At 39.7% G+C, this 57,671-nt stretch carries 57 protein-coding genes (1 of these 57 running past the window's edge); 26 read left to right on the top strand and 31 right to left on the bottom strand.

Features of this window, described 5'->3' with window-relative positions:
* Both WNY79_RS18095 and WNY79_RS18090 read right to left on the bottom strand, forming a co-directional pair.
* On the bottom strand, positions 1 to 489 hold the beginning of the coding sequence (locus WNY79_RS18095; protein WP_342876537.1) for a choice-of-anchor I family protein. 1,305 nt of this gene lie to the left of the window's left edge; 489 of the gene's 1,794 nt are visible here — the first part of the coding sequence; its start codon is at positions 487 to 489; its stop codon lies off the left edge, out of view.
* 83 nt (positions 490 to 572) lie between these two features.
* Positions 573 to 1,802 carry an acyltransferase family protein gene (locus WNY79_RS18090; RefSeq protein WP_170072863.1) on the bottom strand — a complete coding sequence of 410 codons (1,230 nt, stop codon included), beginning with the start codon at positions 1,800 to 1,802 and terminating at the stop codon, positions 573 to 575.
* Positions 1,803 to 1,946: 144 nt separating this feature from the next.
* Here WNY79_RS18090 and WNY79_RS18085 point away from each other — a divergent pair, with 144 nt between their 5' ends.
* Positions 1,947 to 2,789, top strand: a complete 843-nt coding sequence (locus WNY79_RS18085) for a LytTR family DNA-binding domain-containing protein (RefSeq protein ID WP_342876536.1) — start codon at positions 1,947 to 1,949, stop codon at positions 2,787 to 2,789.
* Positions 2,790 to 2,815: 26 nt separating this feature from the next.
* Here WNY79_RS18085 and glmU read toward each other — a convergent pair whose 3' ends face one another.
* From glmU to rpmH, 20 genes are all read right to left on the bottom strand, one after another.
* Positions 2,816 to 4,174, bottom strand: coding sequence for a bifunctional UDP-N-acetylglucosamine diphosphorylase/glucosamine-1-phosphate N-acetyltransferase GlmU (glmU, locus tag WNY79_RS18080; protein WP_342876535.1), 1,359 nt, complete (start codon positions 4,172 to 4,174; stop codon positions 2,816 to 2,818).
* Between the two features lie 305 nt (positions 4,175 to 4,479).
* A complete protein-coding gene (locus WNY79_RS18075) occupies positions 4,480 to 4,902 on the bottom strand; it encodes a F0F1 ATP synthase subunit epsilon (protein ID WP_007377666.1) in 423 nt (140 codons plus the stop codon).
* 13 nt (positions 4,903 to 4,915) lie between these two features.
* Positions 4,916 to 6,301 carry a F0F1 ATP synthase subunit beta gene (atpD, locus tag WNY79_RS18070; protein ID WP_024599969.1) on the bottom strand — a complete coding sequence of 462 codons (1,386 nt, stop codon included), beginning with the start codon at positions 6,299 to 6,301 and terminating at the stop codon, positions 4,916 to 4,918.
* Positions 6,302 to 6,334: 33 nt separating this feature from the next.
* The gene (gene atpG / locus WNY79_RS18065) at positions 6,335 to 7,195 is read right to left on the bottom strand and encodes a F0F1 ATP synthase subunit gamma (protein ID WP_008172041.1); all 861 of its coding nucleotides are present in this window, start codon (positions 7,193 to 7,195) and stop codon (positions 6,335 to 6,337) included.
* Between the two features lie 60 nt (positions 7,196 to 7,255).
* Entirely contained in the window at positions 7,256 to 8,797 is a 1,542-nt protein-coding gene (gene atpA / locus WNY79_RS18060; protein ID WP_024599968.1) for a F0F1 ATP synthase subunit alpha, read from the bottom strand.
* A gap of 14 nt (positions 8,798 to 8,811) precedes the next feature.
* On the bottom strand, positions 8,812 to 9,345 hold the full coding sequence (atpH, locus tag WNY79_RS18055) for a F0F1 ATP synthase subunit delta (protein ID WP_024599967.1): 534 nt from the start codon (positions 9,343 to 9,345) through the stop codon (positions 8,812 to 8,814).
* 16 nt (positions 9,346 to 9,361) lie between these two features.
* Positions 9,362 to 9,832, bottom strand: coding sequence for a F0F1 ATP synthase subunit B (atpF, locus tag WNY79_RS18050; RefSeq protein WP_004335264.1), 471 nt, complete (start codon positions 9,830 to 9,832; stop codon positions 9,362 to 9,364).
* A gap of 41 nt (positions 9,833 to 9,873) precedes the next feature.
* A complete protein-coding gene (gene atpE / locus WNY79_RS18045; protein ID WP_007585980.1) occupies positions 9,874 to 10,116 on the bottom strand; it encodes a F0F1 ATP synthase subunit C in 243 nt (80 codons plus the stop codon).
* A 61-nt stretch (positions 10,117 to 10,177) separates the two neighbouring features.
* Positions 10,178 to 11,035: a F0F1 ATP synthase subunit A gene (gene atpB / locus WNY79_RS18040; RefSeq protein ID WP_004335244.1), complete on the bottom strand. Its 858-nt coding sequence runs from the start codon at positions 11,033 to 11,035 to the stop codon at positions 10,178 to 10,180.
* Between the two features lie 15 nt (positions 11,036 to 11,050).
* The gene (locus WNY79_RS18035) at positions 11,051 to 11,431 is read right to left on the bottom strand and encodes an ATP synthase subunit I (protein ID WP_024599965.1); all 381 of its coding nucleotides are present in this window, start codon (positions 11,429 to 11,431) and stop codon (positions 11,051 to 11,053) included.
* A gap of 142 nt (positions 11,432 to 11,573) precedes the next feature.
* Complete coding sequence (locus WNY79_RS18030) at positions 11,574 to 12,500, bottom strand: ParB/RepB/Spo0J family partition protein (protein WP_342876534.1); 927 nt, start codon at positions 12,498 to 12,500, stop codon at positions 11,574 to 11,576.
* A 20-nt stretch (positions 12,501 to 12,520) separates the two neighbouring features.
* A complete protein-coding gene (locus WNY79_RS18025; RefSeq protein WP_004335235.1) occupies positions 12,521 to 13,306 on the bottom strand; it encodes a ParA family protein in 786 nt (261 codons plus the stop codon).
* A 14-nt stretch (positions 13,307 to 13,320) separates the two neighbouring features.
* Entirely contained in the window at positions 13,321 to 13,941 is a 621-nt protein-coding gene (rsmG, locus tag WNY79_RS18020) for a 16S rRNA (guanine(527)-N(7))-methyltransferase RsmG (protein ID WP_007377658.1), read from the bottom strand.
* Positions 13,942 to 13,956: 15 nt separating this feature from the next.
* Positions 13,957 to 15,846, bottom strand: coding sequence for a tRNA uridine-5-carboxymethylaminomethyl(34) synthesis enzyme MnmG (gene mnmG, locus WNY79_RS18015; protein WP_342876533.1), 1,890 nt, complete (start codon positions 15,844 to 15,846; stop codon positions 13,957 to 13,959).
* Positions 15,847 to 16,274: 428 nt separating this feature from the next.
* A complete protein-coding gene (mioC, locus tag WNY79_RS18010; protein ID WP_170072867.1) occupies positions 16,275 to 16,724 on the bottom strand; it encodes an FMN-binding protein MioC in 450 nt (149 codons plus the stop codon).
* 1,103 nt (positions 16,725 to 17,827) lie between these two features.
* Positions 17,828 to 19,192, bottom strand: a complete 1,365-nt coding sequence (gene mnmE, locus WNY79_RS18005; RefSeq protein WP_342876532.1) for a tRNA uridine-5-carboxymethylaminomethyl(34) synthesis GTPase MnmE — start codon at positions 19,190 to 19,192, stop codon at positions 17,828 to 17,830.
* A 166-nt stretch (positions 19,193 to 19,358) separates the two neighbouring features.
* Positions 19,359 to 20,996 carry a membrane protein insertase YidC gene (gene yidC, locus WNY79_RS18000; RefSeq protein ID WP_024599962.1) on the bottom strand — a complete coding sequence of 546 codons (1,638 nt, stop codon included), beginning with the start codon at positions 20,994 to 20,996 and terminating at the stop codon, positions 19,359 to 19,361.
* Between the two features lie 8 nt (positions 20,997 to 21,004).
* Positions 21,005 to 21,280, bottom strand: a complete 276-nt coding sequence (gene yidD / locus WNY79_RS17995; protein ID WP_024599961.1) for a membrane protein insertion efficiency factor YidD — start codon at positions 21,278 to 21,280, stop codon at positions 21,005 to 21,007.
* 129 nt (positions 21,281 to 21,409) lie between these two features.
* Positions 21,410 to 21,832: a ribonuclease P protein component gene (gene rnpA, locus WNY79_RS17990; RefSeq protein ID WP_007584204.1), complete on the bottom strand. Its 423-nt coding sequence runs from the start codon at positions 21,830 to 21,832 to the stop codon at positions 21,410 to 21,412.
* A gap of 7 nt (positions 21,833 to 21,839) precedes the next feature.
* Positions 21,840 to 21,974 carry a 50S ribosomal protein L34 gene (gene rpmH / locus WNY79_RS17985; protein ID WP_004335215.1) on the bottom strand — a complete coding sequence of 45 codons (135 nt, stop codon included), beginning with the start codon at positions 21,972 to 21,974 and terminating at the stop codon, positions 21,840 to 21,842.
* A gap of 518 nt (positions 21,975 to 22,492) precedes the next feature.
* On the opposite strand from rpmH, the gene dnaA reads away from it, so the two are divergent.
* The 7 genes from dnaA (at position 22,493) to WNY79_RS17950 (ending at position 32,182) form a co-directional block, all read left to right on the top strand.
* On the top strand, positions 22,493 to 23,881 hold the full coding sequence (dnaA, locus tag WNY79_RS17980; protein ID WP_010555148.1) for a chromosomal replication initiator protein DnaA: 1,389 nt from the start codon (positions 22,493 to 22,495) through the stop codon (positions 23,879 to 23,881).
* Between the two features lie 13 nt (positions 23,882 to 23,894).
* The gene (dnaN, locus tag WNY79_RS17975) at positions 23,895 to 24,998 is read left to right on the top strand and encodes a DNA polymerase III subunit beta (RefSeq protein WP_024599960.1); all 1,104 of its coding nucleotides are present in this window, start codon (positions 23,895 to 23,897) and stop codon (positions 24,996 to 24,998) included.
* 15 nt (positions 24,999 to 25,013) lie between these two features.
* Positions 25,014 to 26,108 (top strand): DNA replication/repair protein RecF, encoded by a 1,095-nt coding sequence (recF, locus tag WNY79_RS17970; protein ID WP_342876531.1) that lies wholly within the window; start codon positions 25,014 to 25,016, stop codon positions 26,106 to 26,108.
* A gap of 12 nt (positions 26,109 to 26,120) precedes the next feature.
* On the top strand, positions 26,121 to 28,547 hold the full coding sequence (gene gyrB, locus WNY79_RS17965; RefSeq protein ID WP_024599958.1) for a DNA topoisomerase (ATP-hydrolyzing) subunit B: 2,427 nt from the start codon (positions 26,121 to 26,123) through the stop codon (positions 28,545 to 28,547).
* 134 nt (positions 28,548 to 28,681) lie between these two features.
* Entirely contained in the window at positions 28,682 to 29,584 is a 903-nt protein-coding gene (glyQ, locus tag WNY79_RS17960) for a glycine--tRNA ligase subunit alpha (protein ID WP_007584197.1), read from the top strand.
* Positions 29,585 to 29,586: 2 nt separating this feature from the next.
* Positions 29,587 to 31,656, top strand: coding sequence for a glycine--tRNA ligase subunit beta (gene glyS, locus WNY79_RS17955; protein ID WP_342876530.1), 2,070 nt, complete (start codon positions 29,587 to 29,589; stop codon positions 31,654 to 31,656).
* Between the two features lie 76 nt (positions 31,657 to 31,732).
* On the top strand, positions 31,733 to 32,182 hold the full coding sequence (locus WNY79_RS17950) for a hypothetical protein (protein ID WP_024591280.1): 450 nt from the start codon (positions 31,733 to 31,735) through the stop codon (positions 32,180 to 32,182).
* A gap of 86 nt (positions 32,183 to 32,268) precedes the next feature.
* On the opposite strand, the gene tusA is transcribed toward WNY79_RS17950, so the two are convergent.
* Positions 32,269 to 32,508 carry a sulfurtransferase TusA gene (gene tusA / locus WNY79_RS17945; protein ID WP_024591281.1) on the bottom strand — a complete coding sequence of 80 codons (240 nt, stop codon included), beginning with the start codon at positions 32,506 to 32,508 and terminating at the stop codon, positions 32,269 to 32,271.
* 151 nt (positions 32,509 to 32,659) lie between these two features.
* Between tusA and WNY79_RS17940 the strand changes: the two genes are divergently transcribed.
* Positions 32,660 to 33,544, top strand: coding sequence for an RNA-binding domain-containing protein (locus WNY79_RS17940; protein WP_342876529.1), 885 nt, complete (start codon positions 32,660 to 32,662; stop codon positions 33,542 to 33,544).
* 45 nt (positions 33,545 to 33,589) lie between these two features.
* On the top strand, positions 33,590 to 34,624 hold the full coding sequence (locus WNY79_RS17935) for a Fic family protein (RefSeq protein WP_342876528.1): 1,035 nt from the start codon (positions 33,590 to 33,592) through the stop codon (positions 34,622 to 34,624).
* 75 nt (positions 34,625 to 34,699) lie between these two features.
* On the opposite strand, the gene fadA is transcribed toward WNY79_RS17935, so the two are convergent.
* Together fadA and fadB are read right to left on the bottom strand one after the other, a co-directional pair.
* Positions 34,700 to 35,869: an acetyl-CoA C-acyltransferase FadA gene (gene fadA, locus WNY79_RS17930; RefSeq protein WP_342876527.1), complete on the bottom strand. Its 1,170-nt coding sequence runs from the start codon at positions 35,867 to 35,869 to the stop codon at positions 34,700 to 34,702.
* A gap of 4 nt (positions 35,870 to 35,873) precedes the next feature.
* Positions 35,874 to 38,033 (bottom strand): fatty acid oxidation complex subunit alpha FadB, encoded by a 2,160-nt coding sequence (gene fadB / locus WNY79_RS17925; protein WP_024599953.1) that lies wholly within the window; start codon positions 38,031 to 38,033, stop codon positions 35,874 to 35,876.
* 193 nt (positions 38,034 to 38,226) lie between these two features.
* Between fadB and WNY79_RS17920 the strand changes: the two genes are divergently transcribed.
* From WNY79_RS17920 to WNY79_RS17885, 8 genes are all read left to right on the top strand, one after another.
* On the top strand, positions 38,227 to 40,113 hold the full coding sequence (locus WNY79_RS17920; RefSeq protein ID WP_342876526.1) for a transglycosylase SLT domain-containing protein: 1,887 nt from the start codon (positions 38,227 to 38,229) through the stop codon (positions 40,111 to 40,113).
* A gap of 115 nt (positions 40,114 to 40,228) precedes the next feature.
* Positions 40,229 to 41,551 carry a Xaa-Pro dipeptidase gene (pepQ, locus tag WNY79_RS17915; protein WP_342876525.1) on the top strand — a complete coding sequence of 441 codons (1,323 nt, stop codon included), beginning with the start codon at positions 40,229 to 40,231 and terminating at the stop codon, positions 41,549 to 41,551.
* A gap of 88 nt (positions 41,552 to 41,639) precedes the next feature.
* The gene (locus tag WNY79_RS17910) at positions 41,640 to 42,254 is read left to right on the top strand and encodes a YigZ family protein (RefSeq protein WP_342876524.1); all 615 of its coding nucleotides are present in this window, start codon (positions 41,640 to 41,642) and stop codon (positions 42,252 to 42,254) included.
* Between the two features lie 96 nt (positions 42,255 to 42,350).
* Positions 42,351 to 43,802 carry a TrkH family potassium uptake protein gene (locus WNY79_RS17905; protein ID WP_007584186.1) on the top strand — a complete coding sequence of 484 codons (1,452 nt, stop codon included), beginning with the start codon at positions 42,351 to 42,353 and terminating at the stop codon, positions 43,800 to 43,802.
* A gap of 32 nt (positions 43,803 to 43,834) precedes the next feature.
* On the top strand, positions 43,835 to 44,494 hold the full coding sequence (locus WNY79_RS17900; RefSeq protein WP_342876523.1) for a flagellar brake protein: 660 nt from the start codon (positions 43,835 to 43,837) through the stop codon (positions 44,492 to 44,494).
* 464 nt (positions 44,495 to 44,958) lie between these two features.
* Positions 44,959 to 45,171 carry an EF-hand domain-containing protein gene (locus WNY79_RS17895; protein WP_024599948.1) on the top strand — a complete coding sequence of 71 codons (213 nt, stop codon included), beginning with the start codon at positions 44,959 to 44,961 and terminating at the stop codon, positions 45,169 to 45,171.
* A gap of 139 nt (positions 45,172 to 45,310) precedes the next feature.
* Positions 45,311 to 45,523, top strand: a complete 213-nt coding sequence (locus tag WNY79_RS17890; RefSeq protein WP_024599947.1) for a calmodulin — start codon at positions 45,311 to 45,313, stop codon at positions 45,521 to 45,523.
* A 79-nt stretch (positions 45,524 to 45,602) separates the two neighbouring features.
* The gene (locus WNY79_RS17885) at positions 45,603 to 45,818 is read left to right on the top strand and encodes an EF-hand domain-containing protein (protein ID WP_024599946.1); all 216 of its coding nucleotides are present in this window, start codon (positions 45,603 to 45,605) and stop codon (positions 45,816 to 45,818) included.
* Between the two features lie 65 nt (positions 45,819 to 45,883).
* Here the strand turns inward: WNY79_RS17885 and trkA are convergent, their stop codons facing one another.
* The 4 genes from trkA to def all read right to left on the bottom strand — a co-directional run bounded on the left by trkA (position 45,884) and on the right by def (position 50,116).
* Positions 45,884 to 47,260 carry a Trk system potassium transporter TrkA gene (gene trkA, locus WNY79_RS17880; protein WP_024599945.1) on the bottom strand — a complete coding sequence of 459 codons (1,377 nt, stop codon included), beginning with the start codon at positions 47,258 to 47,260 and terminating at the stop codon, positions 45,884 to 45,886.
* 86 nt (positions 47,261 to 47,346) lie between these two features.
* Positions 47,347 to 48,642 (bottom strand): 16S rRNA (cytosine(967)-C(5))-methyltransferase RsmB, encoded by a 1,296-nt coding sequence (gene rsmB / locus WNY79_RS17875; protein ID WP_024599944.1) that lies wholly within the window; start codon positions 48,640 to 48,642, stop codon positions 47,347 to 47,349.
* Positions 48,635 to 49,588 carry a methionyl-tRNA formyltransferase gene (gene fmt, locus WNY79_RS17870; protein ID WP_342876522.1) on the bottom strand — a complete coding sequence of 318 codons (954 nt, stop codon included), beginning with the start codon at positions 49,586 to 49,588 and terminating at the stop codon, positions 48,635 to 48,637. The genes rsmB and fmt overlap by 8 nt, the downstream gene beginning before the upstream one ends.
* Positions 49,589 to 49,609: 21 nt before the next feature.
* A complete protein-coding gene (gene def, locus WNY79_RS17865; RefSeq protein ID WP_024599942.1) occupies positions 49,610 to 50,116 on the bottom strand; it encodes a peptide deformylase in 507 nt (168 codons plus the stop codon).
* Positions 50,117 to 50,234: 118 nt separating this feature from the next.
* On the opposite strand from def, the gene WNY79_RS17860 reads away from it, so the two are divergent.
* From WNY79_RS17860 to hemF, 6 genes are all read left to right on the top strand, one after another.
* Positions 50,235 to 51,353, top strand: a complete 1,119-nt coding sequence (locus WNY79_RS17860) for a LysM peptidoglycan-binding domain-containing protein (protein WP_024599941.1) — start codon at positions 50,235 to 50,237, stop codon at positions 51,351 to 51,353.
* A 31-nt stretch (positions 51,354 to 51,384) separates the two neighbouring features.
* Entirely contained in the window at positions 51,385 to 52,476 is a 1,092-nt protein-coding gene (dprA, locus tag WNY79_RS17855; protein ID WP_170072877.1) for a DNA-processing protein DprA, read from the top strand.
* Position 52,477: 1 nt separating this feature from the next.
* Entirely contained in the window at positions 52,478 to 52,951 is a 474-nt protein-coding gene (locus tag WNY79_RS17850; RefSeq protein WP_197186266.1) for a DUF494 family protein, read from the top strand.
* Positions 52,952 to 53,065: 114 nt separating this feature from the next.
* On the top strand, positions 53,066 to 53,641 hold the full coding sequence (locus WNY79_RS17845; RefSeq protein WP_342876521.1) for a topoisomerase DNA-binding C4 zinc finger domain-containing protein: 576 nt from the start codon (positions 53,066 to 53,068) through the stop codon (positions 53,639 to 53,641).
* 25 nt (positions 53,642 to 53,666) lie between these two features.
* Positions 53,667 to 54,230, top strand: coding sequence for an L-threonylcarbamoyladenylate synthase (locus WNY79_RS17840; RefSeq protein WP_024599938.1), 564 nt, complete (start codon positions 53,667 to 53,669; stop codon positions 54,228 to 54,230).
* Position 54,231: 1 nt separating this feature from the next.
* The gene (hemF, locus tag WNY79_RS17835; protein ID WP_342876520.1) at positions 54,232 to 55,182 is read left to right on the top strand and encodes an oxygen-dependent coproporphyrinogen oxidase; all 951 of its coding nucleotides are present in this window, start codon (positions 54,232 to 54,234) and stop codon (positions 55,180 to 55,182) included.
* Positions 55,183 to 55,245: 63 nt separating this feature from the next.
* On the opposite strand, the gene WNY79_RS17830 is transcribed toward hemF, so the two are convergent.
* Positions 55,246 to 55,683 carry a group II truncated hemoglobin gene (locus tag WNY79_RS17830; protein ID WP_004335148.1) on the bottom strand — a complete coding sequence of 146 codons (438 nt, stop codon included), beginning with the start codon at positions 55,681 to 55,683 and terminating at the stop codon, positions 55,246 to 55,248.
* Positions 55,684 to 55,735: 52 nt separating this feature from the next.
* Here WNY79_RS17830 and aroE point away from each other — a divergent pair, with 52 nt between their 5' ends.
* Both aroE and WNY79_RS17820 read left to right on the top strand, forming a co-directional pair.
* A complete protein-coding gene (gene aroE, locus WNY79_RS17825; protein ID WP_024599936.1) occupies positions 55,736 to 56,560 on the top strand; it encodes a shikimate dehydrogenase in 825 nt (274 codons plus the stop codon).
* Complete coding sequence (locus WNY79_RS17820; protein WP_342876519.1) at positions 56,557 to 56,811, top strand: DUF1488 family protein; 255 nt, start codon at positions 56,557 to 56,559, stop codon at positions 56,809 to 56,811. The genes aroE and WNY79_RS17820 overlap by 4 nt, the downstream gene beginning before the upstream one ends.
* On the opposite strand, the gene WNY79_RS17815 is transcribed toward WNY79_RS17820, so the two are convergent.
* Positions 56,803 to 57,348, bottom strand: a complete 546-nt coding sequence (locus WNY79_RS17815; RefSeq protein WP_024599934.1) for a gamma carbonic anhydrase family protein — start codon at positions 57,346 to 57,348, stop codon at positions 56,803 to 56,805. The two genes, WNY79_RS17820 and WNY79_RS17815, sit on opposite strands and share 9 nt — an antisense overlap.
* Positions 57,349 to 57,671 lie beyond the last annotated feature (323 nt).

Below are 57,671 nucleotides of genomic sequence, written 5' to 3'. Positions count from 1 at the left end.
ACCTTCATCACCCGTGCTTTCAGCAGCCATTGCAACCGCTAGTAAATTATTGTTTTCATCAATAGCAATGCTGTTTGCATCGCCTTGGGTGTTGTCGTTTAAAGGTAGCGTAATGACCGAGGTTAAGTTAGTGGCGCTTATAACCCCTTCGTTATCTTTAACGAGTGCGGCACTATCAAAGGTGTCGACGGGTAAAATATTAACAACAGCGTCATCACCTGAACTGTTAATAGCGTAAATCCATTTTTTAGATGCTTGATATGCAACTATTTCAGCTGCACCTTCTGGGCTTTGTGCATTTAATACACCTCTACCCACAAGGTTAATATTTAATGCTGAATTGGCATTTATACCATTTAACCCATTAGTTCCAGGTGTGCCCTGTTCTCCCTGTAATCCTTGAGAGCCGCTTTGACCATCGTCACCATCAAGTGAGCAACCAGTAAGAACAGATACAAGTGACAGCGCGATAATTGATTTTTTAAACATGTGATTTTCCTTAGTATTGTATTTGCTAAATATCAACACACCGGCATGACAAGATTATGGCAATTTTAATACAGCCTCTTAGCCTAAGTGATTAGCTTATACGCTAGCGGAGTTATTAAAATTAAAGCGGCCGTATAGCCAATCGTTTTTACAGTCGAGGAATACTCTCGTTTAATTGCAACCCCTAGCAAAGGTCTAAATACATCAATACGTGTAATACCCCATGCAATAACACCGCAAAAAGACCAAGTCCCTGTAATAATGATGAATGGCTCAACAACAGCCCCTAAACTTAAAGGTTGCAGTAAAAAACACAAAATAATCAATATGCTTTGATGCAATAAATAAAAGGGAAACACCCATGTATTGAGTTGCTTTAAATAGTAGATATTAAAATTTAAAAATCGGTGAGCGAGCGCAAGTACAAAAAATACACCTACAACACGTTGAATATTGTAGCTACCGCTTAAAATAAAATAAGGAAGAGTAAACACCTTCTGATAACTTAATATTATAAGTACAAACAAAACCGCAAAACTCAAAGCCAGTAATACCAAGTTTTTATTTAAGCAGTTCCAAAAATAAGTGTTTTTAGCAAGTATGTATCCTGCGAGTAGCAGTATTAAGCCGTTAGTTTCTCTGATTGAATCGCCAGTTAAGTAATGGCTTGTAAATAGTGTGGCAATAATAAGTAAGGTAATTAAAAACCCAAATGATATCCCCCCTTTAACAAAGGCTTTTAAAGGCGCAATAAAGGGCAAGCGTGCAAAAAGAGTTAAAACAATAATGATCAGCATAAATTGCCACAACGAGCGCAAATACCATAAGTGATTTACATCCACATTCGGCCACACACCAGACTGATAATTAATAAAAAGCGTATTGTTAGTCTCTATAAAAGCTAAATAAAATTGCCAATAGCTAATATCAATAACACCTTGCTGTGACATTTCTGCAAACAGCTGTAAAGGCACGATTAACCATAACCCCACCAGCAAGGGTAATAGTAAAAAAATAGAGCGGTATAAGGTGAAATGTAACCAAGACTTAAAGCTGCGTACTTTATCAATCATAAAACGCAGTGCTACGCCCGATATAAACCAAATGAGCAACATGCGCCAAGGTGAAAACACCAACATTAAATATTCAACATACTGTGATGTATAATTACTTTTAAAATGAAATCCCCAGTTTTCGCTATACAACATACCAATGTGATAAAAAATTAGCGACGCAAATGCGATTACCCTAAGCCAGTCAAGATAATATTTACGCGAATTAATTAATGAAGGTTGTTGTACTTGAGTGCTCATGCTTTTACTACTTTATGTATGTTATGCGTTATTCATACCTAAAGCTCTCGCTAAAACTATCTATAAGTGCTTATATTACAAGCAATAGTGATAAAAGGTGGTATACAGGGATAAGCGTGCCACATCAGCAATAAGCATACATTTATGAACCTACAGCACTTTCAACGTTTTCAAAGCATTTACGCATCAGTATTACTGTGTGCTTACGTATTAATCAATAATACAGTAAACGCTACAACCCAAATAATGGAAGCCCAAAGAGAAGGAGCTTTAAAATTTTCTATGTGGGAACCATTTGTTTGGGAGTATTCCAGTGCCTTGAGTGCTTTGCTTATATTCCCTATTTTAATTTGGTTTTTAAGACACTTACCTTTTAATTGGCAAAATATCACTGCCTCTTTAGGTATGTACTTTGGTGTCTCTATTATATTTAGCGTGTTACACGTTGGTATTATGGTGGGGGTTCGTAAATTCATATATTTGTTGAATGATGGGTCTTACAACTTTGGACTTAGCTGGTTTGAGCTTATTTATGAATACCAGAAAGACGCTATAAGCTTTGTGTTTTTCATCGTACTTATCAAAGTATATCAATACGTGGTGCAGCAGTTACTAGGTGAAGCCTCTTCAATTGAAGAAAGTGAGCAACAAACAACATCGACCATAAACCGCTTATTAGTTAAAAAGCTCGGTAAGGAATTCATTATAAAAATAGAGGATGTTGATTGGCTTGAATCGTCGGGTAATTATGTAAACCTACATATAGGCTCACGCATATATCCGTTAAGGGCAACGCTTACAGCATTGAGCAAACAACTTGAAGTACAGGGGTTTTGTAGAATTCACCGCAGCCATGGCGTAAAACTCGATAAAGTTGAGTCCATTACACCACTCCCCAGTGGCGACAGTGAAATAAAACTAACAACAGGTAAAGTACTTAACTTATCTAGACGCTATAAAGAGCAATTTAAACTTCAGCTAAAATAAAAAGGCTACCTAAGTAGCCTCTATTGTTATTTTTTAACAGGTCGTTTCCAGCCAGTTAAATTACGCTGCTTAGAGCGTGCGATTGCTAGTTGATCATCTTCAACAGTACTGGTGATCACAGAGCCTGCACCAATTGTTGCAGTTGCACCTATATTTACAGGGGCAACGAGTGATGAATTAGAGCCAATAAAGGCATTATCGCCAATAATAGTTTTTGCTTTATTAACACCATCGTAGTTACAGGTAATAGTGCCTGCACCAATATTTACTTTTTCGCCAATTTCAGCATCACCTAAATAACTTAAGTGGTTGGCTTTAGAGCCTTTACCTAATCGGGTTTTTTTCATCTCTACAAAGTTACCAATGTGCGAGTCTTCTTCCATTACAGCGCCAGGGCGAAGGCGAGCATAAGGACCCAGCGTACATTTATCAGCAACTGTGGCATCTTCAATCAGTGTATTAGCTTTAATGACAACGTTATCGCCAATACTACAATTTTTAAGTACGCAGTTTGGACCTATTTGTACATTGTTACCAAGCGTGACCGTGCCTTCAAAAATAACGTTTATATCAATTAATACGTCTTCGCCTGTTTTAACATCGCCACGTACATCAATACGCGCCGGGTCGGCTAGGGTGGCACCATTTAACATTAACTCTTCTGCTTGCCATGCTTGATAAGCACGCTCTAAGCCTGCAAGTTGTACGCGGTTGTTTGCGCCTTCAACTTCCATTGCATGATCTGGCTGCGCTGAAGTGATCTCTACACCTTCACTGTGAGCCACAGCAACAATATCTGTAAGGTAGTATTCGCCTTGTGCATTGTTGTTAGATAGATTGCCTAACCATGTTTTTAAAAGCTTACCGTTAACCGCCATAATGCCGGTGTTTACTTCGCTAATAAGTAACTGCTCTGCACTTGCATCTTTTTGCTCAACAATACCAACAAGCTTGCCATTTTCACGCAGCATACGTCCGTAACCATTTGGGTTAACCAAATTAACTGTTAATACCGCTAAACCATTTTTAGGTGTTGCAGCTAATAAGCGCTCAAGCGTTGATTGCTTTGTAAGTGGTACATCGCCGTATAAAACAAGTACGGTGTCGTCGTCATTAATGTGTGGGTTAGCTTGAGCTACTGCGTGGCCAGTACCAAGTTGTTCTGCTTGGAGTACCCAATTTACATCGTTATCGGCAAGTTGTTGTTGTAATAGTTCGCCGCCGTGTCCGTAAACTAAGTTTGTAGTTGTTGCACCTAATGCCATCGCATTATCAATAACATGCTGCACCATTGGTTTACCTGCAACGTTGTGCAGAACTTTAGGTAGAGCAGAGCGCATACGAGTACCTTTACCCGCAGCAAGAATAACTGTTGTTAGAGCCATTAAAACAATTTCCTTTTTTCGTTGTTTTAGCTAAATAAGTTTTATGTTTGATCAGAAGATTACGTAAATCACTTCTTGTGCAAATACTCAGTAGGTTAGTTTATTAGTACTGAATCTTGACTGAAAAACACACTTAATTGAATGGCGTTATTGTAGCGAGGATTGGTTAAGGATATAAGTGTAAATGTGTAGATAACAATCTGATAAACCCATTATTTAGCATTTATAAAAAACGGCTATTAAATATCTAAATTATAGGCACAAAAAAGCCCACTCAAAGTGGGCTTTTTACAAACCGGATAGGCTTACTTATGACGTAATTGCTGAATTACGCGTAACTGAGCAACTGCTTCTGCCAGTCGCGTAGCCGCTTGCTGATAATCAAACTCAACAGCTGACGAATTCGCCATATGTTCTTCAGCTTCACGTTTAGCTTTTTGTACAGAATCTTCATCTAAATCTTCACCACGAACCGCAGTATCTGCAAGAATCGTGATGTGATTTGGTTGAACTTCTAATGTACCGCCAGCAACATATATCACATCTTCGTGACCAAATTGCTTAACTAAACGTACCATACCAGGTTTAAGGGCAGTTAGTAGTGGAGCATGGCCTAGGTTTACACCCAGCTCGCCTTCACTACCAGATACTTGAATCGATTCAACAAGACCAGAGAACAAACTCTGCTCAGCGCTTACTACGTCAAGATGTACAGTCATAGCTGTCATACTACCCTCCTAGTTACATGCCTTTGGCTTTTTCTTGAGCTTCTTCGATAGAGCCAACCATGTAGAACGCTTGCTCTGGAAGGTCATCAAACTCGCCGTTTAAAATGCCTTTAAAGCCAGCAATTGTATCTTTTAGTGATACGTATTTACCAGACGCGCCTGTAAACACCTCTGCCACGAAGAATGGCTGAGATAGGAAACGTTGGATTTTACGTGCACGAGATACAAGTTGCTTATCTTCGTCAGAAAGCTCGTCCATACCTAGGATTGCAATGATGTCTTTAAGTTCTTTATAACGCTGAAGAACTGTTTGAACGCCACGTGCAATACCATAGTGCTCTTCACCAATTACTTGTGGATCAAGCTGACGTGAAGATGAATCAAGTGGGTCTACCGCTGGGTAGATACCAAGCGATGCGATATCACGTGAAAGTACTACTGTTGCGTCTAAGTGAGCAAAGGTAGTTGCTGGAGATGGATCTGTTAAATCATCCGCAGGTACGTATACCGCTTGGATTGAAGTAATTGAACCCGTCTTAGTAGAAGCGATACGCTCTTGAAGTACACCCATTTCTTCAGCAAGTGTAGGCTGGTAACCTACCGCTGATGGCATACGACCAAGTAGTGCAGATACTTCTGTACCAGCAAGTGTATAACGGTAGATGTTATCTACGAAGAAAAGTACATCGCGACCTTCGTCACGGAACTTTTCAGCCATAGTAAGACCAGTTAACGCTACGCGTAAACGGTTACCTGGAGGCTCGTTCATCTGACCGTATACAAGCGATACTTTATCAAGTACGTTTGAATCGTTCATCTCATGGTAGAAATCGTTACCCTCACGTGTACGCTCACCAACACCTGCGAATACTGAGTAGCCGCTGTGCTCGATTGCGATGTTACGGATAAGTTCCATCATGTTTACGGTTTTACCAACACCGGCACCACCGAATAAACCAACTTTACCACCTTTAGCAAACGGACATACAAGGTCGATAACCTTGATACCTGTTTCTAAAAGTTCAACTGAACTTGATTGCTCTTCGTAAGAAGGCGCTGCACGGTGAATAGACATACGGTCTTCTTCGCCGATTGGACCCGCTTCATCGATTGGCTCACCAAGTACGTTCATGATACGACCAAGTGTTGCAGTACCAACTGGAACTTGAATCGATTCACCTGTATTCATAACTAAAGCACTACGACGTAAACCATCAGTAGTACCCATAGCGATAGTACGCACTACACCGCCACCTAGCTGTTGTTGGACTTCTAAAGTCAAACCAGCTAAATCGCCATCTGTAACTCTTAGTGCGTGGTATACCGCTGGCACGCTATCTTGTGGAAATTCAATATCCACAACGGCGCCGATAATTTGGACGACCTTACCTAAACTCATGTCTATTCCTCTCGTTAATCTTTACCCGAAGCATTAAACTGCTGCTGAGCCAGAACAAATCTCACTAATTTCTTGTGTGATTGCTGCTTGGCGAGCCTTGTTATAAACAAGCTGTAGCTCATCCATAAGGTCACCTGCGTTATCAGTTGCAGCTTTCATTGCAACCATACGAGCAGCTTGTTCAGAGGCAGCATTTTCTACTACACCTTGGTATGCTTGAGACTCAATAAAGCGTACTAACAAAGACTCTAAAATAGCCTCTGGGTTTGGCTCGTATAAGTAATCCCATGTGTGAGCAGATACTTCTTCTTCAGCTTTTGGCAAAGGGAGTAACTGATCTATAATTGGCTCTTGCTTCATGGTATTAACGAACTTGTTATATACCAAGAATAAACGGTCTATTTTGCCTTCAGAAAATGCATCAAGCATTATTTTTACAGGACCAATAACATCTTGTACTGAAGGTTTATCTCCTAGGCCCGCTTTTTTAGCGAGTAGTTGACCACCAAAACGTTGGAAGAAACCAGCTGCTTTACTACCTAAAGTAGCAAACTCAGCATCAACACCTTTTTCTTTCCACGCTTTAACATCAAGTGCAACTTTCTTAAACTCGTTTGAGTTTAGACCGCCACACAGACCACGGTCTGTAGAGATAACAATATAACCAACTCGTTTTACTTCACGATCTTTTAAGAACGGGTGAGTAAAATCAAGATTTGCTTGAGCAACACGACCAATTACTTCACGTAATTTGTCAGCGTATGGACGGCTTGAAGCAACGCGTTCTTGCGCCCTTTTCATTTTAGACGCAGCAACCATTTCCATTGCGCTAGTGATCTTTTGAGTATTTTTAATACTCCCGATCTTGCTTTTAATCTCTTTTCCGCTGGCCATGACTCTCTCTCCGAATCAAGGTGTGCTTTAGTTTCCTAAAGCGCACCATTAATAACTAAATTACCAAGTTTGCGTAGACTTGAACTTCGTTAGAAGTTCTTTAAGCTGCGCTTCGATCTCGGCATTTAAGTTACCAGTTTCATTGATTTGAGCCACAAGCTCTGCGTATGTGCTACTTGCATAAGAAAGTAAAGCAGCTTCAAAGTCACCGATTTTCGAGATTTCGATGTCTTGAAGGAAGCCTTTTTCAGCAGCAAATAACGACAAAGACATATCAGCAACAGACATTGGCGCGTACTGTTTCTGCTTCATTAGCTCTGTTACACGCTCACCATGCTCAAGTTGAGCACGAGTTGCATCATCAAGGTCAGACGCGAACTGCGAGAACGCAGCTAATTCACGGTACTGAGCTAGGGCTAGACGGATACCGCCACCTAGTTTCTTAACGATTTTAGTTTGTGCAGCACCACCAACACGCGATACCGAAATACCAGCATTTACTGCCGGACGGATACCTGAGTTGAATAAGTCAGTTTCTAAGAAGATCTGACCATCGGTGATAGAGATAACGTTAGTCGGTACGAACGCAGAAACGTCGCCGCCTTGAGTTTCAATGATTGGCAATGCCGTCAATGAACCAGTTTTACCTTTCACTTCACCATTGGTGAACTTTTCAACGTAATCTGCGTTTACACGCGATGCACGCTCTAAAAGACGAGAGTGAAGGTAGAATACGTCACCTGGGTATGCTTCACGGCCTGGTGGACGCTTTAGTAGTAATGAAATTTGACGGTAAGCAACTGCTTGCTTAGACAAATCATCATATACGATTAATGCGTTTTCACCACGGTCACGGAAGTATTCACCCATAGTACAGCCCGCGAACGGTGCTAAGTACTGAAGTGCCGCAGATTCAGAAGCAGATGCAACAACTACGATAGTATTTGCTAGTGCACCATGCTCTTCTAATTTACGAACTACGTTTGCAATAGTAGACGCTTTTTGACCAATCGCAACGTACACACACTTAACGCCTGTGTCTTTTTGATTGATGATTGCATCGATTGCTAGTGCAGTTTTACCTGTTTGGCGGTCACCAATGATAAGCTCACGTTGACCACGACCAACTGGAATCATCGCATCAATAGATTTATAACCAGTTTGAACTGGCTCATCTACAGATTTACGCTCGATTACACCTGGTGCGATTTTTTCTACAGGTTCAAACCCGTCGTTATCTAGAGCGCCTTTACCATCGATTGGAGCACCTAGTGTGTTTACAACACGACCAAGTAGACCAGGACCAACAGGAACTTCTAAAATACGACCAGTAGTATATACTTTTACGCCTTCAGTAAGGTCAGCGTACGGACCCATTACTACTGCACCAATTGAGTCGCGCTCAAGGTTTAGTGCGATAGCATAACGGCTGCCAGGAAGCTCAATCATTTCACCTTGCATACAGTCAGCAAGACCGTGGATGCGGATGATACCGTCAGTAACAGATACAATAGTACCTTCGTTACGAGCTTCACTTACAACTTCGAACTTCTCAATACGTTGTTTGATCAGATCTGAAATTTCAGTGGAATTAAGTTGCATGCTCTTTTTCCCAATTACGATTGTAGTGTTGTAGCTAAGCGGCTTAATTTACCGCGAATAGTACCGTCGATTACAGTGTCGCCAGACCTAATAATAAGTCCGCCAACCACTGACGCGTCTTCACTACAATTCAGCTTAACTTTGCGTGCGAAACGTTTTTCAAGTGCCGCTACCAATGACTCTTGCTGCGCAGCAACAAGAGGAGTTGCAGAAATCACATCTACTTCGATTTCTTTATCGTATTCTGCTTTAAAATCAGCAAATAACTGTGCAACTTCAGGTAGAGCTATCAAACGTCCATTTTCAGCCATCACCTTAACTAGGTTCTGACCTTGTTCGTTGAGCTGCTCAGCACAAAGTTGAATAAATAATTCAGCTTGTGCAGTAGCTGTAGGCATACTCGCTAAAACAGATGATGCTTGCTCATTGCTGGCTACGTGGCCAGCAAAGAACAACATATCGTTCCAGCTTTCAAGAGTGCCTTTCTCAACGGCAAGTTCAAAAGCCGCTTTAGCGTATGGGCGAGCGATAGTAGTCAAATTAGACATGCTCATACCCTCCTAATTACAGCTCAGCGACAAGTTTTTCAACGATGTCACTATGTGCGGCTTGATTAATTTCACGCTCTAAAATACGTTCTGCACCAATCACTGCCAGCGTTGCTACTTGCTTACGTAGCTCTTCTGTTATGCGATTACGTTCAGACTCAACTTCAGAGTGCCCTTGAGCAATGATACTTTCACGCTCTTGCTGACCACGAAGTGTTTCTTCGTCAACAATTAGCACTGCACGCTTTTTAGCTTGATCAATGATATCAGCCGCTTGAGCTTTTGCATCTTTAAGCTGTTCAGCAGCTTTCTTTTGCGCAAGTTCTAAGTCTTTTTCGGCTCTATCAGAGGCAGCTAAACCATCTTCGATTTTTTTCTGGCGAGCTTCAATTGCACCGTTTAGTGGTGGCCATACGTATTTCATACAAAATAATACGAACACCGTAAACGCAATCAATTCACCGATAAGAGTGGCGTTTAAATTCACAACCGCTCCTCCTTAAATAGTAAGCTGTTCAAAAAATAAAATTAAAGTACGAACAACAATACCATAGCGATACCAACACCAATCATTGCTACAGCATCGATTAGACCAGCAAGAATAAACATCTTAACTTGTAGCGAAGGTGCAAGCTCAGGTTGACGCGCACATGCTTCAAGGAATTTACCGCCCATGTTACCAAAACCGATTGCTGTGCCGATTGCACCAAAACCGATTAGTAAAGCTACTGCGATGTATTTTAAGCCTGTTAATAATTCTAAAGCTTCCATTTATTTCTCCAAAGTTTCAATTGTAAAGTTAAAAGTAAAAGTAAAATTGTAAATCTAAAAATTAGTGATTATCTGAACTTGCCATGCTTAGGTATACAATCGTAAGCATCATGAATAAGAATGCTTGTAATGTAATAACTAGAATATGGAATACAGCCCAAACAAAGTGCAACGGTAGTTGCATAAAACCGATAGCGCCGATCAAGATGAAAATCAACTCGCCAGCATATAAGTTACCAAACAAACGTAGTGCTAATGAAAACGGTTTAGAAACGAGTGCAATCAGTTCAAGTAATAAGTTAAATGGTATCAAAATAATTTGAACAAACATGTTATTTGAGCTGAACGGATGAAGCGTTAACTCTTTAATAAACCCGCCAATACCTTTTATTTTGATTGAAAAACCAACCATTAGTATAAATACACCCAGCGCTAGCGCTGAAGTCATATTAATGTCAGTCGTTGGTACAATTTTCATGTACACATCGTGTGAATCCATGCCAAATGCAGTCTCACCAACGAAACCTGCAAATGCTGGAAGGAAATCAACTGGTATTAAATCCATTAAGTTCATTAAGAACACCCAAACGAAAATCGTTAAGGCTAATGGTGCAATAAGTTTGCTTTTACCATGGAAAGTATCGCGTACGTTGTCACCAACAAATTCTACGATTATTTCAATAAAACACTGAAATTTTCCAGGTACACCTAGTGTTGATTTTTTAGCGGCACTACGAAAGATCCATAAAAATATAAGACCTAAACCGATAGACCATGCAAGGGTATCTATATGCCATGTCCAGAATCCACTGTCCGTACATGCTTTATTGAAGGCGAGACCTGTATCGGTCGAACACATCTTAGCATTGGTCAAATGGTGCTGGATATGGCCAGATAGAGTAACTTCTTCTGCTGCCATGTTATATCCCAAAAGTTAATGTTTAAAAAAAACGGGTGCGAACAATCCAGTAAAGAGCGCCAGTATATAAGTACTAAAAAAGGGTAATAAAATTACCGGAAAATGCTTCAGTACTAGCGCAAACAATACAATTGTTAGCATAAACTTTAATCCGTTGCCGCGTTTCAACGAGGCATACGCTTGATTTGCTCGACTTGCACCCATATATCTGAATGCATAGAGTGCAAATACAAAGTGCGGAAGTACTGCTACAGCTCCACCAGCGAGTGATGAAAACGCGGCATTGACTCCCGAACTAAAAAAAATAATTACAGCAGCAACTAATGCTACAACACCCTGAAGGCAAATTAACTTTAATACGGCAAGTCGATATGGACTCGCTAACTTATCAGTCACGTTTAGTTAACCTTTATTGCGTTCTAATTGTTAGGGTGTGAAAACTGGCGAAATTATACTTAATCCTGCCAGTTTTGCAACTTGAGTAGATGCTTTGTAACACGAAATAGCTACAAATGTCCCTTTTTAGACATGTAGAAAACTAATGGTGGGTATTGTCGTGATTGATACGATTTAAAATGCCGTCAAGTTCATCTAGGTTAGTATACGAAATAACCAGTTTACCTTTGCCTTTTTTATTGTAGTTAATCTCTACTTTAGCACCTAGGTTTTCAGCGAGTTGTTGTTCTAACTGCTTAACATCTGGATCTTTTTCGCTTACTTCTTTGGCAGGTATAGGTTCTAAAATTGAACGTACGAGCTTTTCAGTTTCTCGAACTGTTAATGCTTTAGCGACAGCTAAACGAGCAGCATCTGACTGCGCTTCACCTTCAAGAGCCAAAAGACAACGAGCATGGCCCATTTCAATATCGCCATGCTCTAACAGAATTTTTACATCGCTATTTAGATTATTTAAACGAAGTAGGTTAGTTACTGTGGTACGTGATTTGCCCACCGCATCAGCTACTTGTTGATGTGTTAATTCAAATTCTATTAGTAAACGGTTAAGTGCAACTGCTTCTTCCATAGCATTTAAATCTTCACGCTGAATATTTTCTATCAGTGCAATCGCAACGGCAGCTTCATCAGGTACATCTTTAATAATACAAGGTACTGTTTCAAGCTTAGCTATTTGCGCTGCGCGCCAGCGACGTTCACCAGCAATAATTTCAAAGCTATTATGTGCAATAGGGCGCACAACAATAGGTTGAATAATACCTTGTGAGCGAATAGAACTAGCAAGCTCTTCTAGCGCCTCTTCAGACATGTCTTTACGAGGTTGGTATTTACCAGAGTGTAAAAACTCTATTGGAAGTTTTTGTAATTCACTGTTATTTGGCCCAGCTGCATTTTTTACAGCTTCAGTCACGTTTGATGTGTCTTGTTCCTTGCTTGCGCTCGGTGCAGGCTTTGACGAACTTAAAAGTGCATCGAGTCCTCGGCCTAAACCTCGTTTTTTAGCAGACATGTTATTTTTTTACCTCAAAGTTAGGCGACAACGGACGCTGTTTTTTCTTTTCTGCGTAACATTTCACCAGCGAGTGCTAAATAAGCTTTAGCGCCACTTGATGCCCGGTCATAGTACATAGCAGGAGTACCAAAACTAGGTGCTTCAGCTAAACGAACATTGCGCGGGATCACCGTACGGTATACTTTATCGCCAAAATGTTGTTTTAATTGTTCTGATACATCATTTGCCAAACGGTTACGCGGGTCGTACATAGTACGAAGTATGCCTTCAATTTGTAAGCTAGGATTCACTAACTTAGCAAGCTGCGTAATCGTATCCATTAATGCAGTTAACCCTTCAAGTGCATAATACTCACACTGCATTGGCACTAAAATAGAATCAGCAGCAGCCATTGCATTAACAGTTAACATATTTAGAGAGGGTGGACAGTCGATAAAAATAAATTCGTACTGGTCCTGAATTTTTTCAAGTGCGTTACGTAAACGCACTTCACGGGCAAACAATTCCATCAATTTAACTTCTGCAGCGGTTACATCACCGTTTGCAGCAATCATATGGTATTCACCAGACGTTTCTTTGATTATAACGTCTTCTATAGGTTTATCTTCAATAAGTAAGTCGTAAATAGTTGGCACGTCGCCATACTTATCTACGCCACTACCCATAGTCGCATTACCTTGCGGATCGAGATCAATTAACAGCACTTTACGTTTCGTTGCAGCCATAGACGCAGCGAGGTTAACAGCGGTTGTAGTTTTACCCACTCCACCTTTTTGATTTGCTAATGCGATGACTTTTGCCACGGTGTCTCTGATCCCTAGTCTTTAGAAAGAATAATTAAATGTCGTTGTGCATCTAACTTAGGTACTTCTAATGCAATTTTTTGCTCAAACTTAACGCCTGCAGGCAGTGACTCTAGCTCTTCGCTAGGGAACACTCCTTTAAGTGCTATAAATTTACCCGAATGATCGATTAAGTGCGAACACCAGTCAACCATATCTTGTAATGAAGCAAATGCACGACTTAGTACGCCGTCTAATTTAACACTTGGTTGATATTCTTCAACTCTTGACTGAACCGGGGTTACATTATCAAGACCAAGCTCATGTTTAACATGCATTAAAAATCGTACACGTTTACCTAAGCTATCTAATAACACAAAATGTGTATTAGGTAATGCAATTGCTAATACGATACCCGGTAATCCAGGACCCGTTCCAACATCAATATAATGATGACCGGGTAAGTGAGGCGCAACAACTAAGCTATCCATAATATGCTTAATCATCATTTCTTCAGGTAAGCGTACTGAGGTTAAGTTATAAGCCTTATTCCACTTATTCAATAACTCGACGTAACGAACTAGCTGTTGCTGTTGTTTTTCTGTTAGCGCAATATCAGTTTGCGCTAACAATGTAGTTAATTGTTGCTGTAACACTATGTACCCTTACCGTTACGCGGATTTGCGTAATAAGCCTTGCTTCTTCAGATACACTAATAATAGCGAAATCGCCGCTGGGGTGATACCAGAAATACGCGATGCTTGACCAATAGTGTCAGGACGCGACTCAATAAGCTTGGCAACTACCTCATTTGACAAACCAGATACGGTTTTATAATCAAACTCTTTTGGTAAAATTGTTTGCTCATGACGAAGCTGTTTGTTGATCTCATCTTGTTGACGCGCAATGTAACCTGCGTACTTAGTATGGATCTCAACTTGTTCAAGTGCCGCTTTGTTTGTAAATTCAGATCCTAATCCTTCTATAGCCATAAGATCGTTATAACGAATCTCTGGGCGACGAAGTAATTCTTCTAAACTTGCTTCACGTGTAAGCGGTGTTTTCAGTAATGCATTTACTTGATCTACAACGGCGTGATCTTTATGAATCCACGTATCTTTAATGCGTTGCTTCTCTTTTTCGATGATTTCCATTTTTTCGTTAAATGCCTGCCAGCGTTCGTCATTTACTAAACCTAGCTCACGGCCTTTTTCAGTTAAACGAATATCAGCGTTATCTTCACGAAGTAATAAACGGTATTCGGCACGACTGGTAAACATGCGGTATGGTTCTTTTGTACCCAATGTTGCTAAGTCGTCGATTAATACACCCACGTAAGCTTCATCACGACGTGGTGTCCAAGAATCTTTGCCTTGCACTTTTAGTGCAGCATTCATGCCTGCAATTAAGCCTTGTGCACCTGCTTCTTCATAGCCAGTAGTACCATTAATTTGACCCGCAAAAAATAAACCTTCAATAAATTTAGTTTCTAAAGATTGTTTTAAATCACGTGGATCAAAGTAATCATATTCAATTGCGTAGCCAGGTCGACAAATATGTGCATTTTCAAAACCTGTAATCGATTGCACAATCTCAAGTTGTACATCAAACGGTAAACTAGTCGAAATACCATTTGGATATAATTCGTATGATGTTAAACCTTCAGGCTCAACAAATATTTGATGTTTATCTTTATCTGCAAAGCGAACAATTTTATCTTCAATTGAAGGGCAGTAGCGTGGACCAATACCTTCAATAACACCTGAGTACATAGGTGAGCGATGTAAGTTTTTGCGAATAACATCATGTGTTTTTTCGTTTGTGTAAGTTATGTAACACGATATCTGTTGTGGGTGATCAGATTGTTTACCCATAAACGAAAACACAGGTGTTGGTGTATCACCAGGCTGTGCTTCCATTTTTGTAAAATCAACAGTACGTGCATCAATACGTGGTGGTGTACCGGTTTTTAAACGATCAACTCTAAATGGATGTTCACGTAAGCGATCAGCTAAAGCGATTGAAGGGGGATCGCCTGCACGACCGCCTTTATAATTTTCTAAACCAATATGAATTAAGCCGCCTAAAAAAGTACCCACGGTTAAAACAACACTTGGTGCACTAAAACGTAAACCCATTTGAGTTACTACGCCAGTAACATGATCGTTTTCAACAATAAGATCATCACATGATTGTTGAAAAATCTTAAGGTTATCTTGGTTTTGTAATGTTGTTTGAATAGCCGCTTTGTACAAAGCGCGATCTGCTTGTGCTCGAGTAGCACGAACAGCAGGTCCTTTTGAAGAATTTAGTGTACGAAATTGGATCCCGCCTTTATCAATGGCCTGTGCCATTGCACCACCAAGCGCGTCGATCTCTTTTACCAAATGACCTTTGCCAATCCCACCAATTGCTGGGTTGCAAGACATTTGACCAAGGGTATCCATATTGTGAGTCAGTAGCAGGGTATTCATCCCCATGCGGGCAGCTGCTAATGCGGCTTCAGTGCCAGCATGTCCACCACCTACTACGATAACGTCAAAATTTTCGTGAAAAATCATTAATGGGATCCTACTTAAATCAAACCGGTAAACTTCAAAAGGGAGCGTATTCTACCTAGAAATTGGCAGAAGATAAATGATTAAACAAAGGGCAAGATCTAAGTATGTGATCTCTAATAATATAAAGGATCTTTTAAAGAGATCTTTTATTACTATTACTACTACTGATCGACTTTTCTGTTGATAAGGTTTAGATCTTCATTTAAAACATGAAATTAGATCAGATCTAAAGGTGTTAATATGATCGGATCATCCAGCAAATAAACTCTGATCAAAAAGGCACTTTATGCACAGGGTTGAATCAGTTGGATCTTATCCAATGGATAAGCATGCTTTAAAACGCAGTTTATTCAATCTTTATCCACAAAACCTATTAAATTATTAGTAAATTGTGGGTAACTTTATATATAACTTTTTACTTGATCTATCTATTTTATGCCTGTTTGAGTTATCCAAGAGTCTAACCATGTTAATGCAGTGTCTTCTGGTAGTGCTTCATCGAGAATATTAAGCTCTAAACGTTCAGCTACTTTTATAGCGCCTTTTTGAGTTAATAAGGCATCTATATTACGTCCTGCTAGGTTATAAGTATCATAACTAGTGTCGCCTAAAGCGATTACAGAATATTTTAATTCAGATAAATCATCTGCTTGAGCTACATCTTCAACAAAACTAATAAGATTTTCAGGGTAATCACCTGCACCATAAGTTGATGTGCAGATTAACCAAATGGTATTTTGCTGATCAATATCGCTAAATTCAGGTTGATCATGTAGTTGCGTAGTAATACCAAGGTTATTAAGCGCGTCGCTTAATTGCTCTGCAACATACTCGGCCGATCCCATTTGGCTGCCGACAATAAGATTTACTGAACTCATGAATATTAGTGATCACATTGGTTTTAATTACCGCCTATGATAACTGAGTGAGGATAACAGTAAAGTTAAGAGTGCTTTTTTGTATAACTATTTTTGCGGTAATTTTACACTCAATCAAAATTGTGTTTTTAAGTTATTGATAATGCTATGTTTAACAAATTATCTTTAAATGTAATCTTCTGATCAAGTTGTTGATAACAGTGGGGAAAGCTCTGCTTAAAGTGTTTTTTTAGGTTGTTTTATATTCGCTAAGTTATTGATATTACTTGTCAGTAAAAAATTAAATTGTAAATATCCCAATTAAAAATACTTGTTGATCATAATGTGGATATAAAGCCTGTTGATAACCTTAAATTTAGATCGAAAATAATTTTTAAGAATGATCTAATAAAGCAGATCTAATGAAATTAATTAAAAATAAGTTCATAAATAGATAAATTTCAATTGATCATGAGGTTTTTGCGGCTGATTTACCTAGTTTTGGTATTTATCTGAGTTGAAAATTAGGTATTGTGGATAAGTGATCTCGGTATTTTTAATTTTATGCGAATTTAGAGCTGCTATTTTTATTAATTTTGCTGGTGGAGTTAGCAGATCAAAAGTTTTGAATACTTAACAGTTGAGTTATTTTATTTAAAAATCACAGTGATTATCAAATTATAGATTGTCAAAAGTAAGCTTTTTAGAGTACTAATCAGTGTTTTTTAGCTATTTAATTGAGCGAATAACATCATTTTTGCGTGTATGAGATGTGTTTTAGTGCATTTTTGTGAGCTAAAGTAAGTATAAGAAAGCCATTTATAACTACTTTTTGTATGACATATAACGCTATTAAAGCGTGCGCTTGTTTGAAAATGTAACGATTTTAACCTAAATAATAGGTGTGATTTGTGCTATTAACTCCTCAATAAGCACTCTCATTATTGTCTACTCTATATAATCAGAGCTCTCTGGCACGTAATAAAGATAGTTTTGGATATGATTTTATTGGCAGTAATTTGCAGGCATCAGGGGTATAAATATATATTTTAAAATGAAATATTTTACATAAAAAAAGAGCACCTAAGTGCTCTTATAATAAAAATATATCTGTAATAGTGTGTTTATTTACCAATACAAAACGAGCTAAATATTTTGCCAAGTAAGTCGTCTGAGGTAAATTCACCGGTTATTTCGTTTAAATACTGCTGTGTTAAACGCAGTTCTTCAGCGAGTATTTCACCAGCAATGTGCATTTCTAACTGTGTTTTACCCGTTTCTAAATGATACGCAGCACTTTCTAGTGCATCTAAATGACGGCGACGGGCCATAAAGCCACCTTCTGTTGCGCCTTGAAAGCCTATACAAGCTTTTAAATGCTCGCGAACGAGTTCAATGCCGTCAGCATTTTTAGCACTTAAGCTAATGACCGGGTATTGTTGCTCTTGCTCCATTCCTACTATGTCGCCAGATAAATCAGCTTTATTTCTGATGACCGTAACCCCCATACCTTTTGGTAATTTTGCCATAAATTCAGGCCAAATTTTGTGCGGGTCAGTATCTATAGTATCAGTGCCATCAAGCATAAATAAAACGCGATCGGCTTGGTTTATTTCATCCCACGCACGCTCAATACCTATTTGCTCTACTCTGTCTGGGCTTTCGCGTAGGCCTGCTGTATCTATAATATGCAGTGGCATACCATCTATATGTATATGCTCTCGTAGTACGTCCCGAGTGGTACCGGCTATTTCTGTTACGATTGCGGCTTCACGACCGGCTAGAGCGTTAAGCAGGCTTGATTTACCCGCATTAGGGCGGCCTGCAATAACAACACGCATACCTTCGCGCATTATGCTGCCTTGCTTGGCTTGATTGGTTACAGTGTTAAGCTGAGTAATAATAGCGTCTAAGTCGCCTGACACTTTACCATCTGATAAAAAATCAATTTCTTCATCAGGAAAATCTATTGCCGCTTCTACATACATACGTAAGTGAATTACTTTTTCTACGAGTGTTTCTATGTGCTTAGAAAATTCACCTTGGAGAGACTGTAGGGCGCTTTTAGCGGCTTGCTCGCTAGTGGCATTAATTAAGTCGGCGATGGCTTCTGCTTGTGTTAAATCAAGCTTGTCATTCATAAATGCGCGTTCAGAAAACTCACCAGGCTTTGCTAAACGAACGCCCTCTATTTTACTAATTTCTTTAAGTAACATATCCAGCACTACAGGGCCGCCATGGCCTTGTAATTCAAGTACGTCTTCACCAGTGAATGAGTTTGGGCCTGCAAAGTAAATGGCAATACCTTGATCAAGTTGCTCGCCAGCAAGGCTTTTAAATGGCACATAATCGGCGTAGCGGACTTTAGGTATTTTACCTACTACTTTTTCGGCGACACTTTTAGCAAGGCTACCTGAAACGCGAATAATACCAACACCACCACGTCCAGGTGCTGTTGCTTGTGCTGCAATTGTATCTTGATTGATCATGCTATTAATTTACCAACGGTGAGTAACTTTATGCCCGTATTGTAACCTATCGATTTATTGGTAGCGAATAGCTGTGGTGAAAAACAGGCAATAAAAAAGGCGACCGAAGTCGCCTTTATATAAGTAATATACTCAAACCATCTTGATGTGGCTTGGGTATAGGCAATTAGCCTCTTACTTTAATTCCTTTCTTTTCCATGCCACGGTAGATGATTAACATCTGGACAATAGAAATAAGGTTAGACACTAACCAGTAAAGAACTAAACCAGATGGGAACCATAAGAAGAATACAGAGAAGATAACCGGCATAAAGGTCATCATTTTTTGCTGCATTGGATCAGTAACCGTCATAGGTTGTAGCTTTTGCGTCACAAACATACTCGCACCAAATAATATCGGTAATACGTAGTACGGGTCTTGTGCAGAAAGGTCAGTTAACCAAAAAATAAATTCAGCATGGCGAAGTTCAGTAGACTCTAAGAATACGTAGAACAAGGCTAAGAAAATTGGCATTTGTAGCAAAATAGGGAAACAGCCACCCATAGGGTTAACTTTTTCTTTTTTGTACATTTCCATAGTTGCTTGGCCGAACTTTTGACGGTCATCACCAAACTTTTCTTTAAGAGCTGCCATTTTAGGCTGTAGGGCACGCATTTTTGCCATTGAAGTGTATTGCGCTTTAGTTAGCGGGTACATTAACGATTTTACGATAATAGTGATGGCAATAATTGCTACACCCCAGTTACCTAAAATGCTGTGTAACCATTTTAGCAATACAAATAAAGGTTGCGAAATAAACCATAACCAACCGTAATCTACAGTTAAGTCTAGGTCTGGGTGAATCGCTTCAAGAATATCTGATTCTTTCGGGCCCATATAATAAGTAGCAGTTAGTGTTTGCTCACTACCTGCTTGAATATTAACAGCAGGGTCTTTAGCACCAATAATAGCGGCATTACTTTTCGTAATTAAGCTATAAATAGTATTTGATTGATCCTGCATTGGAACCCAAGCACTTACAAAGTAATGCTGTATAAATGCAACGTAGCCACCTTGTGTGCTTTTATTTAGGTTTTTATCAGCCATATCAGAAAAACTATACTTTTCGTAAGGTTCTTCATCAGTACCGTATGCAGCACCTAAATAGTTTTGATCAACCATGCTGCCTTTTTCTTGTACAGTACGCTTAATTTGCGTGTATAGCTGAACTTGAAGAGGTGTGCTGGTGGTGTTGTTAATTTTGTATTCTAAGCCTACGTCATACTGACCTTTTTTGAATACATACGTTTTAGTAAAACTAACACCATTACTATCAGTAAACTGAAGTGGAACGCGAAGCACATCACCCGTTAAGGTATATGACTTTTGTTCGGTACTATAAGTAGGGCGACCATTCGCTGATCCGTCAGGGCCATTTAAACCAATTAAGCCACTTTGTGAAAAGTATTGTCTACCTTCAATAAGTTCACCAAGGAGCATAAAAGGCGTTTCACTGCCTTTTGTCTCTTCGTATTGAAGAAGGTCTGTTTCAACAATGTCACCGCCTTTGGTGTCAATTTTAACTTTAAAAACGTCAGTTGTAATTTCAATAACTGAACGCTTAGCTAAAGTTGCTGAAGCAGGTAACTCTGAATCTGACGATGAAGGAATATAATCATCCGACTCTGGTGAATTTGCTTGTAGTGTTTGTGTTGTGGCACTTGGATCGACTTTAGGCTTGTTGTAATCATTATCCCATTCTTGGAACAATAAAAACGACACTAGCATTAGGCCAATTAATAAAAACGTGCGTTGCGATTCCATAACAGCTCTTATTTCTCGTGTTGGTGGTTAATATGGGTTAATTTTTCAGGAACGGGGTCGTCTCCGCCTGAATGTAAAGGATGGCATTTTAATATGCGTTTTAAAGCTAACCAACTACCTTTTATAAACCCATGCAAATTAATTGCTTGAATTGCATAACTAGAGCAGGTTGGATTAAAACGACAATGCGGACCTAACAGCGGGCTAATCCACTTTTGATAACCGCGGATAAATAACACTAAACAAAACTTCGGTAAAGCAACAAGTGGTTTAAGTAACCTCATGATGTTTATGCCCCTACTTAAGTTTAGTGAGATAGATATCATGTGTTTAAAGACTCAATTAGAAAATTTAAATGCATGATTAAAAGGTGAGCTAAAGATACATTAATTAACCCTGCAATTCTATTGCAATTAGGTTTGTTTATTAGATTTAGCTGATTTGTTTGGGCGTTTCTTAAAAGGTGGCGGTTTAGGTGCACCTGGTTTACAGCGTTCGTTAATTTTTCGCCATAATTTAGTAAGTTGTTTGGTTATTTCTTCATTAGACTGCTCATCAATACCATTTTTGACCATAAGCACAATATCAATATTATCGATGCTGTGTTGATTTAAACGAAAACTTTCGCGAGCGAGACGTTTAATACGGTTTCGTTGGCATGCCTTTTTTACACGTTTTTTAGCAACAGTAAGACCTAACCGAGGTTTTTCTTGGTCATTTGGTTTAGCTAATAGAGTAAAGAAAGGAGTTGCAGCCCGAGCGGGTTCATTAAATATGCGAGAGTAATGCGAGGGAGTTAACAGACGTAACTCCCTGCCAAAGCTAAAGTCTTCCACTTATAAATTAAGCAGAAAGAACTTTGCGGCCTTTAGCGCGGCGACGTGCTAATACTTTACGGCCATTTACAGTTGCCATGCGAGCACGGAAGCCGTGTGCACGTTTGCGTTTTAAAACGCTAGGTTGAAAAGTTCTTTTCATAACAATCTCATCCGATCGGTTAAAGTTAAAACATCCTATACAGGTCGCGATCCTGGCATAGGTGCCATTGCGAGCGCGAGATATTATAGAGTAAGTAATGTAAAGTCAATCATAATTACGTTAAGGGTATATAACCCACTTACTACTATATGAGAGATCATGTAAGGCGATCTGTTAGGATCATCATAAATAAGAAGTTTTCCACAGCCCTTGTATAAAAAGTGAATAAAAGCAGGGGAAAAGTAAATTGGATCGTAAATTTGGTTCGCGATCTTGGTGTTATTTTGTTATGATCTCCTCTCAGGATCTAAAATAAAAACTGTTTTAAATCAGCTTGTTAATGATTTTATACATCGATATCAACAATTTTATAAAAATCAATCTTTTACTTGTGGATAAAGTGTCTTCATAATACGCGGTCTTGGGTCGCTTATTGGACCATTTGAACGCAATAAATGTATGATTTATAATCATTAATGATGTGCGGGAATAAAAATTATATCTCTGGGAGTTTAACTGTGTATCTGTCGGTTTGGCAAAGTTGTTTATATGTATTGCAAGATGAGTTGCCTTCGCAGCAATTCAGTATGTGGGTAAGACCGCTACAAGCAGAAAGTACCGAAGATACCTTGACGATTTATGCACCTAATCGCTTTGTGCTTGATTGGGTGAGAGAAAAGTACCTAAATAGAATTAACGAATTACTAGTAGAAATTTGTGGTGTTGAAGCACCAAAACTACGTTTTGATGTAGGTAGTAAACCTTTATTAAATGCACAAGCTGCACCGGTTATAGAAACTCAATCAGCACCAAGTGCACACGCTTCAGCAAAACAACAGCCTCGCGAGCAAAAGCCAGTTGTTGAACCTGCACCTAAGTCAGGTTACAAATCTAACATTAAAGAAAATTATACTTTTGATAGCTTTGTTGAAGGTAAATCAAACCAATTAGCAAAAGCTGCGGCCACACAGGTTGCCGACAATCCTGGCTCTGCTTTTAACCCTGTATTTATATACGGTGGCACTGGTTTAGGTAAAACTCACTTATTACATGCAGTAGGTAACGGCATTATGGCAAATAAGCCAGATGCTAAAATTGTTTACATGCATTCAGAACGCTTTGTTCAAGACATGGTAAAGGCACTTCAAAATAATGCGATAGAAGAATTTAAGCGTTATTACCGTAGTGTTGATGCATTGATGATTGATGATATTCAATTTTTTGCTAACAAAGAGCGTTCACAAGAAGAGTTTTTTCATACCTTTAATGCATTGCTTGAAGGTAACCAACAAATTATTTTAACCTCTGACCGTTATCCTAAAGAGATTGAAGGCGTTGAAGACAGGCTAAAATCACGTTTTGGTTGGGGATTAACAATTGCGATTGAGCCACCAGAGCTTGAAACGCGTGTTGCTATTTTGATGAAAAAAGCCCAGCAAAGTAAGATTAACTTACCACACGAAGTTGCCTTTTTTATTGCAAAAAAATTACGCTCGAATGTACGTGAATTAGAAGGTGCACTTAACCGTGTAATCGCTAATGCGAACTTTACGGGTCGTCCAATTTCTATCGACTTTGTAAAAGAAGCGCTACGCGATTTACTTGCCTTGCAAGATAAACTGGTTACCATAGACAATATTCAGCGCACTGTTGCTGAGTACTATCGAATTCGTATATCTGATCTGTTATCTAAGCGCCGCAGCCGCTCTATAGCGAGGCCGCGCCAAGTAGCTATGGCATTATCTAAAGAATTAACTAATCACAGCTTACCTGAGATTGGTGACGCATTTGGTGGACGCGATCATACGACCGTATTACATGCATGTCGTAAGATAAAATCACTACGTGACGAAAGCCACGAAATTAAAGAAGATTACCAAAATTTAATAAGAACATTGTCATCTTAGGGCTGACTTTATTATGCAAATAACAATATCAAGACAACAATTTTTAAAGCCATTGGTGCAAGTGTCTGGCGCAATAGAGCGCAAGCACACGTTGCCAATTTTATCTAACGTATTGTTAGTGGTAGAAAACGGACAACTTTCAATGACGGGTACTGACCTTGAAATTGAACTAGTTTCTGGTGTATTTGTAGGTGATGATATTGCCGATACAAAACTAACGTTACCCGCTAAAAAGTTACTCGATATTTGTAAAAGTCTACCAGATGGTTCAGACATTACTTTAAGCTTGCAAGAGCATCAATTACTTTTAACTAGTGGTAAAAGCCGTTTTTCATTAACGACTTTGTCTGCTGATGATTTTCCTAATTTAGAAGAGTGGGACGGAGAGGTTGAGTTTCAACTAACTCGTTTAGAGCTTCGTAAGTTACTCGAAAGCACGCATTTTTCAATGGCAAATCAAGACGTACGTTATTACTTAAATGGTATGTCGTTTGAAGTAGATAATACCGATATAAAAACAGTGGCGACAGATGGTCACCGTTTGGCTATAGCGCAAAAGCAATTAACGCAATCGCTTAATACTCAACGCCAATTAATTATTCCTCGCAAAGGTGTGCAAGAAATTATGCGTCTTATGGTCGCTGACGACGAATTGGTAACAATTCAGTTTGGTGCCAACCATATTCGTATCATCGATCTTGAGTTTACATTTACAAGTAAACTAGTTGATGGGCGCTTTCCTGATTACCGTCGAGTATTACCACGCGGTGGGGATAAGGTAATTACAGCTAACCGTGAATGGTTACGAAATGCGTTTCAACGAGTGTCTATTTTATCTAATGAAAAGTTTCGTGGTGTACGCTTAAACTTATCAAACGGTTTATTAAAAATTACGGCTAACAACCCAGAGCAAGAACAAGCTGAAGAAGTTGTTGAAGTAAGTTACGAAGGTGCTGACCTAGAAATCGGATTTAACGTGTCTTACGTATTAGACGTACTAAACACACTAAAAACAGAAGACGTACTATTTACATTAGCTGACTCAAATAGCAGTGCATTAATTGAAGGTGCAGGCGATGAAGAAGCAATGTATGTTGTTATGCCTATGCGTTTATAAGATTATAAATACATAATGAGCTTAAGTCATTTGAGCCTCAAATATTTTCGTAATATTGAGGCACTGACGCTAGAACCAGTCAATGGCGTTAATATAATTTATGGTGAAAATGGCAGCGGAAAAACCAGCCTTTTAGAGGCTATTTATTACCTTTCTCACGGCAAATCTTTTCGTACTCCAAAACACAAAAGTATTATCGCGCATCAGCATGAGCAGTTTGTAATTCATGGGCGCAAAACAATTCACGACTTATCTATTCCTATTGGCATTAGCAAAACTCAAACGGGTGAAACTAATTTAAAAATCCAAGGAAAAGCGAGCCGTAAAATATCTGAACTAGCTCAACTCATGCCAGTGCAAATTATTACACCAGAGAGTTATTCCTTATTTTTTGGTGGGCCGAAAGAGCGTAGAAAGTTTTTAGATTTAGGTTTGTTCCACGTGGAACATGAGTTCTTTTTTTTGTGGCAATCGTTTAATAAAGTACTTAAACAGCGTAATGCATTGTTAAAAACTAAGCCAAAGAATTATTTTGACCAAATTAAGTTTTGGGACAAAGAATTTGTTAGACTGGCTGAAGAAATAAATAAATTAAGATTGGCGTATATAAGTAGGTTTAAGCAGCAGTTTTTTGATAAAATGTGTGCAGAATTAACGCTTGTATGTGATTTAGAAATGACCTTTAACGCAGGCTGGAAAGAGACCGAATCTCTTGCAGATGCGTTAGAGCAAAACTTTGAGCGAGATGCTCGCCAAGGGTTTACAAGTAAAGGCCCTCATAAGGCCGATTTTAGTTTTAGTGTCGCTGGCAACAGCGTGGAGAATACATTCTCACGCGGTCAATTGAAGCTATTATTGTATGCGTTAAAAGTTACGCAAAATAGCTTAATTGAGTCAGAGACAGATAAGCAATCTATATTGCTAATAGATGATCTACCTTCAGAGTTAGGCGAAGATACAAAAGAGAAAGTGGGACAATTACTTGCTCACTGCAGTTCTCAAATTTTTATCTCTTCAATTTTGTCTGAAAGTATTTCTGCTGTGGTGGAACCCATGCAACGAGAACTACAAATGTTCCACGTGAAACATGGCAACCTAATAACAAGATAAGTGGGATTAACCATGTCTGAGAATTATGACTCGTCGAGTATTAAAGTACTTAAAGGATTAGACGCAGTAAGAAAGCGTCCTGGAATGTATATTGGGGACACCGATGATGGCACAGGCTTACACCACATGGTGTTTGAGGTCGTTGATAACTCGATCGATGAAGCCTTAGCAGGTCATTGTGATGATATTTATGTAACGATTCACTTAGACGGTTCTGTCTCAGTACGAGATAACGGTCGTGGTATTCCAACTTCTATCCATGAAGAAGAAGGCGTATCAGCAGCCGAAGTTATTATGACGGTACTTCATGCCGGTGGTAAGTTTGATGATAACTCTTATAAAGTATCAGGTGGCTTACACGGTGTTGGTGTTTCTGTTGTAAATGCACTTTCAGAAAAGCTAAAACTTACAGTTCGCCGTGAAGGTAAACTTCATGAGCAGTTTTACACTATGGGCGTTCCAGATGCACCTCTAGCTGTTATTGGTGACTCTGAAACTACGGGCACTGAATTACGTTTTTGGCCAAGTGGTGAAACATTCACAAACTTAGATTTTCATTACGAAATTTTAGCTAAGCGTTTACGCGAGCTTTCATTCCTAAATTCAGGTGTGAGCATCATTTTAAATGATGAACGTGAAGAAAATAAATCTGATCACTTTAAATACGAAGGCGGTATTCAAGCTTTCGTTGAATACTTAAACCGTAATAAAACACCTATACATAAAGGTGTATTCCATTTTACTCACGAACGTGAAGAAGATGGTATTAGCGTTGAAGTATCAATGCAGTGGAATGATGCATACCAAGAAAACATTTACTGTTTCACAAATAATATTCCACAACGTGATGGTGGTACTCACTTAGCCGGTTTTAGATCAGCGCTAACACGTACACTTAATAACTACATGGAAAAAGAAGGCTTTAACAAAAAAGCTAAAACAACCAGTAATGCTACCGGTGATGATGCCCGTGAAGGCTTAACGGCTGTTGTTAGTGTAAAAGTTCCTGATCCTAAGTTCTCATCACAAACTAAAGACAAGCTAGTTTCAAGTGAAGTTAAGTCTGCAGTTGAACAAGCAATGGCTGAAAAATTCACTGAGTTTTTATTAGAAAACCCAACTGATGCTAAAATTGTTGTAGGTAAGATTATTGATGCCTCACGTGCTCGTGAAGCGGCGCGTAAAGCCCGTGAAATGACTCGTCGTAAAGGTGCAATGGACTTAGCTGGTTTACCAGGTAAGCTGGCTGATTGCCAAGAAAAAGATCCTGCCCAATCTGAACTATATATAGTGGAAGGGGACTCTGCTGGCGGATCAGCCAAGCAGGGACGTAACCGTAAAAACCAAGCTATTCTTCCACTTAAGGGTAAAATCTTAAACGTAGAAAAAGCACGTTTTGATAAAATGTTATCTTCACAAGAAGTAGCAACACTAATTACTGCATTAGGGTGTGGTATTGGTCGTGACGAATATAATCCTGAGAAATTACGCTATCACCGTATCATCATCATGACCGATGCGGACGTGGATGGTTCTCATATTCGTACGTTACTATTAACATTCTTCTATCGTCAAATGCCTGAAATTGTAGAACGCGGCTATATTTATATTGCTCAACCACCACTTTATAAAGTGAAAAAAGGTAAGCAAGAGCGTTATATTAAAGATGACCCTGCATTAGTTGAATACCTAACATCGCTAGCTCTTAATGGTGCTGCGTTGTATGCAAGTACAGATGCACCAGCTCTTGAAGGTGAAGCACTAGAAGAAATCGTTCACGATTATCAAAACACAGTTAAAGTAATTGAGCGTTTAAAACGTAAATACCCTAACACGGTAATGGAACGCTTAATCTATCAAACAGAGTTAAAAACGGATGACCTTTCTGACGAAGCGAAAGTAATTGCTTGGACAAAAGAGTTAGTTGATGACCTAGTTGAACGTGATGAAGATGCGACTATTTTCCATGCAGGTACAGAGCATGACACTGAGCGTAATATGTATTACCCGGTTGTGAATATTCGTCAGCACGGTGTTGATAAAGCGCACGTACTTCATTATGACTTTATTGCGTCACGTGACTACCAACGCATTGCTGTGACTGGTACTCATATCGCAAACATCCTTAGTGAAGGTGCATATATTCAACGTGGTGAGAAAACAAAACCTGTTGATAACTTTGTGGATGCTTTGGAATGGTTGATCACAGAATCTAAGCGTGGGATCTATATTCAACGCTATAAAGGACTAGGCGAAATGAACCCTAGCCAGCTGTGGGAAACAACAATGGATCCTAGTGCTCGTCGTATGTTGCAAGTAACTATTGAAGATGCTGTTGGCGCGGATCAATTATTTGCAACCTTAATGGGCGATCAAGTTGAGCCTCGTCGTGAGTTTATTGAAAATAACGCACTACGTGTAGTTAACCTAGACGTGTAAAAATATTACTTACATTGAAAAAGGAGCCTAATGGCTCCTTTTTATTTTCTACACAAACTGCTTAAAACCTGAGTGTACACACGGTATACTAAGGGTAATTTTCACGCTACTTCTTAGATAGTAAAAAGCCAAATATGCAAAAATATGACGTAAAAACCTTTCAAGGTTTGATCCTGGCTTTACAGGATTATTGGGCGCAGCAAGGCTGTGTCATTATTCAACCACTTGATATGGAAGTGGGCGCAGGGACATTTCACCCGCAAACATTTTTAAAGTCTATTGGTCCAGAGCCAATGGCAAGTGCATACGTGCAACCGTGTCGTCGTCCTACCGATGGTCGTTACGGTGAAAATCCAAATCGCTTACAACACTACTATCAATTCCAAGTTGTTTTAAAGCCATCGCCAGATAACATCCAAGAGCTTTACTTAGGCTCTTTAGCGGCTATGGGTATCGATACACTAACTCACGAAGTTCGCTTTGTAGAAGACAACTGGGAATCACCTACATTAGGTGCCTGGGGCTTAGGTTGGGAAATTTGGTTAAACGGCATGGAAGTAACGCAGTTTACCTACTTTCAACAAGTAGGCGGTATTGAGTGTTCACCTGTAACAGGTGAGATTACTTACGGCCTAGAGCGTTTAGCAATGTACATTCAAGGCGTAGATAGTATTTACGACCTAGTATGGGCAGACGGGCCGTTAGGGCGCGTAACCTACGGCGACGTATTCCATCAGAATGAAGTAGAGCAGTCTACTTACAATTTTGAACACGCAAACGTAGAAGACTTATTTGCTCAGTTTGATAAATGTGAAGCAGAGAGCCAAAAGTTAATTGAAGCAAACTTACCACTACCGGCTTACGAGCAAGTAATGAAAGCATCGCATGCCTTTAACTTATTAGACGCACGCCACGCTATTTCGGTAACAGAACGTCAACGTTATATTTTACGCGTTCGTGCGTTATCAAAAGCGTGTGCACAAAGTTACTATGACAAACGCGAAGCGCTTGGTTTCCCGCTGTGTAAGGATAAGTAAGTATGTCAGCACAAAATTTATTAGTAGAAATTGGCACCGAAGAGTTGCCACCAAAAGCACTGCGTAAATTAGCAGAAGCTTTTGCTGCAAACTTAACTGCAGAGCTAGAAACACTCGAATTAGCACACCAAGGCGTAAGCTGGTATGCATCGCCTCGTCGTTTAGGTTTACAAGTAAAAGCGCTTGAAGCTAAACAACAAGACAAAGAAGTTGAAAAACGTGGTCCAGCGACTAAAGCCGCATTTGACGGTGACGGTAACCCAACAAAAGCAGCAATGGGCTGGGCACGTGGTTGTGGTATTGAAGTAAAAGACGCACAAACACTCGAAACAGACAAAGGTGCATGGTTATTGCACATTGCTAAAGTAGCAGGGCAAGAAACTAAAACGCTAATGACAGGTGCAATTACTAAAGCGTTGGCTAAATTACCAATTCCTAAACCAATGCGTTGGGGCGCGAATAAAACACAATTTATTCGTCCTGTGCATACGGTAACTATTTTGTTTGGTGATGAGCTACTTGAAGGCGAGATCCTTGGTAAGAAAATAACTAATCAGCTTCAGGGTCATCGTTTTCATCACCCAGAAAAAATTAGCATAAACCATGCGGATGACGTTTTTGACGTACTTAAATCTGCTTACGTTATTGCCGATTACGAACAACGTAAAGCGCAAATTCGTACGCAAATAGAAGAGGCCGCAAAGGCAGTTAATGCTGTTGTTGCAATGGATGAAGATTTACTAGAAGAAGTAACATCACTTGTAGAGTGGCCAGTTACTTTAACGGCAACATTTGAAGAAGCATTTTTAGATGTACCAGCCGAAGCGTTAATCTATACCATGAAAGACGATCAAAAATATTTCCCGTTATTAGATCAAAACGGAAAACTTTTAAATAAGTTTTTGTTTGTATCTAACATAGAAAGTAAAGATCCAAGAGTAGTTATTTCTGGTAACGAAAAAGTAGTGCGCCCGCGTTTAGCAGATGCACAGTTCTTCTTTGAAACAGATAAAAAGAAAACACTAGAAAGCCGATTAGAATCGCTTGATAGCGTATTGTTCCAAAAACAACTTGGTACGCTTAAAGATAAGTCTCAGCGTATTAGTGAGCTTGCAGGTTATATTGCTGAGCAATTAGGTGCTGATAAAGTGCTAGCACAGCGTGCAGGCTTATTAAGTAAAACTGACTTAATGACTGAAATGGTAATGGAATTTACCGACGTACAAGGTGTAATGGGAATGCATTACGCTCGCCACGACGGTGAAGCCGAAGATGTAGCCATAGCACAAAACGAGCAGTACATGCCACGCTTTGCAGGCGACAACTTACCTACAAACTTAATTAGCTGCGCAGTAGCGATTGCTGATAAGTTTGACACGCTGGTGGGTATTTTTGGTATAGGCCAAGCACCTAAAGGTGACAAAGACCCATTTGCGCTTCGTCGTGCTGCTATTGGTGCACTTCGCATTATGGTAGAAAAAGAACTACCACTTGATATTTTAGACCTAGTAGCTAAATCGCAAACATTATTTGGCGACAAGTTAACTAACTTAAATGTATCAGCTGATGTATTTGAATTTATGCTAGGGCGCTTCCGTGCTTGGTATCAAGACGAAGGGATTGAAGTAGACGTAATTCAAGCTGTGCTTGCACGTCGTCCGACTAAACCTGTTGATTTTGATCGCCGTGTTAAGGCTGTGAGTCACTTCCGCACATTAGACGCAGCAGAAGCGCTTGCAGCAGCTAATAAGCGTGTAGGTAATATTCTGGCTAAAAACGACATTACCAGCCAAGGTAGTGTTGATGAGAGCTTATTAAGCGACGATGCTGAAAAAGTATTGGCATCACAAGTAGCAAAATTTGCCACTGACCTTGCACCACTTTATGCAGACGGTAACTACCAAGAAGCATTAAGCCAATTGGCCGGTATTCGACAAAGTGTTGATAACTTTTTTGACAACGTAATGGTTATGGCCGACGATGAAGCAGTTAAGCAAAATCGTCTTGCGCTATTAAGCCAGTTAAGCGGATTGTTTTTAGGTATTGCAGATATTTCTGTTTTACAAAAATAACACCGATTAGCAATTTTAAAAGCCAGCGTTTTGCTGGCTTTTTAGTTTTCACTGTATGCAAAGGAAAACCCCATTGATGATTTCTATGAAACGAATTTTAACCTTAGCAATTGCTGGTTTACTTACTGCCTGTACAAGCCAAATTTCGATTAACGATGTATTGCCACAGCAAGAGCTTGATCGCACAATTTACTTACGTGGCGACTTTACACTGTGGGATGCAGAGCCCCAGTATCAGTTTGCGCCAGTTGGACCAGCGCTTTATCAAGCACAAGTGAAATTTTCGACGCCTGGTAAAGTGTACGAATTTAAAATAGCAGATGCCGATTTTAGCGAAGGTTATAACTGTGGTTATAGCGACGCACAACCAGCAGGGCAAAGCTTAACACTCGGCCAGCCAGCTATCGCAGACTGTAATACTATTTATAACTACTTTAGTTTCACACCAGCAATAAAAGGCACGTACATAGTAAGCATTGATTACAGCGACTACGACAGGCCACAAGTGACGATAACTAAGAAGTAACAGCTATAAATGGAAAGTTATCAGCAGATTGAATTTAGAAACACGTTAGATAAGAGTTAGTACAAATTCCTGATAGTTGATAGAGGTTACAACCCTTTCTTGACGACATATCTATATGGTGTTTCGTCCGCATCTTTAGCTACCAGAGTGTGGTCCATAAACGTACAAAAACTTGGAATATCTCGGGTAGTTGATGGATCATCAGCGGTTACTAATAGCGTCTCACCATCGCTCATTTTACGGATGGCAGCACGTACCATCATCACAGGTTCTGGGCAACGAAGGCCTATGGCATTTAATTGATGATCGGTGTTATCAAAGCTCATGGTTAGCTTATTAGTTAGAGTAAGGAATAATATGGCGTCTATTCTAGCTTTGATATATAAATAAATAAAGCTGTACCAGAATTGTTCCTAATATAAACTTTGCTTAATCTACTAAGAGCAGTGTAGATAATTTAGAAAAGAATTGAGATTTATGTTCCAGATTACTGATGAAGAGGACTTACAGGCACTTTCTGAGTCTGAAGAGTTAGAGTTTAAATTAGCTCAGGGTAAAGATGGTAAAGGAAAATTACCAGATGACTTTTGGCCGACTTATAGTGCAATGGCTAATAGTCGCGGTGGTTATGTTGTATTAGGGGTAAGAGAGAGAAAAGGCTTATTGTCCATCGCTGGTATCCAAGATATAGCTCTTGTTCAAAAACAGTTATTTGATATTGCAAATAATAAAGCGAAAGTTAATATTAATTTATTATCAAATGATGATACCCAGCAAATTACAATAAATAATAAAAATTTATTAATTGTAAAAATACCCTCGGCAAAACGAGAGAGTAAGCCTATTTTCTTGAATAATCAGCCAATGAAAGAAACTTATGTTCGATTACACGAAGGTGATCATCGTTGTGATGAAGAGCAAGTTAAAAGAATGATGGCTGAACAGGTTGAGAGTTGTAGAGATGATAAAATTTTAAAAGGGTTTAACTTCGATGATATAGATTTAGATAGCTTGAAGGCTTATAAAAATTTATTTTCAGTAGCCAAGCCGCAACATACTTGGTTGGAGTTAGATCTTTTTGAAATGTTTAAGAAGTTAGGTGGTTGGAGAAAAGATAGATCGTCAGAAGAGGAAGGTATAACCCTGGCTGGGATTTTAATGTTTGGTACGTGGGAGGCTATTCAGGAAGCGATGCCAAACTACTTTGTTGATTACCGTGAGCGAGATGAAGCAAATACAGAGCGCTGGATAGATAGGCTTTATCCTGATGGCTCTTGGTCAGGCAATATTTTTGACTTTTACAGGCGAACTTATAGAAAGCTAACTACTGAACTTAAAGTTCCATTCGACCTTCAAGGTTGAGTTCGTCTTGATGATTCTAAAGCGCATGAAGCAATTCGGGAAGCCTTGGTAAATACACTTGTTCATGCCGATTATACTGGTAGAAGCTCTATTTTAATTGTTAAACGCCCCGATTTATTTGGTTTTCGTAATCCAGGTCTAATGCGTGTGCCTCCTGAGTTAGCTGTGAAAGGTGGTGAGAGTGACTGCCGAAATCGTAGGATGCATCAAATGTTCTTAATGATAGGTGCAGGTGAACGTGCCGGTTCAGGTGTTCCAAAAATATATAGTGGGTGGAAATGGGCTAATTGGAGAACACCAAAACTTTATGAGAAGCATATTCCATCAGAACAAACTCTGCTGGAACTGTCTACGGTCAGTTTGATTCCAAAAGAAATAACAGAGCTCTTAGCTTCTTTGTTTGGAGATGCATTTTATTCTCTTAATGAATTAGAGCAAATGATTGTAACAACAGCTGCTATTGAAGGTTGGGTGAACCATGAACGCTCCTGTCAACTCACAAGCAAACATTCAAGAGATGTAACTTTAGCATTACCACGATTGGTAGATAAAGGTTTCTTAGTTTCAAGTGGAGAAAAGAAAGATAAATCCTATAGCTTACCGGGAATGGAGCTACCATCACCAGAAGATGTATTCACAAATACGTTAACCCAGTTTAATAGGTTAACGCATAACGTAGATAACTTAACGCATACCGTAGATAACTTAACGCATAAGGGTTCCGAATTAGATAAGAGCCCTGTTAAGAGAGATGAAAAAGGAAGGTTTATCAGTGAGATGATAGATAAGCCATTTGTTGATAAGTTAGATACTTTAACTGAGTTTTATAGGGCTGAGCTTAACGCATTAGGGGCTACAGCTAGAGAGCAGAGGCGTTTAGATGTCGATACTATGAAGCAGATAATATGTAGGTTATGTAAAGGGCATTATATATCAGTCTCAGTATTAGAAGCTTTACTTGATCGCAAACCTCAAAGTTTAAGACAGAACTATTTAAAACCTATGGTTTCAGATGGAGTTCTCAATATGGCATTTCCATATAAGCCTAACTCTCCAATGCAGGGATATACAACAAGCTAGCTAATAAAAAAGGCGAACTGAATAAAATCAGTTCGCCTTTTTAATCACCAAGATGGTTTTACATGTTTAAACTAATTAGTCTTGAACACGTTCAAATACAGTTGCAATGCCTTGGCCTAAACCAATACACATAGTTGCTAAACCGTATCGTACATTTTTGTCTTCCATTAAGTGAATAAGCGATGTGCTAATACGCGAACCCGAACAACCCAGTGGGTGACCAAGTGCGATTGCGCCGCCATTTAAATTCACTTTTTCGTCAACAACATCCATTAACCCTAAATCTTTCATTACAGGTAATGATTGTGCTGCAAAGGCTTCGTTAAGTTCTACTACGCCTAGGTCATCAATTGTAATACCGGCTTGTGCAAGTGCTTTTTTACTTGCTGGTACTGGGCCGTAACCCATAATTGATGGATCGCAACCAGCGACTGCCATTGCTTTAATACGCGCACGAATTGGTAAACCAAGTTCTTTAGCTTTTTCTTCGCTCATTACTAACATTGCAGATGCGCCGTCAGAAAGTGCAGAAGAAGTACCGGCTGTTACCGTACCCGATGTAGGATTAAATACAGGGCGAAGCTTTGATAGACCTTCTACTGTTGTTTCTGGGCGAATTACTTCGTCGTCTTCAACTAAGATAAGCGAACCATCTGCATCGTGACCTTCCATTGCTAAAATTTCGCGACGGAAACGGCCTTCAACTGTGGCAGCTTGTGCACGTTGATGTGAACGATAAGCAAATTCATCTTGCTGCTCACGGCTAATGCCATGAAGCGTTGCAAGGTATTCTGCTGTTAAGCCCATAGAGCCAGACGCTTGTGCAATTGATGTTGCTAAGCCTGGATGAAAGTCGTTGCCGTGAGTCATAGGTACGTGACCCATGTGCTCAACACCACCAATTAGGTAAGTGTCGCCAGCGCCTGTCATTATTGCGCGTGCTGCGTCATGCAATGCTTGCATAGAAGAGCCACATAAACGGTTAACCGTTACAGCAGGTACGCTGTGTGGGATACCGGCAAGTAATGCTGCGTTACGTGCTACGTTAAAGCCTTGCTCTAATGTTTGCTGTACACAACCCCAATAAATATCGTCAATTGATGCTGGATCAACTGCTGGGTTGCGATCAAGTAAGCCTTTCATTAAATGTGCGCTTAAGTCTTCAGCACGTTTATGTTTGAATACACCACTTTTAGAGCGACCCATTGGTGTGCGGATACAATCTACAATTACTGGATTATTCATGATATTAACCTTCCACCTTATAGAAAACACGACCTTCTTCGGCCCACTTGCGAGTTTGTTCAGATACTTGGTAAATCGCACCTAGGTGAGCGTATTTGTCTGCTGCTGCAACAAAGTTAGCTAAACCAGTTTGATCTAAGTAACGGAACGCGCCGCCTCTAAATGGAGGGAAACCAACACCGTAAACTAATGCCATATCTGCTTCTTGCGGCGAGGCAACAATGCCTTCTTGCAAGCAAAGTAGTACTTCGTTGATCATTGGAATCATACAACGGTCGATGATTTCTTGTTTATCAAATTCTTTTGGTGCGTCTGTAATTGGGCTTAGTAGCTCAATTGCTGTCTCGTCATGAGACTTTTTAAGACGACCGCGACGATCTGTTTCGTATTTATAAAAACCGGCTTTGTTCTTTTGACCAAAACGTTTTTCGTTAGCAAAAATAGTTACAGGGTCTTTATCCGCACGAGCCATACGCTCAGGGAAACCGTCAGCCATTACGCCAGTACAATGGAATGCTGTATCAATACCTACAACATCAAGTAAGTAAGCCGGACCCATAGGCCAGCCAAATACGTTTTCCATTACTTTATCTACTTTTGCAAAGTTAGCGCCTTCAACCACTAACTTGCTAAAACCTGCAAAGTAAGGGAATAAAACACGGTTTACAAAAAAGCCTGGGCAATCGTTAACAACAATTGGCGATTTACCTAATTTAAGCGCGTAATCAACTACTGCATTAATAGTTTTATCTGATGTTTTTGCACCACGGATAATTTCTACTAATGGCATTTTTGGCACTGGATTGAAAAAGTGCATACCACAGAAGTTTTCTGGCTTATCTAGCGCTTGTGCTAGTAAATCAATACAAATAGTTGATGTGTTTGAAGTAAGTACAGTGCCTTCTGGCATGTTCTTTTCAAGATCCGCTAGTACTGCTTGCTTAACTTTAGGGTTTTCTACAACGGCTTCAACAATAATGTTGGCACTTTGTAGATCTGACTCGTTAAGTGTTGGCTTAATTTTGCTAAGAGTTGCCAACATTTTTTCCATTGGCATATGGCCACGCTTAACTTTTGCACCTAATAGCTTAGACGCTTCACCCATACCTAAATCAAGTGCATCTTGTTGGATGTCTTTCATTATAATAGGCGTGCCTTTATAAGCAGACTGGTATGCAATACCGCCTCCCATAATACCAGCACCTAATACAGCGGCTTGCTTAATTTCTACATCGCTGTGCTTAGCAAATTTACGTGCCTTACCTTTAATGTATTGGTCAGCTAGGAAAATACCTGTTTGTGCAGCTGCTTCTGGTGTACGTGCTAATTTAGCAAAGTTAGCGTTTTCGATTGCCATTGCTTCATCGCGAGTACAGTTTGCCGCTGCTTTAATAGTACGTACAGCCATAACCGGTGCAGGATAGTGGCCTTTGGTTTTACCCATTACCATACCTTCTGCCATAGCAAAGCTCATGCCTTGCTCAACACGGTTTAATTTAAGTGGTTGTAGTTTTACGTTGCGTTTTGCTTGCCAATCTAACTTGCCAGAAATCGCTAGCTCAAGTGTTGATACACTTGATTCTAAAAGTTTGTCAGCACTAACTACCGCGTCAAACGCACCTACTTTAAGGGCATCTGCTGCGCGATTTTCGGCGCCTGAGGTAATCCACATCATTGCGTTATCGGCGCCAATGATACGTGGTAAGCGCACTGTGCCACCAAACCCTGGCATTATACCAAGTTTAACTTCTGGTAGGCCCATTTTAGCTGTTTCGCTTGCCACACGATAATCGGTAGCAAGTGCCCACTCACAACCACCGCCAAGTGCCATACCGTTTATAGCGCTTAGAGTGGGAAATGGTAAATCTTCGATCGCATCAAAAACGTCGGTTGCGTTTTTGATCCACACTACTAATTCTTCTTCAGGTTTAGTAAAAGTAGGTAAAAATTCGAAGATATCGGCACCAATAATAAAGTGTTCTTTATCACTGGTAAAAATCATGCCTTTAATATCAGTATTGGCGGCTAATTCTTTTAATGCTGCTGCGCAATCTGAAAGAGTTTTTTGAGATAGTGTGTTTACAGAACCTGCAACACAAAACTTAAACTCGGCGATGCTTTCCTTTAGGAAGCTAACTTCAAAGGAATCGCTTTTATATAACATTATTATTCTCCCTAGTTGACGAACTAAGACTGGTACGATGAGTTTGCATTTCAATCAGTGTGCTTGCTTTAAATTAAAAATGCAACGAAAAATTTAACTCGGTTACAATCGACTGGTTAAAATATAGCTGGTTTGGTGCTAAGGTGGTTGAAAAGTTTTTATTCACTACTTTAATTTTTTATTAAAGGACATTATGAAAAAATATTTATTAAGTGTTGCGGCAGCTGCATTCATTTTCCCTCTTTATTCTGCCGAGGCAAGTATCGATAACGAGGCATTTTTAGATGCCGAAAAAAAAGTAAGGTACGGAAGCTACCAAGACTTTAAAGAAGCGGTTAGTGGCTTAAATCATCCGTTGAAACCTTACGTTGAAAAAACATATTGGCAGCGCCATCCAAATATTAAGTATCAAGCAGAAATAGAAGACTATTTAAACATATATCAACATACTCCGCTTGAGTGGCCGGTACGCAAAGCGTGGTTAGAGTATTTAAAAAAGAAAAACAAAAAAGCAGCTTATATTCGTAATTATCGTGAAACGTCTAATACTGGGCTTACCTGTACTTATCTAAATTTTCAGCTGGATTTGGGCGCACCTGAAAAAGCAATATTTAATCAGGTAACTGACCTATGGGCTGTGGGTAAGTCGCAGCCAAACGAGTGCGATAGTTTGTTTTCACAGTGGCGCAAAAAAGGCTACATGAAAGAAGAAACCGTTTGGAAGCGCGTTACACTCGCTGCAGATGGCGGTACGCAAAGCTTATTACCTTATTTAAAAACGCTGTTACCTAAAAATGAAAGCTACTTAGCAGATTTATATTTAAAAGTACGTAAAGATCCAAGCGCTGCAGCTGGATTATATAGATATAAAAATAAGTCGGCTAAAGAAGGCGAAATAGCACTTTATGGTGTTAAGCGTCTAATATGGCGCGATAAAGAGCTTGCTTTGAAGGCGTGGGAAAAGTTAGAAAAAATATTTAAGTACAGTGACGAGGAAAAAGCGGGTGTGTATTACACCTTTGCATTGTCACTTGCTTCAAGCGGGCATAAACAAGCGAGCTTTTGGCTAAATAAAGTGCCAAAAGAGCGACTAGACAGCAAGCTTATTCAGTGGCAATTGGGCAATATGCTTAAAATCCAAGATTGGGAAGGGATAGCTGCGTTTTTTACGGGTAAAGAAAACTTAAGCCTTGGCCAGCAATATTGGTTAGCTTATAGCTATGCTAAACGTGGTGAGCAGCAAAAAGCAGACGATATTTGGAAAAAAGTAGCGGCTAATCGTGATTATTACGGCTTTTTAGCAGCAGCACGTTTAGGATTGCCCGTTGATTTAAATAATCAACCTTTAGCTGTTGATCAAATGCTTGTAGATAAAGTAAGTAATGCGCCAGGCTTTAAACGTGCAAAAGCACTTTATGATATTGAGCGCTTTACGTCGGCGCGCCGGGAGTGGAATTATTTAACGGATACGTCTAGCGATGAAGAAAAGCTGGCAGCATCACAGCTATCTACCGATCTCGGTTGGCACGACAGCACTATTTTTACTTTAGCAAAAATTAAAGCGTGGGATAACGTAGAGCAACGCTTTCCATTTGCGTTTCAGGATGTATTTGAGCGCTACAGTAAGCGCAGTAAAATAGATGTTGCATGGAGTATTGCTATTGCAAGGCGTGAAAGTTCTTTTGCACCAGATGCTCGCTCGCATGCTAATGCACGTGGTTTAATGCAGTTATTACCAAGTACGGCAGACTATGTGAATAAAAGCAGCGTTACGAGTAGTCGTTTATATCAACCTAAAACAAATATTAGGTTGGGTACGAGTTACCTACAGTACTTGAAAAAGAAAAACCACGGTAACGAAGTGCTGGCTACGGCGTCTTATAATGCGGGTTATCATCGTATAAAGCGTTGGTTGCCTGATGAAGCTATTCCAGCTGAGTTGTGGGTAGAGCTTATTCCGTATCGTGAAACCCGTGATTACGTAAAAAATGTATTTGCTTACAGACAGGTTTACCATACAAGAATGGGCCGAGAAGGTAATGTATTAGCGCCGCTACTAGATATGAAAATGGGCGGTTAGTAAACATAAGTTTAAAGTAGGGGGATATTTAATGCGTTTAGATATCCCCTTTTTTGAGCGCCCAGCGTATAAGTGGTAGACTCGAAGCAAGTTAAATTTAACAGATGGATTAACAATGGATAAATTAGCCGTTTTATATGCCGAACATATTGCAACACTGCAACAGCGTACTCGTACAATTTGTAATAGCGAAGGGTTAGAAGGATTAGTAATTCATTCAGGCCAAGCTAAGCGCCAGTTTTTAGATGATATGTATTATCCATTTAAAGTTAATCCACAGTTTAAAGCGTGGTTACCGGTTATTGATAATCCTCATTGCTGGATTGTGGTAAATGGTAGCGACAAGCCAAAACTAATATTTTATCGCCCGGTAGATTTTTGGCATAAAGTACCAGATGAGCCTCGCGACTTTTGGGCTGAGTACTTTGATATAGAGCTATTACTGCAACCTGATCAAGTTGAAAAGTTATTACCATACGATAAAGCTAAGTACGCTTATATGGGTGAGTACATTGAAGTAGCACAAGCACTTGGTTTTAGTATTATGAATCCAGAGCCTGTACTTAACTATTTTCATTACCACCGCGCTTATAAAACGCAGTACGAGCTTGAGTGTTTACGCAACGCTAACCGCATTGCAGTAGATGGACATAAAGCTGCACGCGATACATTTTTTAATGGCGGCAGTGAGTTCGATATTCAGCAAGCGTACTTAATGGCTACACGTCAAAGCGAAAATGAAATGCCGTATGGCAACATTGTTGCACTTAACGAAAACTGCGCTATTTTGCACTACACGCACTTTGATCCAAAAGCGCCACAAACACATAACTCATTTTTAATAGATGCCGGTGCAAACTTTAATGGTTATGCCGCTGATATTACTCGTACGTATGATTTTAAAAAGCAGGGTGAGTTTGCCGAGCTTGTACAAGCGATGACGGTTCAACAAATCGAACTAGGTAAAGGTTTGAAGCCGGGTATGCTTTATGGTGATTTACACGTTGAATGCCATAACCGTATTGCACAAATACTGAGTGACTTTAAAATTGTTAGCCTACCCGCTGAGGAAATTGTAGAGCGTAAAATTACCTCTACTTTCTTCCCGCATGGACTAGGGCACCACCTAGGTTTACAAGTGCATGATATGGGCGGTTTTATGAGTGACGAAAAGGGCACGCATCAGCCATCGCCTGAAGGGCATCCGTTCTTGCGTTGTACTCGCCTGATCGAAAAAAACCAAGTGTTTACTATTGAACCCGGTTTATACTTTATTGACTCACTGCTTAGTGATTTAGCGCAAACCGATAATAAACAGTTTATTAATTGGGAAAAGGTTGAGTCATTCAAACCATTTGGCGGTATTCGTATTGAAGATAACATTATTGTTCACGAAGATAGCCTAGAGAATATGACGCGTAATTTAGAACTCGATTAATTCTAGTTAACACTAATTAATTTATACACGTTAAAATACGTACATTACTTAAAGGGGCCTTTTGGCCCCCTTTTTACAAGTTTAAAATATGCCTGAATATAAATATCCTGCTGCTGACGTTTTTCACCAAGAAGAAATTAAAAAAAGTACGTTTATAGTCCACATTGCACATACCCCCGATTTAAATTCAGCCAAAGCATTTATTAAAAGCATTGAAGAAAAGTATAGCGATGCGCGTCATAACTGCTGGGCACATGTGGCAGGCAACCCCGGTGGTAGTCATGTTTATGGTTTTTCGGACGATGGTGAACCCAATGGCACGGCAGGAAAGCCTATGTTAAATGTACTGGTGGGTTCAGGCCTTGGCGAAATCACAGCTGTTGTTACACGTTACTTTGGCGGAATAAAATTAGGCACGGGCGGATTAGTACGTGCTTATGGTGGCTCATTAAATAATGCATTAGTAAAATTGCAAACGGTACTTAAAGTTCCCAGTGTTGAAATTACAGGGAGTAGCGAGTACAGCATGCAAGGTGCGATTGAGCAGTTATTAAAAACAAAGTATCAAGTGCTTAATATTGAGAAGCAATTTACTGCTAATATTGATTGGGTGATTACAATAGATAGTCGCGAAGCTCAGCAAGCAATCAAAGATATTTTTGATTTAAGTCACGGCGCAGTTGAGTTAACTATTAAAGAGTAATAACCTAGACAAATTGCATGTAATGCATGCTGACCCTATTTAATTTGGTTGATACTACTCAGCCTGAATTTACTAATAATAAAAGCGACAAGCTAAATGCAATTTCGTACCATCATAAAAATTCTTGGCCAACTTGTTGCGCTGTTTAGTATTACCATGGTGCCACCGGCACTGGTGTCTTTAATATATAAAGACGGTGGTGGTGTTCCTTTTGTTTTAGCATTTATCTTTAGTGTTGTTATTGGCATGATGGCTTATTACCCAAACCGCCATGAAAACGGTGACTTAAAAGCACGTGAAGGCTTTTTAATTGTTGTTTTGTTTTGGCTGGTACTTGGGGCGTTTGCGTCCTTGCCGCTTATCTTTTTACAAGAACCTAATTTATCGCTCGCCGATGCGGTGTTTGAAGCATTTTCTGGCTTAACCACCACCGGCGCTACAGTACTTACCGGTATTGAGTACTTACCCAAGTCGGTGTTGTTTTATCGCCAGCAACTCCAGTGGTTTGGCGGTATGGGTATAATTGTACTCGCTGTTGCTATACTCCCCATGCTAGGTGTTGGTGGTATGCAGTTGTACCGCGCTGAAATACCAGGGCCTGTAAAAGATTCTAAAATGACCCCGCGAATTGCCGATACAGCAAAGCATCTTTGGTATATATATGTGTCGCTTACGATTGCTTGTATGCTGGCTTATTGGGCTGCGGGAATGGAGTGGTTTGATGCTATATGTCATGCATTTTCAACGGTCGCGATAGGTGGTTTTTCTACTTATGATGCATCCATGGGGCACTTTGATAGCCCTGTAATTAACTTTATTTGTGTGTTCTTTTTAATTATTGCCGCCGTTAACTTCTCCCTGCACTACGCCGCAGTGGCTAGTCGTAACATACAAGTTTATATTCGAGACCCTGAGTTTAAGGTGTTTTTGTGTATTCAATTAGCGCTGGTGGTTATTTGTTTTACTGTGCTTTCCTCTAATGAAATATTTGCTAATGGCGATGAAACCCTCGATCAGGCGCTATTTCAAGCTGTTTCAATGAGTACAACAGCAGGCTTTGCTACTGATAACTTTTCAACATGGCCTTTGTTTTTACCTATTTTACTTATATTTTCGAGCTTTATTGGTGGCTGTGCAGGCTCTACCGGTGGTGGTATGAAAGTAGTGCGTGTGTTTTTACTTTACTTGCAGGGTGTACGTGAGCTTAATCGTTTGGTGCATCCTCGTGCTATATATTCAATCAAGCTGGGTCGAAAGGCATTGCCAGATAAAGTAGTAGAGGCTGTGTGGGGCTTTTTCTCTGCGTATGCATTGGTATTTATTATTATTATGTTAGCGCTTATGGGCACGGGTATGGATAACATAACTGCATTCTCAGCCACTGCGGCTTGTTTAAATAACTTAGGCCCAGGTTTGGGTGATGTAGCCTCGCATTACGGCGCTATAACCGATGGTGCTAAATGGTTGCTTACCATTGCAATGGTGTTTGGCCGTTTAGAAATATTTACTTTATTAGTGCTATTTACGCCTACATTTTGGCGTGGGTAAAAAGCCAATAAATTCATCATTGGGAAAGGGATATGCCAACAAATTTAGAAAAGCTAAAGCATATAGGTGTAGGCAGCTTAGTCGACCTAGAAATATTAACACCTACAAGCAGTAAGCGTGTTAAAACTGAATTAGTTGGTTTACTCGATAAACAGTTCATTATTTTAAACTATCCTAATGCCAAGCGTTTGCCGGCCGCGACTGACTATTTACGAGATGGTGTAATGATTGTTGTAAGAGCGCTTATTGAAGGCAGTGGTGGGCAAGTTATAGCGTTTCGCCAACAAATTATGTCGGTAGCTTCTCACCCGGCTAAGCTCGTGTTTATTAACTACCCTAAGCAAGTGCAGTTATTTTCACTACGCTCGCAAACGCGAATACCTACCTTGCTACCTGCAAAACTAAAACTAAGTGACGACAGGGTACTTGAAGGCCTTATTAAAGATATTTCACTTACCGGTGTAATGTTTGATATTAGAGGCGATCAGCAAGTTGAAAGCATTAAAGATATGCAATGCACTGTCATACTTAATAGCAGCGATAAAGACTTTGAAGGTGAAGTTTGCAGTGTTAAAGAGCATGCCGAAGGTGTGCACTGTGGGATTAAGCTACTAGCAAGCGAAGATGAAATGAAAACCTTTATGAAAGAGCATTTTATAGACCCTTCTGCACTCGAACCTACCGTCGAATAAATAGCTTTCGCTTATTTGCAACAAAAAGGCGTTTTATGTCAGTGCTTATAAAATATTTTTTATTATTTTCATAATTAAAAATATTATTAATATAAAACAATACATTAAGTGTTGTTTTTGGCAGCTTATTTTGTGTTATTAAATCTACCTCGTTAAAATTTATCTCAATTACTCTTTAAAACCACTCATTTTAAAACCATGCATTTAAAAATGTATCTTTTTATATAAACATAACTATATGTTTTTAATCGTTTTAATATATCCACTATAAAGTGCGTTGCTAAAAGGCAACAGTAATTACCTTAAAAACCCCTTCTTTTTATGCCTTGTACATTTAACTATCTGAAATTTAATAGCTTTTAAATATTGGCATCTAAGTTGTAATAGTCTAAGTGTACTGAACGAAATCGTGATTCAAAGTGAAATACTTAATCGCACACACATAAATTTGAAGGATACATATTATGAAAAGCATTAATAAAACTTTAGCACTTATCGCATTAGCATCATCTTCAGCCGTTTTTGCTGCAACAGACTTTGACACACTTGATGTTGATGGCAGTGGCACAATCAGCCAAGCAGAAGCATCAGTAGATGCGAAGTTAATGAGCATGTTCTCAGAGCTTGATACTGACCAAAATGGTGAGTTATCAAAAGAAGAATTTTCAGAAGCATAATTTAAAAGTATTTGTCCTGAGTTGCCAAAGACAACCTAAGTAGGCAAGGGAGCTTACGAAAGAGGATAACAAGGAAGTGAAAATTACGTTTTAAGTTAAACGAAGCAATTTTTTTGATAGAACATTGAAGGATTAAGTTATGAAACATTTAAATAAAGCATTAGCACTTATCGCACTAGCGTCTTCTTCAGCTGCATTTGCAGCATCAGATTTTGACAGTCTTGATATCGATGGTAGCGGCACAATTAGCCCAAGCGAAGCTGCAGTAGATACAGACTTAATGGCTGAATTTATTGAGCTAGATACCGACGGTAGCGGTGAGCTTTCTAAAGAAGAGTTCGCTAATTACTAATTAATCTTTTTCAGGTTAAACATTTTTTCACAGTCAGGGATCTTTGAAAAGGACTTCCCATCTTACTAGGAATATTATTATGAAAACATTAAATACAACACTTGCAGTTATCGTTTTAGCATCTTCATCAGCAGCATACGCAGCAGTCGATTTTTCTTCTTTTGATGCAGATGGCGATGGCGTAATCTCAATGGAAGAAGCAAAGGTTAACCCTCAGCTTGTAAAAATCTTTGATGATTTAGATACCGATGGAAATGGTGAGATTTCTAAAGAAGAGTTTTCAAAAGTACAGTAAGCAAACGCTTCATACTCCACTAAAGCCGCCTTAGTCAGCGGCTTTTTTGCGTTTAAGAACTATGATTATAGGAATATAGCGCTTACTTGGAAGAGCTTTTCTACAACGGTAATATGTTTTTTGTCGATTAAAAACATGATGACATGATCGCCCGACATAATAATTGTATCGTCGTGGGCTATCAGCACATCGTCATTACGTACTATTGCCCCAATAGTTGTTCCTGCAGGAAGTTTTATATCGGCAATCGCACGACCAACCACTTTAGATGTGTTTTCATCACCATGAGCAACGGCTTCAATGGCTTCTGCTGCGCCTTTACGCAGTGAATACACGTTAACAATATCACCACGGCGTACGTGCGTTAATAGCGCAGATATAGTGGCTTGTTGTGGTGATATGGCAATGTCTATTTCGCCGCCTTGGACTAAATCTACGTAGGCACCACGCTGAATAAGCACCATGGTTTTTTGTGCGCCCATACGTTTAGCAAGCATGGCTGACATAATGTTAGCTTCATCGTCGTTGGTTACGGCAATAAATACATCGACTTGTTCAATATGTTCTTCTGAAAGAAGTTCTTGATCAGATGCGTCACCACAAAAAACGACCGTGTTATCGAGCATTTCTGAGAGTTGTTCAGCACGTTCTTTACTGCGCTCAATTAATTTAACGGTGTGGTTTTTCTCAAGTGAGCGGGCAAGGCCAGCGCCAATGTTACCGCCACCAGCTATCATAATTTTTTTGTAAGAGCGTTCAAGCTTTTGCAGCTCGTTCATTACTGCGCGTATATGTTTTGTAGCGGCAATAAAGAATACTTCATCATCTGCTTCAATAACGGTTGTACCTAATGGTTTTATTGCTTTACCTTGACGATAAATAGCGGCAACACGAGTTTCTACATTAGGGATGTGTTCTTTAAGTGCAGATAACGCATAACCCACAAGTAAACCGCCATAGTAAGCTTTCACTGCTACTAATGAGAGCATGCCATCAGCAAACTGCAACACTTGCAGAGCACCAGGGTAGTCAATTAAACGGCGGATATACTTAGTGACCAGTGCTTCGGGAGCAATGTAATGATCGATTGGTAAATCATCATTTTGAAAAAGCTTCTCGCGGTACTTTAAATATTGCTCCGAGCGAATACGGGCAATCTTAGTGGGAGTATTAAAAATACTGTACGCCACTTGGCATGCAACCATGTTCACTTCATCTGAACTGGTTACGGCTATAATCATATCGGCATCTTCAGCGCCAGCACGGCGTAATACATCAGGATGTGCGCTGTGGCCCATAACCCCTTGTAAGTCGTACTTATCTTGAAGTTCACGTAATCGGTTACCGTCAATATCAACAACAGTAATTTCGTTTTGTTCGCCAACTAAGTTTTCAGCAAGCGTAGCGCCAACTTGCCCGGCACCGAGTATAATTATTTTCATTATTTACCCGTGGTATTGACCATAATTTAATTAAAAAAATAGCCATTTAATATTTCATAAATGGCTAACTATTCAGTGTACGGCTATTAGGCTTTTTTAACTAGTTTAGCGTAATAAAATCCATCACTTTCACCGGGTAATAACTGCAAACCAGGAGTTGTTAAGGTATCGTTTTCGTGTAGCGGAATATGCTCTACGTCATCGTTATTAGCTAAAAACTTAGCGACTTGCTGCTGGTTTTCTTGTGGAAGAACCGAACACGTAGCATATACTAATGTGCCGCCTGGTTTTAATAGTGGCCAAATGCTATCAAGAATATCGCTTTGTAATTTAGATAAGTCTTCGATGTCAGATGCGCGACGTAACCATTTTATATCAGGGTGGCGGCGGATTACGCCAGTAGCCGAACAAGGCACATCAAGCAAAATACGATCAAATAATTTTTCGTCCCACCAAGTATGTGGTTGTGATGCATCGCCACATTGAAGATCTGCGCCTAAGCCAATACGCGTTAAGTTTTGCTTAACACGTTCAAGGCGAGTTGCATCGCTATCAAGTGCAAGTACTTCTGCATCAGCAAGCTCTAATATATGACACGTCTTACCGCCAGGTGCTGCACAGGCATCTAAAATGTAGTCATCTGCTTTAGGTTCTAAAAAGCGTGCTGCAAGTTGTGCTGCGGCATCTTGTACTGAACATGCACCCGTATCAAACTCAGGCAATGAAAATACATCGCGTGGCTTAGCAAGCTTAATCCCATCTACAAAATCTGGGTTTAAGGTGTGTTCAATATCATTAGCGCTAAGCATATCGCTGTATTCTTGTGTACTAAACTGCGACTGATTTACACGTAACCACATAGGTGCTTGTTGTTGGTTTTCTGCAAGTATATCTTCCCAGCTATCTGGATAGGCTTCTTTAACTTGTTTGATAAACCAATTTGGGTGGTTGTATAAGCACACAGGGATCAGCTTTGCTTTTTCTTCAAGCTCTGCTTGTTGGCGCTGAAAACTACGTAAAATGGCGTTTATTAGCCCTTTTAATCCTAAAGCGCGAAGTTGAGCCAGTGCGTTTACAGTTTCTGAAATAGCAGCATGCGGTGGTACGCGCATATGCTGTAGCTGATAAATACCTACGTACAATAAAAACTGAAATATTCTACGTTTACCTTTTAATGGCTGCTCTACTAAGTGTTGGCAGTAATTTTCAAGGCTCGGTAAATAGCGTAAAACGCCATAACAAATTTGCTGTAGTAACGCTTTATCTTTAGGCGGCAAGCCTTGGCTGGCAAATGGAAGTTCTTGATTAAGCGATGCGCCTTTATCAACGACGTTATATAAAGTTTCAGCGGCAAGCGCTCTTACGTTTGGAACATTACTCATTGTTTTCGCCTAATATTGTGCCAGGGGTAACCCAGTCACTACGACCATTTAAAAAGTCGTTAATTGCCATTGGTTTTTTACCTTGCGGCTGTAATTGCGTAATACATAAAGCGTGTTCGCCACACGCCACTACTACGCCATTTTTGTCGCTTGATAAAATTTGCCCAGGATCACCTAATTGCTGCACAACCTGCGCTTGATAAATCTTTACTGTTTGCCCACCCATTTGGGTAAAGCACACTGGCCATGGATTAAAAGAGCGAATGTTTCGCTCAATTTGCAGCGCACTCATAGACCAGTCGATATTAGCTTCCTCTTTAGAAAGCTTTTTAGCGTAGTTAGCAAGTTCATCATTTTGAGGTTCAGAGGTGATCTCGCCATTAGCTAATTTATTAATGGTTTCAATTAATGCGTTTGGTCCTAGCTCAGCAAGTTTTGTGTATAAGCTTGCGCTAGTTTCTGTCGTGCTAATAGGGCAGCGACTTATATGTAGCATATCGCCGGTATCTAGCCCTTCATCCATTTGCATTATTGTTACGCCGGTTTGTTCATCACCAGCCCAAATTGCGCGTTGAATAGGTGCAGCACCGCGCCAGCGCGGTAATATAGAACCATGCACATTTAAACAACCTAAACGCGGGGCTTCTAATATAGCTTTAGGTAAAATTAAGCCATACGCTACAACAATCATAATATCGGCATTTAAGCTTGTTAGCTCTGCTAGTGCTTCATCATTTTTTAATGACTGTGGCTGAAAAACCGGTAAGTTGTGCTCAAGCGCTAGCTCTTTCACTTCACTGGCTTTTAATTTTTTACCACGACCAGCAGGGCGGTCTGGCTGGCTATATACACCCACTATTTGGTGTTCGCTTTGTATCAGCGCTTGTAAATGACGTGCTGCAAAGTCCGGCGTACCGGCAAATATAATGCGTAATGGTTGAGTCACTGAGTTTTCCTAAGGTGCTTATTACTGATCTGCAAATTTGGCTTCTTTTTCAAGCTTTTTACGAATACGTTGGCGCTTTAATGGAGATAAGTAATCAATGAACAGCTTACCTTGAAGGTGATCTAGTTCATGCTGAATACAAATAGCCAGTAATTCATCTGCATCTAGTACAAATTCTTCACCGTTTTCGTTAAGTGCAGCGACTGTTACTGTTTCTGCGCGATCTACTTTTGCATACGAGTTGGGTACTGATAAACAGCCTTCTTCGCTAACGGTAGAGCCGTCTTTTTTAATGATTTGTGGATTAATTAACACCAGTGGCTCATCACGCTCTTCTGATACATCAATAACAACGATTCGTTGATGAATATCTACTTGCGTGGCCGCAAGTCCAATGCCATTTTCATCGTACATTGTCTCTAGCATGTCTTTTACAATTTGGCGTACTGTGTCGTCAACTTGTGCAACATCTTTTGCTATAGTACGTAAACGCTCATCTGGAAATCTTAAAACTTCTAACCTAGCCATAGTTACCTTTTTCACTTGTGCTTAATTTAGGGTATTGTATGCTCTTATTTTAGCCATTCGCGTTCACCTTTAACAGGTTTTGGGCAATAATAATGAAAAAACAATACAAGGAAGCTCAATGAAATCTCCATTACTTGCAATCATGCTTACGTTAAGTGCTGCATTCCCCGCAGTTGCTGACGTGCTTAAAATAAAAAAAGATGCACCAAAACAGTATGTTGTAAAAAAAGGCGATACACTTTGGGATATTTCTGGCATCTATTTAGATGAGCCTTGGCTATGGCCTGAACTTTGGCAAATGAATCCACAAATTGACAACCCGCACCTAATTTACCCCGGCGATGCATTAGCGCTGATATACGATGCAGATGGAAACCCACGTTTAGTGATCAATAAAGGATATAGAAAGTTATCTCCTCAGGGGCGTATTACACCAAAAGGGCGTAATGCTATTACTACCTTGCCGCTTGAAATGATTAAACCTTATATCAGTTACGAGCAAGCAATGAACAGTGATGATATTAAAGGCAAACCTTATATTTTAGGTGCTAACGAAAACACTAAAACACAAACGTTAGGTCATATTTTATATGCTAAAGGCGACTTACAAGTACATAAAGCGTATGCCATTTACCACAAGGGCGATGCTTACACCGACTTAACTGGTGAAGTGTTAGCAACGCGTGCATCTTACGTGGGTATCGCACGTGCGTTTAGAGCAGGTGATGAACACAATGGCGTGCCTTCGTCATTACGTGTTGAATCTGTTAAACGAGAAATTCAGCAAGGTGACTTTTTAATGCCGGCAATGGAAGGTCAAATGCTTCCTGCGTACTTTAATATACACCGTCCTTCTGAGCCTGTAACAGGGAATATTATCGCTTCCCCGCGCCACGTTAGAGAATTCAGCACAATGGATGTTGTAGTGCTAAACTTAGGCAGTGAACAAAATATAGAAGAAGGTCATGTATTAGATCTAGAGCGTCAATCGCCAACGGTTATTGATGGTCCTCGTGGCCCTCGTTACCCAGAAGACTCTAGTAAATACGAGAAGCTTTTATCTGATGTGAGCCAATTATTTGGTGATGAGTCTGACGAAGAAAATACAACGTGGACTATGCCTAAAGAAAAAGTTGGCGAGCTAATTGTCTTTAAAGTGTATGACAAAATAAGTTATGCATTAATAACTAAAAACCAGCACCCAATTCGCATTGGAGATATTGCAGTTATTCATTAAGAAGTAGCGAGTCGGTGCTCTAGGAGAGAGCATGGATCAGTCATCTGGCAAGCTAGCCCACTGGCTTGCCTTTTATATGTGTAAAGGGTTGGGTATAAAAACCCTTTTAGCACTATCTACAAACTATTCCCTTGGGTCGTTATTCGACTTACCTCATGACAAGCTTTTACAGCTAGGATTAACCGCTAATCAAGCGAGTAATTTACTCAACACTAATTGGCAACAAATCAGCCATTATGAGCAATTAATTGCGCAGCAGGGCATTACCGTAGTCTGTATTTTTGATGCGCTTTATCCAGAAGATCTCCGGCAGATTGCCAGTGCCCCTTTATTACTATTTTGTAGGGGTGATGTCTCGTTACTATCTACCCCACAAATTGCAATTGTAGGGAGTCGTAATGCCACACCTACCGGGCTTGAAATAGCATCAGAATTTGCATACGAGTTAACTTTGGCGGGGATTACAGTTACCTCAGGTATGGCGCGGGGAATAGATGGAGCAGCACATAAGGGCTCTCTTGCTGGTACGGGTAAAACCATAGCTGTGCTTGGTACTGGGGTTGATATTTACTATCCTAAACGCCATAAACTATTAACAGACCAAGTGTTAGAAAGCGGCCTGCTGGTGAGTGAGTTTTTACCAGGAACAGCTGCTCATGCTCATAACTTTCCGCGCCGTAATCGTATTATTTCTGGTTTATCTTTGGGGGTGCTCATTGTTGAGGCTGAAATCAAAAGCGGTTCGTTAATTACAGTACGTTATGCGCTTGAACAAAATAAAGAGGTATTTGCAGTACCAGGTTCTATTAAAAACCCGCTAGCACAGGCAAGTCACTTTTTAATAAAGCAAGGCGCTAAGTTAGTAGAAAACGTGGCTGACATTCTTGATGAGGTGAGTTTTACTTACGACAATAGCGTATGTAATAAAGAACAGCCAATTCAGGCAAATTCTCAATGTGAGGTTTTAAATAGTATTGGCTTTGAAGTAACCAGTGTAGACGACATTGTGCGTCGCGCTCGGTGGCCAATAGACAAAGTACTCGCTAGATTGCTCGATTTAGAATTAGACGATCAGATTGAGCGCGTCCTAGATGGTTATATTAAGTTAAGCGCAGGAAGGTAATATGTTTGATATTCTTTTATATCTTTTTGAAAATTACATTCATAGCGAAGCAGATATATTTGCAGAGCAAAATGAGTTAACCGATGAGCTACTGCGCGCGGGTTTTAATAAGCCTGAGATATTTAAAGCACTCGATTGGTTAGAGCAACTCGCCGATTTACAACACAGCGATGAGTCTCCTTATCTTATTGATAATCCTAAAGATGCAGTTCGTATATTTACCGATAGCGAATGCCAAAGGCTCAGTGCTGAGTGTCGTGGCTTTTTAATGTTTATTGAGCAAATAGGCGTAATTAACAATGTAACTCGTGAGATGGTAATGGACTGTTTAGCCTCTCTGGATAAACCAACCATAAGCCTAGAAGATTTAAAATGGATTGTACTTATGATTTTGTTTAATGTTCCTGGCTCTGAGGAGGCGTATGAGCAAATGGAAGATTTGATTTTTGATGAACCCAGCGAACTTCTCCATTAGAGATAATTATCTTAATTGTACTCAAATTACTTAAACGTATAAGCACAGCATTGCTTGTATCTTTAAGTGGTTTGGGTATATTAGGCGAAAATTCACCAACCTATTAGGATCACCATGAGTAAAATCGACCATTCGCTTTTCTCGGCGAACAAGCACGCCCTCGAAGAAGAATACGAGATATGCCCACAGTGTGGTTCAGAGTTAGTGATCCGCAATAGTAAATCAGGCCCTTTTTTAGGATGCGCAAGTTATCCTAAATGCGACTTTATTAGGCCGTTGGCACATCACGATAGTAACGAAATCAAAATATTAGAAGATTCAGCATGCCCTGAGTGTAGCAAACCGCTGGTGGTTAAAAATGGCCGCTACGGTATGTTTATTGGGTGTACGGGATATCCAGAATGTCATTATATTGCTAACGAAAATGAAGAAAAACAAAGCGAAGACACTTTGCCAAGTTGCCCCAAATGCAAAAAGGGTCATTTAGTCGCGCGCAGTAATAAATTTGGTAAAGTATTTTATTCTTGTGATTGCTACCCAAGTTGTAAATACACGCTTAATAATAAACCGGTCGAACACCCGTGTCCTGAATGTGGCTGGCCCATCGTCATAGAGAGAAATATGGCAAATGGCACATTATTGCAATGCCCACAAAAAAGTTGCATGCATAAGCTGACCCCAACTGAATAACGTTTAATTATATCTGGAGACTACTTTGTCAGACCTTTCAAATACGCCCACTGCAATAACGTGCTTAACGCAAGGCGAAGTTATTTTATACCCAACAGAAGCTGTATATGGTTTAGGTTGTGATCCAGATAATCAACAAGCCGTTGAGGCACTATTAGCTATTAAGCAACGCCCGGTTGAAAAAGGGCTTATTTTAATTGCTGATAACTACGGACAATTATTAAAATACGTAGATGATGCAAAAATACCTATGGATAAACGCGCTGATATATTTTCGAGTTGGCCTGCTGCAATTACGTGGGTTATGCCTGCATCTAAAAATACACCCAAGTGGTTAACTGGGCAGTTTGATACTATCGCAGTAAGAGTAACTAACCATCCAACAGTAAAACGTTTATGCCAAGAGTTTGGCAAACCGCTTGTATCAACGAGTGCAAACTTAACAGGGCAAGAAACGGTCATTAGTATTGAGCAAGCTAAAACGCAATTTGCAGAGCAAGTTGGCTTTTACGTTGATGAGCCATTAGGTGGCAATACTCAACCAAGCACGATAAAAGACGCCATGACTGGCAAAATATTTAGAGGTTAATATGCAAAGCGAATTATTAGATCAAGTAAAAGCATACTTTATGGCTTTGCAAGACACTATTTGCCAAGGTTTGGAGGCTGCAGATGGCAGTGCTAAATTTATAGAAGATAACTGGCAAAGAGCAGAGGGCGGTGGTGGCCGCACACGTGTAACCACTAATGGCACAGTGATAGAGCAAGGTGGGGTAAATTACTCACATGTATTTGGCGCTTCAATGCCAGGTTCGGCAACAGCGCATAGACCAGAGCTTGCAGGACGCAGCTTTCATGCATGTGGTGTGTCGTTAGTTATTCATCCAAAAAACCCTCATGTACCAACAAGTCATGCCAATGTGCGCTTTTTTATTGCTGAAAAAGAAGGCGAAGAGCCAATATGGTGGTTTGGTGGCGGGTTTGATCTCACTCCTTTTTATCCAGTATTAGAAGACGTACAGCATTGGCATCAAGTTGCTCATGATATTTGTGCACCATTTGGTAGTGAAGTTTATCCAAAATACAAAACATGGTGCGACGAGTATTTTTATTTAAAGCACAGAGACGAGACGCGCGGAGTCGGCGGTTTATTTTTTGACGACTTAAACGAACTTGGTTTTGAAAAGAGCTTTGCGTTTATGCAATCGGTTGGTAATGGCTTTTTAGATGCCTATTTACCTATTATTGAACGCCGTAAAAATGATGAATACACAGAGCAACAACGTGATTTTCAGCTTTATCGTCGCGGACGCTACGTTGAGTTTAATCTAGTGTGGGATAGAGGTACGTTGTTTGGGCTACAAAGTGGCGGGCGCACTGAGTCTATATTAATGTCTATGCCACCACTTGCACGCTGGGAATATAATTATAAACCAGAACCAAGTAGCCCAGAAGCTAACCTATATCAGTATTACTTACGCCCGCAAGAGTGGTTAACGAGTCAAGCAAGTGAGTTGATAGCCAGAGAATGGCAATTATAACAATTACACAGTAATCAAAAAGGCGCTAATCAGCGCCTTTTTGCATTGGGGCTAAATACAAATTTAATGTTGATTGATCATGTGCGTTGCTAGTTGAGAGAATGATTGCTTTAAGCCTTCACGTAACAACGGGTTGTCTATTTCTATATCCAGCGTTTTATTCATGCAGTACATCCATTGATCACGCAATGCTTTATCTACAGTAAAAGGCATATGTCTTTTACGTAGCATTGGCTGGCCATGTTTTTCAGTAAATAGGTTCGGCCCGCCTAACCAACCAGATAAAAATTCAAAAAATACTTGGCGAATTCGATCTAATGGCAGAGGATGCATATCATATAACGGTTTAGCGTATTCATCTGACTCCATTATGTCGTAGAATCGATTGGAGATAGCACGCGCCCCTTTCTCTCCACCTATTATTTCATACGGTGTTTTTTCAGGAGTAGGAGCCTGTTGCTCGGGAGCTGGCTTAGATTTAGAGAAAAGTCGTTTAATCATATAATTTATCATCGTTAATAGGCAGTTTATGCTGCAAAGAGGTTGCTTTAAAATGGACAAATATGCGGTTTTTGGAAATCCAATTAAACATTCAAAATCCCCCGCGATACATAAACAATTTGCTGTATCACTGGGTGAGCAAATCGACTATCGCGCAATATTAGCACCTATCGATAACTTTGAAAAAACAGTATTGTCTTTTTTTGGGCAAGGTGGTGTTGGTGCTAACGTTACGATGCCATTTAAAGAGCAAGCCTATGCAATGGCTGATGAGCTTACGCCATTAGCTAAAATTGTAGGGGCTGTTAATACATTAAAAAAACGAGATGATGGCACATTACTCGGTGATAACACCGATGGTGTGGGCTTTGTAAATGATTTACTCGCTAATAAAGTAGCCATAACTAATAAACGCATTTTAATCATAGGTGCGGGCGGTGCTGCTCGAGGGGTTATTTTACCTTTGTTAGAGCATAACCCTCAGGAAATAATAATAGTTAATCGCACAGCACAAAAAGCCAAAGAACTCGCAGAGCTGTTTACTCAATATGGACCAGTATCTGGCTTCGGCTTTAGTGATTTACCAGTAAGCGATTACTCACTAATTATAAACTCTACCTCTAGCAGTATGAATGATGAGCTTCCAGCTCTTGATGAAAAACACATAACTAACTGTGAAGTAGCTTATGACATGTTTTATTCACTGCAAAATACCATTTTTATGAATTGGGTTGCACAGCATAATATTAACGCTAAGCTTTTAGATGGCAGTGGAATGTTAGTTGGTCAAGCTGCTCAAGCATATTATGTATGGCGTAATAAAATGCCAAAAATACTTCCCGTAGTGGATGCGCTTAAACAAGGGGTGCTTAAATGAATCAGGCAATACAATTTATAGATAGGCTAGAATTTAGAGAGCCTGATCATCAGTTAGTATTTTTTGCACAAGTTAGTGGCATGCTGGTGGAGTGTGTAATACAAGTAAATACACTTAAATTAACAGACGAAAGCCATGCAACAGAGTATTTTGAAAAGTACCGTTTTGATTATGAGGAGCGTGCCGAGGAACTCATCGAAGAGGAGATCTATAACTCGGCAGGCCAAATTGAAGTAAGCTTATTAACTTAAGTTAGCGATTTCAGCTAAGTATTCATCTTTAAGTGATACATAGTTATCGGCAGATATTTTTAAAAAGGCAAGTTCTTGCTCTGTAAGAAGGCGGGCTTGCTTAGCTGGGCTTCCTACATATAAGTAACCAGACTCTAAACGTTTGTTTGGTGGCACTAAAGAGCCGCCGCCAATAATTACATCATCTTCAACAACCACGTTATCCATAATAATAGCGCCCATACCTACAAGTATACGGTTCCCTAATACACATCCGTGCAGCATTACCTTATGACCAACAGTTACATCGTCACCTATAATAAGTGGGTAACCATCAGGATTACTTTTAGTTGCACGAGATAAATGCAATACACTGCCATCTTGTATATTTGTACGTTCACCAATACGTATATAGTTAACATCACCACGTGCAGCTACTAACGGCCACACACTACTATTATCACCTAAAGTAATGTTACCAACCAAAACCGATGAATCATCAACATAAACAGACGCATTAAATGAAGGAGTAACACCTTTATAAGAACGAATTGCCATAGTTAGTACCTTTTAGATCATGATTATTAGTATTTGAGTGTATCAGCAAGGTGATTTTTGTACCATACAGTGCACTGTTTGGTTACAAAACTATCAGTTTCAGGGTGTTTAGTTCAGATACTAACCGAACAGCATCTTTTTTTACTTTTTCTTTAAAAAAGTGCTTGCGTAAAAATATGATCTCCCTATAATGCGACCCCACTGAGACGGGAAACGCCGAAGCATAGCAAGGCAGCAACTACTCATAGAGTTAAATAAAACTTCGGTTTTAAATCTTCCAAAAGAAAGTTTAAAACAAAGTGTTGACTCGAAAAATAAAGGGT

Origin of the sequence: Pseudoalteromonas sp. AS84 (assembly GCF_038900255.1) — a bacterium.
Taxonomy (GTDB): domain Bacteria; phylum Pseudomonadota; class Gammaproteobacteria; order Enterobacterales; family Alteromonadaceae; genus Pseudoalteromonas.
This window is presented reverse-complemented; position numbering and strand designations above follow the sequence as displayed.

Bases quoted from the DNA above. Each gene is read 5' to 3' on its own strand.
- recF (WP_342876531.1), top strand. From the start codon at position 25,014: ATGAGCTTAAGTCATTTGAGCCTCAAATATTTTCGTAATATTGAGGCA.
- yidC (WP_024599962.1), bottom strand. From the start codon at position 20,996: ATGGAATCGCAACGCACGTTTTTATTAATTGGCCTAATGCTAGTGTCG.
- WNY79_RS17850 (WP_197186266.1), top strand. From the start codon at position 52,478: ATGTTTGATATTCTTTTATATCTTTTTGAAAATTACATTCATAGCGAA.
- WNY79_RS17950 (WP_024591280.1), top strand. From the start codon at position 31,733: ATGATTTCTATGAAACGAATTTTAACCTTAGCAATTGCTGGTTTACTT.
- fadA (WP_342876527.1), bottom strand. From the start codon at position 35,869: ATGAATAATCCAGTAATTGTAGATTGTATCCGCACACCAATGGGTCGC.
- glmU (WP_342876535.1), bottom strand. From the start codon at position 4,174: ATGGCTCTAACAACAGTTATTCTTGCTGCGGGTAAAGGTACTCGTATG.
- WNY79_RS17830 (WP_004335148.1), bottom strand. From the start codon at position 55,683: ATGATTAAACGACTTTTCTCTAAATCTAAGCCAGCTCCCGAGCAACAG.
- yidD (WP_024599961.1), bottom strand. From the start codon at position 21,280: ATGAGGTTACTTAAACCACTTGTTGCTTTACCGAAGTTTTGTTTAGTG.
- mnmG (WP_342876533.1), bottom strand. From the start codon at position 15,846: ATGATTTTTCACGAAAATTTTGACGTTATCGTAGTAGGTGGTGGACAT.
- glyQ (WP_007584197.1), top strand. From the start codon at position 28,682: ATGCAAAAATATGACGTAAAAACCTTTCAAGGTTTGATCCTGGCTTTA.
- dnaN (WP_024599960.1), top strand. From the start codon at position 23,895: ATGCAAATAACAATATCAAGACAACAATTTTTAAAGCCATTGGTGCAA.
- WNY79_RS18030 (WP_342876534.1), bottom strand. From the start codon at position 12,500: ATGTCTGCTAAAAAACGAGGTTTAGGCCGAGGACTCGATGCACTTTTA.
- WNY79_RS17845 (WP_342876521.1), top strand. From the start codon at position 53,066: ATGAGTAAAATCGACCATTCGCTTTTCTCGGCGAACAAGCACGCCCTC.
- WNY79_RS17910 (WP_342876524.1), top strand. From the start codon at position 41,640: ATGCCTGAATATAAATATCCTGCTGCTGACGTTTTTCACCAAGAAGAA.
- atpB (WP_004335244.1), bottom strand. From the start codon at position 11,035: ATGGCAGCAGAAGAAGTTACTCTATCTGGCCATATCCAGCACCATTTG.
- WNY79_RS18090 (WP_170072863.1), bottom strand. From the start codon at position 1,802: ATGAGCACTCAAGTACAACAACCTTCATTAATTAATTCGCGTAAATAT.
- rsmB (WP_024599944.1), bottom strand. From the start codon at position 48,642: ATGAGTAATGTTCCAAACGTAAGAGCGCTTGCCGCTGAAACTTTATAT.
- atpH (WP_024599967.1), bottom strand. From the start codon at position 9,345: ATGTCTAATTTGACTACTATCGCTCGCCCATACGCTAAAGCGGCTTTT.
- atpE (WP_007585980.1), bottom strand. From the start codon at position 10,116: ATGGAAGCTTTAGAATTATTAACAGGCTTAAAATACATCGCAGTAGCT.
- mnmE (WP_342876532.1), bottom strand. From the start codon at position 19,192: ATGATCAATCAAGATACAATTGCAGCACAAGCAACAGCACCTGGACGT.
- WNY79_RS17885 (WP_024599946.1), top strand. From the start codon at position 45,603: ATGAAAACATTAAATACAACACTTGCAGTTATCGTTTTAGCATCTTCA.
- WNY79_RS17940 (WP_342876529.1), top strand. From the start codon at position 32,660: ATGTTCCAGATTACTGATGAAGAGGACTTACAGGCACTTTCTGAGTCT.
- WNY79_RS17905 (WP_007584186.1), top strand. From the start codon at position 42,351: ATGCAATTTCGTACCATCATAAAAATTCTTGGCCAACTTGTTGCGCTG.
- fadB (WP_024599953.1), bottom strand. From the start codon at position 38,033: ATGTTATATAAAAGCGATTCCTTTGAAGTTAGCTTCCTAAAGGAAAGC.
- trkA (WP_024599945.1), bottom strand. From the start codon at position 47,260: ATGAAAATAATTATACTCGGTGCCGGGCAAGTTGGCGCTACGCTTGCT.
- mioC (WP_170072867.1), bottom strand. From the start codon at position 16,724: ATGAGTTCAGTAAATCTTATTGTCGGCAGCCAAATGGGATCGGCCGAG.
- atpA (WP_024599968.1), bottom strand. From the start codon at position 8,797: ATGCAACTTAATTCCACTGAAATTTCAGATCTGATCAAACAACGTATT.
- dprA (WP_170072877.1), top strand. From the start codon at position 51,385: ATGGATCAGTCATCTGGCAAGCTAGCCCACTGGCTTGCCTTTTATATG.
- atpG (WP_008172041.1), bottom strand. From the start codon at position 7,195: ATGGCCAGCGGAAAAGAGATTAAAAGCAAGATCGGGAGTATTAAAAAT.
- glyS (WP_342876530.1), top strand. From the start codon at position 29,587: ATGTCAGCACAAAATTTATTAGTAGAAATTGGCACCGAAGAGTTGCCA.
- tusA (WP_024591281.1), bottom strand. From the start codon at position 32,508: ATGAGCTTTGATAACACCGATCATCAATTAAATGCCATAGGCCTTCGT.
- rpmH (WP_004335215.1), bottom strand. From the start codon at position 21,974: ATGAAAAGAACTTTTCAACCTAGCGTTTTAAAACGCAAACGTGCACAC.
- WNY79_RS17900 (WP_342876523.1), top strand. From the start codon at position 43,835: ATGCCAACAAATTTAGAAAAGCTAAAGCATATAGGTGTAGGCAGCTTA.
- def (WP_024599942.1), bottom strand. From the start codon at position 50,116: ATGGCTAGGTTAGAAGTTTTAAGATTTCCAGATGAGCGTTTACGTACT.
- WNY79_RS18085 (WP_342876536.1), top strand. From the start codon at position 1,947: ATGAACCTACAGCACTTTCAACGTTTTCAAAGCATTTACGCATCAGTA.
- aroE (WP_024599936.1), top strand. From the start codon at position 55,736: ATGGACAAATATGCGGTTTTTGGAAATCCAATTAAACATTCAAAATCC.
- WNY79_RS17820 (WP_342876519.1), top strand. From the start codon at position 56,557: ATGAATCAGGCAATACAATTTATAGATAGGCTAGAATTTAGAGAGCCT.
- WNY79_RS18075 (WP_007377666.1), bottom strand. From the start codon at position 4,902: ATGACAGCTATGACTGTACATCTTGACGTAGTAAGCGCTGAGCAGAGT.
- WNY79_RS17860 (WP_024599941.1), top strand. From the start codon at position 50,235: ATGAAATCTCCATTACTTGCAATCATGCTTACGTTAAGTGCTGCATTC.
- pepQ (WP_342876525.1), top strand. From the start codon at position 40,229: ATGGATAAATTAGCCGTTTTATATGCCGAACATATTGCAACACTGCAA.
- hemF (WP_342876520.1), top strand. From the start codon at position 54,232: ATGCAAAGCGAATTATTAGATCAAGTAAAAGCATACTTTATGGCTTTG.
- gyrB (WP_024599958.1), top strand. From the start codon at position 26,121: ATGTCTGAGAATTATGACTCGTCGAGTATTAAAGTACTTAAAGGATTA.
- atpD (WP_024599969.1), bottom strand. From the start codon at position 6,301: ATGAGTTTAGGTAAGGTCGTCCAAATTATCGGCGCCGTTGTGGATATT.
- WNY79_RS17895 (WP_024599948.1), top strand. From the start codon at position 44,959: ATGAAAAGCATTAATAAAACTTTAGCACTTATCGCATTAGCATCATCT.
- WNY79_RS17890 (WP_024599947.1), top strand. From the start codon at position 45,311: ATGAAACATTTAAATAAAGCATTAGCACTTATCGCACTAGCGTCTTCT.
- WNY79_RS17815 (WP_024599934.1), bottom strand. From the start codon at position 57,348: ATGGCAATTCGTTCTTATAAAGGTGTTACTCCTTCATTTAATGCGTCT.
- WNY79_RS17920 (WP_342876526.1), top strand. From the start codon at position 38,227: ATGAAAAAATATTTATTAAGTGTTGCGGCAGCTGCATTCATTTTCCCT.